This is a genomic window from Avibacterium sp. 21-586 (assembly GCF_026226775.1).
Lineage (GTDB): Bacteria > Pseudomonadota > Gammaproteobacteria > Enterobacterales > Pasteurellaceae > Avibacterium.
Genome location: NZ_JAKKOD010000002.1, coordinates 1 through 57,671 on the forward strand (window position 1 = coordinate 1; position 57,671 = coordinate 57,671).

Sequence of the window (57,671 nt, forward strand, 5' to 3'; positions counted from 1 at the left end):
CTAAATGGCCTAAATGCATTTTCTAAGCATATTTCTCCATTAGCTCTATCATTGGTTTATATCTATCTTGTTTCCCAAGGTATTTTTTTACGCTATATTCGCCACTGGCATCACATTTTCTAAACCTCTTTAAACTCAGCACCAGTTAAAGCATTTTTTATGATCTCTTTTTTTATACTTTCACTAATAATAATCGCTACAGAAAACTTGCTTAAACGAAATAACGCCTTATTAATCTTTGAATAATCTAATTTCAGTTTATAAAAACTGTCATATTCACCAGCCAAGTCTGGCCTTATAGGATCATCCTTCTCAAACTTAGTAAATTCTGAACGATTTTCATCAACACAATCAATTTCATTATGAATGACCATGGCGAAATATTTTTTTATTGTTTTTTTATTTTCTATTTTGACAGGAATAAAAGATAGACCATTAGTATTCTCTATCAAAACTTTAAAATCTTCACTCACAATAGGAACGTTAAATGGAACCATAGTTGTATAATCAAGTTCTTCTCCATCTTGAATTAATCGTATTATCAGATTAGTTTCATGAATCTCTGCATTTATTAATTTCCAATTATCAATGCTATGAATACCTCCTAAATACCAACGGTTTGGGTAGTCAATATCATCTAATAATCTATAATATTTCATTAATTACTCCTTGGTTAGCCATTTATTCACTTGTGTACCTGGTGTTTGTGCGTCTTTACCAATTTTCTCTAGCGTAGATTCCACTGCCTGTCTATACTCCTGGGTTTTAGGAGAAAGACCTATAGTTCTTCTAGATAATTTATCATATACATATTGATGGTATTCCTTAGGATGTGGTCCTTGATGTCCAAATACCTTAACTTTATTAATTGCATCATTAAAACTTAAATTTGCTCCATCAAATATCTCTTTAAATACAGGCGTCCAAGGTCCTCCATTTGCTGTTGATATACAGTTTTTGTCTGTACAAATATGGTGGATTGGTGTTTTTTGACTTAATGTATTTTTTAATACTAAAGGTTTTGATACATTTATTTGCAAACCATTATCATCAATCATCATAAATTGATTAGACAACGTTCCATTAGAAGAGATTCTTTGATAAATAGTGCTATTTGTGACAGCATCTTTTATCCCAGTATTTATGAGTTTTCCTCCGTTAGGTCCTTCAACTATACCGAGTGATAATGTTCGATAATTATTTCCTAGCTCATTGCCTGTTACATAACTTAAGCTTCCTCCCCGAGTAATTTTTTCAAAAGCAGCCACTGTCGCTTTTTGACCTAATATACTTGCACCTTTAACCGCAGCACTCCCAGCTTTCACAACAGGAGCAAATTCAGCCAAAACACTTCCACCCCGAACTAATGGAATTAATGTCGTTTCTATCGACATATCCTTACCATACAGATAATTCACATCGGACTGATTGTAATGAGTACGTAAGATATCTTTTGGGGCACTAGTCAGTGTTGACCATTTTTCACCTATACAACGAAATGGTGATTTGACACACTCCGAAGCACTATAGGCTATATTTTGTGTCAGTGTCTTGCCTGTGTCGAGTGGATGATTTAGCAAAGCTCGCCCTGAGCTAGAAAGCCCATCAAGTACATCGCTTCCACTTTTTACTATGAGGTTATTCCGAATTTCAGGGATTAATGCGTTGGTTAAAACCTGATTATTCGCTTTGTCATATTGTGTGGCTAAACCTGAATATTTCCCTGTGGAATAATATTCATCTTTTATGGCACTAAATAATTTTTGTTTTTCACCATTCGCATTGATAAAAAAGGCGGGGTCTTCACCAAGAGGTAGTGGCACGCTATTAGAATAGCTAGCAGCACTTGCACTACGTAAAAACTGTAATGCTTCCTTATCTTGGGTGTTAATCATTTGTTTCCAAGCGTAATCTACCTCTTGAGCCGCTTGAATAATTAGACGTTCTTCTGCTGTTTTTTCATCAATACCTTGTTCTTCAGCAAAACGTTTTGCATTCTCTTTTATCCACTTCATTTCATCTGGATGCAACTGGCGATTGTTCCAATCTGTATTGGCTGCTGCGGTGATTGCGCCCGCGTTGCCATTGCCTACTGCCGCACCAATAGCTAAGCCTGCTGCGCCATCCACAAACGCTTTGCCTGCCTTGCCAAATTTAGCTTCTGCGGTTTCACCTAATTTTTCAATGACTGGGGCAGCAAGAGATGTTGTGCCAGCCGCAGCGGCACCATTGACATTGCCCGTGAGTAATCCCCCTACCGCAGCGTGCAATGCCGCTCTACCAATGCCACCTTCTTTCCAAAGATTGTAGCGAGTTTGGTTTTCATTGAGATAGCTTGTTAGTTGAGCTAGTTCGCTTTGTAGTTTTGCTCGCTCTTCTGGGGTGGTGGTGCTTGACAATGCGGCTTCAACCTGTGATTTTCGCGCAGATAAAATTTCATAATTTTGCACCGCACCTAATTTTTCTGAAGCCCAAGCGACACCTTGTGCAGCAACAGGGGCGAAGTTTTTGGTCACCTCTTGTTGAATCGCTAATTCTTTACTTAACGCCTCTTTATCAAAGTTATTTTCAAGCACCCCTGCATTCGCTTGGGCATTCTCTGTAGTAATCTCTGTTTTGATTTCTTTCAGTGTTTCTGCAACAGATTTTCCTGTGAGCGCTTGCTGAGCTTGTTCATCTCGAATATGAAGATTGGTGGTGTTAATGCCACTTTTTGTTAAGCTAGATTGGCTGTCTTTGTCATAACCAAAGCCGATACCTTGATTGACTCGAGTTGCCCGCGAACCATCTTCATTTAGGATAATATTGTCGTCCTTATCTCTTACCTGACGACTGTCCCAACCGCCATTAATGTCTGCTTGTACGCCAACACCAAAAGCAGTTCCGCTATAATTTGCATGGTTTTCAATATCAGAATAGGAAAGTGTTCCCGTCTCAAAACGGTTTTTACCTTCTGCTTTGTTTGCCTGATACATCAGAACCTATAATGCCTATAATGTTAATTTCTATACTTCATATTTTCTATACAAGTTTTAGTATTATCTCCATCTTGAGCTAGACACCATCTTAAAGGTGGTCTAAAACGAAGTCCTGAATCATAAAGACACTGAAAAAGATATTTTTGATTTAAATAGATAACCTCTTTATATTTTTTGTATTCATTGGTATTTTTATATATCTTTTCCCAAGATGTATCACCTTTATTAAATAACCCCCTTTGAGTCTCATCTAACATATTATAAGATTTTCTATCACAATCACCCCATATTTTTTTTTCCTGTTCTTCATTCATTTCTTTAGGAGGTAGCCAGTATCTAAAAGATGGAGGGGAACCATTAGCAAGATAACATCCAGATAATAATAAAGGGAGTAATAATATAATTATTCTCATTATTTTTTCTCCTCCTGATTATTTAAAATAATACCATTGTTAAAATTAATATGTTTTGTTTTTGGGCCAATTTTTCCCCATATAGTATTTTGATATTCTTTAAATTGTTCTACTTTCTCTTTTTGTACTTTACCATCTTTATCTGTATTCAAAAACCGTACCGCCTCCTCATCCCGATAATATGCCTCAGTATGATGCCCCATTAGCATATCCCAAAGTGGAACCCCTGTACTATTATTTCCTGTAGTATTCGTATTCCCTATACCAATACTTAAATTCCCTGGTACAAATGGCAAATTAATTCCTGTTGCCACAATATCTCTCGGCGCAGAAGCATATTCCACACTTCCATCTCTGAATAAGCCAGCTGCTGTTTCGGTATAGCCTTTATCATATAAACCACCTGATAAAGTGGCTGCCAGAGTATTATTCGTTATTGGATACGATGTTCCTACAACATACGCATTTAATGTTGTATTTTTGAATGACATCCCCTCATGCTTCGCCCAATTCATGGCATTTTTTGTACCTGAAGCACCTAAGCTATGATTAACTTGGGATAAGTCTACTCGATTCGTTGGATTCTGACGATTATATTCATCTAATAATCCCCAGATTTTAGCTTGATCTCGACTTGCATTTGATGCACCAAAAATACTTGGCATATCCAATCCTCCTCTTACTCGCTCAAATAGGGTATAAATCAGTTCTGACGGTAGAGAAGAATACTCTCTTCTTACAATTAAAGAATCATTGTTTAAGTATTCCTTTCCGCCATATTGAATTGCACCTATTGTTCTATCTTCATCAGACTCATTCATTATGCCGTGAGCATAAAGACGAGCTAATAACTCCGCTTCCTCTTTAGTTTTTGGCACTGTGAGCTGATCAACATTTACTTCGGATACCTTGATACATTCAATACTTTGACAATTCTCGTCTTTTTTATGTTTTAAATAGATATTTTGCTCATTTTTCTCTATTTGATAGTAGATTTCATCACCTTGATCATTAACATTATTGACAAACTCCGTTGCAGTATTTAAATCACGCTCTAAATCTGAACGAATAGTTTCAATATCAGCTTTTTCAACACCTTGGTGAAGATTGATTTTAGTAAGCCCTTGTAAACTTTCCTCAACTGTTTTTCCGCTTATCTTTTGTTGAGCTTCGTGATCACGAATAGTAATATTGGCGGTATTGATTGAGCTGGTTGTTATACCCGTTTCGCTCCCTTTATCTTTCACTTGACTCTAATAGAGTGGTTGCAATGCCTTTTTCTATTCCTTAGTTACCTTCAGCATTTTTTGTGCTTTATCTATGCATTTAGGTGTTTCTTAGAGTATGCAGTCAAAATACATCCTGATAATTGAAGAGAAATAGCAAAAATAACGTTTCATTATGTTTTGCTTTTGATATTAGAATTGATAAATCTCATCATAACGTGAAAAATTATTTGGCGAACGTGGGCGGAGTCGAACCGCCGACCTGTCCCTTAGGAGGGGACTGCTCTATCCTGCTAAGCTACACGTTCTTTTAAATCTCAATTTTACACAAATATGTGATGATGAAAAGCAGAGAGTGAAAAATAAAGTGCGGTGCATATTTTATCAATTTTTTAGTAAGAAAAGAGATAATAATTAGATATGAAAAAGCCACTAATTTCCATTAGTGGCTATTAAGAATTTGGCTCCTCCTGCTGGACTTGAACCAGCGACATATGGATTAACAGTCCACCGTTCTACCGACTGAACTAAGGAGGAATAGTGGTGCCTCGAGGCGGAATCGAACCACCGACACGGGGATTTTCAATCCCCTGCTCTACCGACTGAGCTATCGAGGCAACTCATCATTGGTGCGTATTAAACGATTTTTACCGCGTTAAGTCAATCATTAATTTTAACTTTTTTGCTTTTTTTTGTTTGTTTGAATATTTAACAAGCGAAATGCATAGAAATACGGCAAAAATCGCATAAAAAAATGAAGCCTCCTCTAATTTTTATCGTCTAACACGATAGCTTTTTTGTGCCTTATCCACTTTAATTAAGTAATTTCTTGCTTGTGAAGATGGGTGTGCCGTGGTTAAAATGCGGTACACTTGCTCAGGATATAACCGGTTGATTTGTTCAATTGCCATATCTTTATCTTCGTGGAATACCCGCAACACAGCACCTGCGCCACTGTTATAAGCAGAAATCATAGCAAAACGTTTAGAGGTTGGATTACTAATACCATCTAAATATTTATTTTGTAATAGCCATAAATAAGAGGCACCTGTATCAATATTTTTTTCAGGATCAAATAAATAATTTTTTGATGGCTGACCACCACGGCCTTTCATTTGAAATACATCACGCCCAGCAGTACGAGGTACCACTTGCATTAAACCAATCGCATTTGCATAGCTAATGGCATAAGGGTTGAAACTGGATTCCGTTTGCATAATACCTAAAATCAAGCTTTCATCAAGGTTATAGCGTCTAGCAGCGCGGCGTACCATTGGTAGGTATTTTTTCGCACGCACTGCAACATGGTTAGCAATCATTGGGATCACTACGAACTGTACCATTCTGCCGTTACTCAAGCGACGTGTTTGCAATTTGTTTTGCAGGAGATAATCAGCAAAATTACCTGCGATAAACTCATTAGTGATTTGTTGACCTAAATTATCCACTACCTGTCCCACAAGAAATGGACGAGAGCTTATGGGTACATCACCGGAAGCAAATAAATCAATTCCATTCGCATCCGATCCCATTAATAACGTATGCACAATAGAATTATGAAGACGGCTAAGATCTTGCAGAGTTTCTACAGTGATCGTTCCTTCATCAAAACTGACGTGGCTACGGGTATAAAAACTATCGGTGTATTTCACATAGTCTTTACGGCTAGCTACTAATAATTCGTTTACGCCCCAAATTTGATCGATATTATGGGAAAATTGCCCCGTTAAAATATCTAGCCCGCGTGTATCTTTGCTGAACGCTTCATCATCATAGATACGCTTCTGGCTCGAACCTCCACAGGCAAATAAAAAGGGAATAATTAATGCAATAACATATTTTTTCATCATTATTTTTCTTCTGGTGGAACATAGCCTTCAATATGAACATCTTTGCCTTCAAATAAGAAATTCACCATTTCTTGCTCTAATAATTGGCGGTGTTCGGTATTCATCATATTTAATTTTTTCTCATTGACCAGCATTGTTTGTTTTTTCATCCACTCACCCCAAGCCTGTTTGCTGATATTATCGAAAATACGCTTGCCCAACTCACCTGGATAAAGTTGAAAATCTAACCCATCGGCCTCTTGTTTTAAATAGGCACAAAATACCGTTCTTGCCATTATTCTTTTCCTTTTGCTAACTGTAATAAAAGATTTTTGACTGGCGTTGCCAGCCCAATTTGATCAGGATTCCGTGGATCATACCAATATTTGACCGCACTTTGTATAGAAGATTCATACTTGCCGTAATTTTCATCCACTTTTTTCCAATTAGAACGATTCGCGTCCTCTCCACGATATTCCTGTTGAACATAAATAGGGTAGATCATTAGATGAAAATGACTAAAAGTATGACGAAAAGCCGGCCATTCTTGATAGAAAACTACGTTTTGATGAGCTAAATAAGCCAATAAATCCGGCTTGCTGTCAAATTGTGGAAAACAATACAGCCCCCCCCACAAGCCAGCATTTTCACGCTGTTCTAATGCTACCTTGCCTTGCTGCTGCCAAATCAAGAAATAGCTCTGCCGCTCAGGCAAGTTTTTTTTGGGCTTCTTCGCAGGGTAATCTTGCCAATTTTGCTGTAAATTTGCACCGCACTTTGTTGATAATGGACAAAGTGAGCACTTCGGTTTCGAGCGCGTACACACCATTGCACCAATATCCATCATCGCTTGATTAAAATCTGCCACACGCTCTGTTGGTGTCACTTGTGCACTTAATTGCCAAAGCTGATTTTCTACTTTTTTCTCACTCGTCCAACCTTCAACAGTAAAATAGCGCGATAGTACGCGTTTAACATTGCCGTCTAAAATGGGATAAGGGGCATTTAAGCAAGAAGAGAGGATCGCCCCCGCAGTACTTCGTCCAATACCTTTTAATGCCTGTACTTGTTCAAATTCAGTGGGAAAATTGCCCTGATATTGATCACGAATGAGTTGTGCTGATTGATGCAAATTTCTTGCACGAGCGTAGTAACCTAAGCCGGTCCACAAATGTAATACTTCATCAAGTGGTGCGTTGGCAAGTGCAGTGATAGTTGGGAAAGTTTGCATAAAGCGTTCAAAATAAGGAATCACCGTAGCAACTTGGGTTTGCTGCAACATCACCTCTGACAGCCAAACACCATAAAGAGTTTTGTTTCTCTGCCAGGGCAAATGCTTGCGCCCAAATTGATCGTACCAAGTAAGAATCGCGTGTGCGAAAAAATCGTCAAGGGAGGATTGCGCTTGTAACATAGATCTAAGATAAAATAAAAAGGAAAGTGTATCATAGAGTGAAATTGAACAAAATATACAGAAAACATCCCTACTTTTTCCTTTTCCCTTGCGTGATAAGAAACGAACCCATAAAATACCCTCTTAATATAAATTTTTGCATTGTACTAACAGTAAGATATATTTTTACAGTAAGATTTTGAATGATAGAAGAACAGATTAGCTTTGCGGATCAGAAACGAAAAACCGTTGAAACTGCTGAATTCACTGCAGATGGACGCTACAAACGTAAAGTGCGTAGTTTCGTATTGCGTACAGGGCGACTAAGTGATTTTCAACGTAATATGATGAATGAGTATTGGCCAATTTATGGCTTAGCTCACCAAACCGAACCTTTTGATTTTAAAAAGATTTACGGCAACGATAAGCCCGTTATTTTAGAAATTGGCTTTGGAATGGGAAAATCTCTGGTGGAAATGGCGGAGCAAAATCCAGATAAAAATTATCTAGGTATTGAAGTGCATACACCTGGCGTGGGTGCGTGCATTGCTTATTCCGTGGAAAAGAAGGTAAAGAATTTACGCGTTATTTGTCACGATGCCACAGAAATTTTACGCGATTGCATTCCCGATGGTAGCCTTGCTGGTTTACAGCTCTTTTTCCCTGATCCTTGGCATAAAGCGAAACATCATAAACGCCGCATTGTACAGCCACATTTTGTGCAAACTGTCTGTCAAAAACTCGCTAGCCCAGGTTTTATTCATATGGCAACAGACTGGGAAAACTATGCGGAACAAATGTTAGACGTGTTGCAAAACAATCCACAGTTGCGCAATACTTCAGCCACAAAGGACTATATTCCACGCCCTGAAACCCGCCCATTAACCAAGTTTGAACAGCGCGGCCATCGTTTGGGACACGGCGTATGGGATTTATATTTTATTAAAACTGAATAATATCAGCCTAGAAATACGAGGAGAAAACTATGGCTATTCAACGTAATAGAAGACAACGCAAAAAAATGCACCTTGCAGAATTCCAAGAATTAGGCTTTTTAGTAAACTGGCAATTCGTAGAAAATACCCCAATTGATAAAATTGATGAGGTTGTAGATCGTTTTATCAATGAAGTGATTCGTCCAAATGGCTTAGCTTATGAAGGTAGCGGTTATTTACACTGGGAAGGGTTAGTATGCTTAGAAGAAATTGGAAAATGTAATGAAAGCCACCGTGAGCTAGTGAAAAACTGGTTAGAAAGCAATGGATTACAACAAATTGAGATTAGTGAACTGTTTGATATTTGGTGGGAGTACCCAACAAAATAACCTTTCTATAGTTTTATAATTCAAATCCTGCTGTTGCAGGATTTTTTACATGTTTATATTTTAACGCTTATCAAGTGCGGTCATTTTTTATTAGATATTTTAAATATGATGATATAAATGTAAAGAAAACAAAAGGGCATCTTTCGATGCCCTCTCTTAGCTTTTCTCGTGTTACCTAGCTACAATCATTATTTGATGATTTTCGCTACAACACCCGCACCTACTGTACGACCACCTTCACGAATCGCAAAGCGTAAACCTTGGTCCATCGCAATTGGGTGAATTAAGCTTACTGTCATCTTGATGTTATCACCAGGCATTACCATTTCCACGCCTTCTGGTAATTCAATAGTACCCGTTACGTCTGTTGTACGGAAATAGAACTGTGGACGGTAACCTTTGAAGAATGGAGTATGACGACCACCTTCTTCTTTTGATAATACGTAAACTTCTGATTCGAAGTCTGTGTGTGGTGTGATTGAACCTGGTTTCGCTAATACTTGACCACGCTCGATTTCTTCACGTTTTGTACCACGTAATAATGCACCGATGTTTTCACCTGCACGACCTTCGTCAAGTAATTTACGGAACATTTCAACACCTGTTACAGTAGTTTTTGTCGTGTCTTTAATCCCTACGATTTCTACTTCATCACCAGTACGGATAATACCACGCTCAACACGACCTGTTACTACTGTACCACGACCTGAGATTGAGAATACGTCTTCGATTGGTAATAAGAATGGTTGGTCAATCGCACGCTCTGGCTCTGGAATGTAAGTGTCTAAGTGGTTTGCTAACTCAAGGATTTTTTCTTCCCATTGTGCCTCGCCTTCTAACGCTTTTAACGCTGAACCACGTACGATTGGTGTATCATCACCTGGGAAATCATATTGAGAAAGAAGCTCACGCACTTCCATTTCTACTAATTCTAATAACTCTTCGTCATCTACCATATCGCATTTGTTTAAGAATACGATGATGTATGGTACACCTACTTGGCGACCTAATAAGATGTGCTCACGAGTTTGTGGCATTGGGCCATCTGTTGCTGCTACTACTAAGATTGCACCATCCATCTGTGCCGCACCTGTAATCATATTTTTTACATAGTCTGCGTGTCCTGGACAGTCAACGTGTGCATAGTGACGTGTTGGCGTATCGTATTCAACGTGTGAAGTGTTGATGGTGATACCACGCGCTTTTTCTTCTGGCGCGTTATCAATTTGGTCAAATGCACGTGCCGCACCACCGTAGTGTTTTGCTAATACGGTTGTGATTGCTGCTGTTAAAGTTGTTTTACCATGGTCAACGTGGCCGATTGTACCCACGTTTACGTGCGGTTTTGTACGTTCAAATTTTTCTTTAGACATTAAGAGTCCCTCTAGATAAACACGGTTATCGATGGTTCAAAATACCACATTAACCAATTGAATAAGTTTAAACTATTAATTAAAGAGAAAGGTGAAATTAAGGCTGGTGCTGATAGGCGGATTTGAACCGCCGACCTCACCCTTACCAAGGGTGCGCTCTACCAACTGAGCTATATCAGCGCTTTGGAGCGGGCAGCGGGAATCGAACCCGCATCATCAGCTTGGAAGGCTGAGGTAATAGCCATTATACGATGCCCGCAGTCCTAAATTCATCTGTCCCATCAGAATTCATCTAAAAAATGGTGGAGGGAGAAGGATTCGAACCTTCGAAGGCTGAGCCGGCAGATTTACAGTCTGCTCCCTTTGGCCGCTCGGGAATCCCTCCGCACTAAATGAATGAACTTGACTACGATTGGTTATGGTGCCGACTACCGGAATCGAACTGGTGACCTACTGATTACAAGTCAGTTGCTCTACCTACTGAGCTAAGTCGGCATCGTAAGCAAGTGAGGCGTATTATAGGGAAATTTTTACTAGTGACAAGCGTTTTTTTGAAAAAAAATAAATTTTTTCTCTCGTTCGCCTATTTATCAGTCAAAATGAGTGATTTTTATAAAAAAAAGACCTCTCTGTTACAAATTTTACTAATCATAAAAGTATTTATAAGGTATATTTCTATTTATTTCTCTAATATATGAAGACAATATTGTGGAATTTTCTGATTCAGGGTTGCTAAACCAGCGATTAACCCCTTTTCTTTCTTTTAACCGCCAACAATGGGCCGAATTACGCAAATCGGTACCATTAAAACTCACGGAACAAGATCTTAAGCCCTTATTAGGGATCAATGAAGAACTTTCTTTGGATGAAGTTAGAACGATTTATTTGCCTTTGGCTCGTTTAATTAACTACTATATTGAAGAAAACCTGCGTCGCCAAACGGTGTTAAAACGATTTTTAGGTGGCGATGCGCAAAATGTTCCTTATATTATTAGTATTGCAGGCAGTGTGGCTGTAGGTAAAAGCACCTCTGCACGAATTTTACAATCTTTATTATCAAACTGGCCACAGATAAGAAAGGTCGATCTCATTACTACTGATGGCTTTTTATACCCATTAGAAAAATTGAAAAAAGATAATCTTTTGCACAAGAAAGGATTTCCAATATCTTATGATACTCAACGTTTAATTCATTTTCTGGCGGATATTAAATCGGGCAAACGTAATGTTAGTGCTCCAATTTATTCTCATCTAACTTACGATATAGTACCGAACCAATTTGAGTATGTCGATCAGCCTGACATTCTTATTTTAGAAGGATTAAATGTGCTACAGCGTGGTAATAGCAATGCAAATCAAGTTTTCGTTTCCGATTTTGTCGATTTTTCTATCTTTGTTGACGCTGAAGAAAGCTTATTAAAGAAATGGTACATTCACCGTTTCCTTAACTTCCGACAAAGTGCTTTTAATGATCCTGACTCCTACTTCAAACATTATGCAAGCCTTTCCGAACAAGAGGCGATTTCAATAGCAAGTCAAATCTGGGAAGAAATCAACGGAAAAAATCTCAGAGAAAATATTTTACCCACTCGAGAACGGGCTAATTTAATTTTAACTAAAGGTGAAAAACATGCAGTTGAAAGAATAAAGTTAAAACGGTAATTCATCAAAAATTACAAGCATTGCTAATTTTTTGAATGTCCTTTTATCATTAGGCAATTTTTATTGCGTTATTAGCTTATTCAAAAAAGAGACGTTAATTGTAAATTATGTTCCCTTTTAATAAGGGTAGCGCATAATAAACTTCCATTTTATACATTTTATTTAACGAGGAGAAAAGCATGAAAAATATGCTATTAATGAGCGGTTCAAAATATCAAAACACCGGATACTTAGTACATTGTATACCTTGGCTAAAAGATTTTCTGTCCGCATATAAAGGAAAAACCATCGGCTTTGTACCTTATGCAGGAGTGAGTCGTAGTTATGATCAATATGAACAACTGGTCCAGCAAGCTCTTGTAGACTTAGAAATGAATATTATATCGGTCCACCGCGGTAAACAGCATTTAGATATTATTGAACAAGCGGATGTAATTGCTATTGGTGGCGGTAATACTTTCTGTTTACTCAACCACTTATATGAGCATAATTTATTGAATACCATTCGTCAAAAAGTGCAACAAGGGACACCTTATTTTGGCTGGAGTGCTGGGGCAAATGTGGCAGGAAAAACGATTATGACTACAAATGATATGCCAATTCTCTATCCCCCATCTTTTAACGCACTGAATTTATTCCCTCATCAAATAAATCCTCATTTTATTTCAGGTAAAATTGCAGGACATAATGGTGAAAGCAGAGAAGAGCGTTTTGCTGAATTTTTAATTGTTAATCCTGATTCATCCATCTATGCTTTACCTGAAGGTACGGCATTACATATTCAAGGCGAACAAGCTAAAGTATTAGATATCAGTGAATCACAACAAAGTGCGGTACTAAAATTTAGTAAAAATCAACAATCTCAGCACTATGCTCACGACTTAGCTTTTAACTATTAAGGAGAATAACAGTGCTCGAACTCAAATCTTTAATTGCCATTTTGGGAATTATCGCTGCAATTTATCTATTGCTGAAAAAATATGAAACCCGTACTGTGCTGATTGGTCTAGGACTAATCATGTCACTACTAACGCTCAATCCAATGGGGGCATTAAATGCCTTCGCTAAATCAATGACAAGTAGTGGGTTGATTATGGCTATTTGTTCTAGTATGGGGTTTGCTTATGTAATGAAATATACACAATGCGATACCCATTTAGTGCATTTGATGACAAAACCACTTTCAGGATTACGTTTTTTCCTAATTCCATTTGCTACGATTATCACTTTCTTTATAAATATTGCCATTCCATCTGCGGCTGGTTGTGCTGCAGCAGTAGGGGCAACCCTAATTCCCGTATTGAAAAGTGCAGGCGTACGTCCTGCTACGGCGGGAGCTGCAATTTTGGCGGGAACATTTGGATCAATGATGAGTCCTGGTTCTTCCCATTCAGCAATGATTGCCGAAATGTCTAATTTAACCATTACTCAAGTAAATCTTTCTCATGCACCTTATACAATAATCGCTGGTGCAATTGCAGCAGTTTCTCTTACATTAGTAGCACTAATATTAAAAGATTATGGCGAAGAACACCGCCAAGCTTATTTGGCAGATAACAACGACGCAGAAAAATCTTTTCATAAATCTAACATTCTTTTCGCTATTGCCCCTTTATTACCATTAGTAATTTTGGTTCTGGGAGGCACTTCTTTGCAAGAAATCCCTGCCCTTGCTTGGACCAAAATGGGCGTGCCACAAGCAATGTTAATTGGAGCCATTTATGCCATTATCGTAACCCGTGTTTCACCGGCTAAAATTACCAATGAATTTTTCAATGGTATGGGAAATGCTTATGCTGGGGTACTTGGGATAATTATCTCTGCGAGTGTTTTTGTCGCTGGATTAAAATCAACAGGGGCAATCGACAGTGCAATCGAATTTCTCAAACACTCTAATGAATTTGTACGATGGGGGGCCACAATTGGTCCATTCTTAATGGGACTACTTACAGGATCTGGTGATGCTGCCGCAATTGCTTTCAATACAGCCGTAACACCACATGCGGCAGAATTAGGCTATACTCACTTAAACCTAGGCATGGCTGCGGCTATTGCTGGTGCAATTGGACGAACTGCCTCACCAATAGCTGGAGTAACAATTGTGTGTGCTGGCTTGGCGATGGTCAGCCCAGTAGAAATCGTTAAAAGAACAGGATTAGGCATGGTTATTGCCGTATTATTCTTAGCATTATTTATGCTTTAATCATCCACAAACTTAACGAAAATTCATAATAAAGGGGAAGATATTCCCCTTTATTACACATATCTTGTTGAATTAATCAGAACAAAATAACTACTCCCCAAGTCAATAAGACAAACAGCAGTGCAATAAACACAGCAGCCGATCCCTGATCTTTAGCCCTTCCTGAAAGTTCGTGATATTCTTTACCAATCCGATCTACAACGGACTCAATGGCACTGTTAAGTAATTCCACAATCAAAACTAACAATACGGAGCCAATCATTAAAATTAATTCGATTTTGTTACTTGCTAAGAAACAAGCAAGAGGAATTAAAATACAGGCTGAAAACACCTCATAACGAAAAGCTGCCTCATTTTTGAATGCGCTTTTCAAACCTTGTAATGAATAAACTGTAGATTCGATTAAATGGGTCAAGCCAGTTGTTTTTTTCAATTTACTTTCCTTTTTGTTAATTTATTGAGTTATCGGCGTTTTGCCTCAATAACATCATCTAGTTTTGCTAAACGTGCTAAGATTGTACTCAAAATTTGCACATTGTTCAGCTCAATTTCCATATCCATTTTAGCAAGTTGCCTTTTCGTATCTGTACGGCTAGACACCCCCAATACGCTAATTTTTTCGTTCGCCAGTACAGTGGTAATATCACGCAACAAGCCGTGGCGATCACTGGCGATAATGCGAATACTAATGCGGAAACCACTAGCATAGTTTTCGCCCCAAATGGATTCCACCACGCGTTCTGGGTGGCTCGCTTGCAATTCTAAAAACTGTTCGCAATCGCTACGGTGAATAGAAATACCACGCCCCATTGTGATGTAGCCAACAATGTCATCACCCGGAATTGGCTGGCAGCAACGTGCGATGTGATGCATTAAATTGCCTACGCCTTCTACGATCACATAGCCCTTTGACTCATTTTTTTGCGCAGAATTCACCGCACTTTTCTGTGCAACGTGACGTAAAATCTGTTCGTCTGTTTCTTGTGGCGTGGTTTTAATCAGTTTGCTTTGCAAAAAGTTAATCAGCTGATTAAGGCGAATATCGCCACCGCCAATGCCTGCATACAAATCTTCTAAATTTTTCAGATTGTAACGTGGCAAGGCATACTGCTCCACTTGCTTGAGTGCAATGCCTAAACGGGCAATTTCATTTTCCAACAGCTCTTTACCTGCTGGAATATTTTTGTCGCGATCTAATTTCTTAAACCACGCTGCAATTTTGGCGCGCGATTTACTGGTGTTGGTGAAGCCTAAATTCGGATTAAGCCAATCTCGGCTTGGATTTGGCGTTTTTTGCGTGATGATTTCAATTTGATCCCCCATTTGTAGCTGATAAGTAAACGGCACAATGCGTCCGCCCACTTTCGCACCAATGCAACGATGGCCGATCTCACTATGAATAGCATAAGCAAAATCCAACGGAGTTGAGCCTGTTGGCAGGTCTACCACTTCGCCTTTTGGGGTAAACACATAAACTCGATCATCAAACACTTGGCTGCGTAACTCGGCAATCACTTCGCCAGAATCAGTAATATCATCTTGCCACGCTAATAATTTACGCAACCACGCAATTTTATCTTCATAGGCAGAGCGCCCTGTTACGCCCTCTTTATATTTCCAGTGCGCCGCCACGCCAAGCTCAGCATCATCGTGCATTTGTTGGGTGCGAATTTGCACTTCCACAGGCTTACCACCTTTGCCTAACACTACGGTATGAATGGATTGATAACCGTTCGGTTTAGGGTTTGCCACATAATCATCAAATTCTTTCGGCAAATGTTTAAAATGGGTATGTACAATGCCAAGGGCGGAATAACAATCTTGCAGCTTTTGGACGATCACTCGCACTGCACGAACATCATATAAATCACTAAATTCTAAGTGTTTTTTCTGCATTTTTCGCCAAATACTATAAATATGTTTCGGGCGACCATACACTTCCACTTGATCGATATTTTCTTGTAAATAACGGGTGAGATCTGCTACAAAATCCGCAATATATTGCTCACGATCTAAACGACGTTCTTTCAGCAACTTGGCAATCATTCGATACTGTTCAGGGTGCAAATAGCGGAAGCAATAATCTTCCAACTCCCATTTCAATTGCCCAATTCCTAAACGATTGGCAAGAGGCGCATAAATATTGGCACATTCTTTTGCCGCCAACACTTTCTCTTCTTCCGAACAGTAATTATCTGCATCGCGTAAAAAGGCAATGCGTTCAGCCAGTTTAATAATCACGCAACGGAAATCGTCCACCATCGCCAACAGCATACGGCGTACATTATCCACTTGCAGGGAATTGGCAGAATGGCTCGCGTTTAACTGGCGAATGTTATCCATTTCCAGCACGCCCTTCACCAGCTTGCTAATCGCTGTGCCAAAATCTTCGCTAATTTGCTCCAGCGCAACGATATTATGGCTCACCACAGGATAAATCATTGCCGTGATAAGGCTTTCACTATCCATATTCAGGCTGTGCAAAATTTCCACCATTTCCACCCCTGACAATAGCGAACAGTGCAGCTGCGGATTTTCCACCGTGTTTTGGTGCTGCTGGATTTTATCTTGCGAATAATGCCAAGCCAGCACCAACTTCTCTGCCAGCTCAGAAGAAAGCCCTAAGCTTTCGCTCCATTGCTCAATCACAAAATCTTTCGGGTTAAGTAGGTGTGAGCCTCGAACAGCAACCATAACGCCTTCCTATTTATTTCCGTTCAAAGAGAGTAATGCTCTCCAAATGCCCCGTATTCGGGAACATATCGATCATTGCCACTTGTGTTAATTGATAGCCTGCTTGCAACAACATTTGTGCATCACGCACGAGCGTTGCGGGATTACAAGATACATACAGCACTTTTTCTGCCTGTAACTGACTCAAAAATGGCATTGCAAACAGCGCCCCCGTGCGTGGGGGATCGAGCAAAATTTTGCTAAATGCTTGGCTTGCCCATTGTTGTTCAGCAAAAGATTGTGCCAGATCGCCTTGATAAAATTGGACATTTTCACAGCCATTTCGTTCCGCATTTTGTGTCGCTTTCTGCACCATTTCCGCCACGCCTTCTACGCCCACCACTTGCTTGACTTGACGGCTTATGGGCAAGGTAAAATTGCCCATTCCACAGAACAAATCCAGCACCTGATCTTGTGCATTTAACTCTAGCCAATCTAGTGCAGTATCAATCATTGCTTGATTGAGTTGCGGATTAATCTGAATAAAATCACGCACATCAAAATGCAGCCGTTGCCCATTGTTCAATTCATAATAAGGGCTTTCGCCATAAAGTTGCTGGATTTGCAGATCATCTTGCACAAATAGCATCAAACGCTCTTGGCGAGCAAACTCAAGTAACAAAGTGCGGTCGTTTTCTGCCAAATTTTTTTGATGACGTAGCAATAATGCCACACCATTATCCGCGCGCACCAGTTCAATATGGCCTAAATTTTTCGGGTTAGACCAGTTTTGCAAAAGTGCGGTGATTTTTGGCAACAAATGATTGAGTGGCGTTTCGATCACAAGGCAAGACTGCACTGGCTCAATATTTTGCGAATTTTTTTGCCGAAAGCCAATGCGCAGCCCCTGCTTTTTATCCCAATTTATACTTAAACGTAAACGGCGGCGATAATGCCATTGGCTACCCACAATCCGAGGCATTAAGGTGATAGGTTCAGCTTGCAATTTTGTTAAACGCTGAAATAATGCACGCTCTTTTACTTCCCGTTGCATTGCCAAGGGAATATGCTGAGTTTGGCAACCACCACATTTTTCATAATGAGCACAAGCAGACTGCACACGCTGTGAGCTAGTTTGCAACCATTTTTTCGCAACCCCTTTACCATATTGACGCTTTTCTTCCAACACCGCCACCTGCACTTTTTCATCAGGCAGTGCATTCTCAATAAACCACGTTTTACCTTGCATCTTCGCCACGCCTAGCCCTTGATAATCTAAATCTTGCACTTGCGCAGTAAAAGTGCGGTGGTTTTTTTCCACTTTTTTCGGGGAGTAAAGTAATGCCATAGGTTATTTCTGATACAAAATATGTTGGGTGAATAATTCTCGACTCTTCAAAGATTTACCACCTAAATAAGGTTTCAAAGCAATACGAATAAAGCGTTTCGCCGCTTGCAACACCGCCTGATCGCGAAACTCTCGCCGCTCAAACGCCAGCAGTTCTCTGCCATAAAAAGTAAGATTATCCTTAATTAAAGACGCAATAAAGCCTTTTTCTTCGCGGTAACGATAGGTCATATTTTCATCGACAGGCTCACCTGAACCGGCACAATGGCAAAAATCAATGCCATAGCCCATTGCTGTAAGCAATTGAAATTCAAAGGTTCGTAGACTTGGCTCGATTGACTCAGGGACACTCGCCAAGCCTGTAATACACTTTAGATAATCTTGGAAAATCTCAGGATAAGGGGTCTCAAGAGCCAGCAAACGCATTAGCAATTCATTCACATAAAAACCACTATAAAGCGCTGTGGGCTGCATTGGCAAGGTGAGAGATGCTGCTTCCGCTTTGGTCAAGGTTTTCAGCTCACCCTTTCCAGTCCAACGCAGAAGCAACGGCGTAAACGGCTGCAAAATGCTTTTCCACGCTGAACGTTTTGTTCTCGCCCCTTTCGCGATCACCGTCAAACGCCCCGTTTCTTCCGTAAACAAATCCACCAATAAACTCGTTTCACTATACGCCCTGCGATGCAAAACAAAGCCCCGCTGCCAATTTTCGATAACCGTATCCTTAGCTAATTATTCGTTGAAGTGGGGATATTTTAACAGATTTTTTGAAGAGTTAGGGGGAAAAGTGCGGTGGGATTTTTTGGTGTTTTTTGCAAAATAAAAATGTTATTTATAAAAATAACAAAAAACACCTTGACGAATAATCATACAGGAATATAATGCAAATTAACTTTGTAATTTCAACAAGGAACAAAATGAAACTACAAGATCTTGTACGATTTGAAATCGGTACGCCGCTTTCTCGGCTAAATGAACAAGCTGGCAGCCCTTGCTACTCATTATATGATCAAGCGGATTTGCAAGCGGATTTTGAAACGCGAACAGAATCAACGCAAGGGAAGCAAATTTGTACGCCAGACACTCCTACGCTGCTGCAAGAAGATGATGTCATTTTTAGCTTAATCTCAGGCACGGCAGTCCAAGTCTGTCAGGCGCGTGCTGGTTATGCGTTTTCTCACAACTATGCTCGCCTGTGTCCATCAAAAGAACTTGATAAGAGCTTTTTGGTTTATTTACTGAATAATGATGCTGATATAAAACGGCAGTTAGTCGCCAGTTTGCAAGGATCTATTGTAATGAAATATAGCCTTAACCAATTAAAAAACTTGCAACTTTCGCCACTTCCTACATTGTCTGTGCAACAGGCTATCGGGCAAGTTGATCGTCTGCAACGCCGTATCACAATGCTTAAAAAACGGGTGGCAGATAATGAAGCACAACTTACCGCATACTTACTGAATAATTTTCAAAAACAATGCAAACCTAACATCAAGAATTAAGGAATGATTATGCCTAACCATAAATACGAATCCGAGTTTGAACAATCCCTTATTGAATATCTTTCCACAGGAAACATTACCACCGCTGATCACTTGCAAGGCTTAAGCCATTATTTAGATTTCCCCAGAAAAACAAGAATTTGGGAATATCTTCCTGACGTGAAAACAACAGAACAACTTTGGGATAATTTTAAAGGTATTTTAGAACGTTTGAATAGGCAATCATTAAAATTGCCGTTAAGCGAAAATGAATTTAATCAAGTAAAAACTAAACTGGCGGAGCAAACTCGCACACCGTTTGACGCGGGTAAATTTCTTTATGGAACCAATGGCGTTTCACAAATCGAGATCGATTTAGACGATGGTCGCCACGTTTTTTTAACCGTTTTTGATCAAAAACAAGTTGGAGCTGGCAACACGGTTTATCAAATTGTGAATCAAATTGAACGCCCTGCTGTTATCCCTGGTAAACAAAATCGTCGTTTTGATGTAACTTTGCTGATCAATGGATTGCCCATTATTCAATTAGAGCTAAAAGCAGATGCGCATTCCGCTGATGAATCGCTCAATCAAATGGAGCAATATATCAAAGAGCAACAATACCAAGGGATTTTTTCTACGGTACAAATCTTGGTTGGAATGACGCCACATAATGCAAGATATATGGCAAACACCACGGCAGATTATTTTAATAAGGATTTTTCCTTTGCTTGGCAAAAACGTAGTGATAACAGTATTGTGCGTTCTTGGAAAGACTTTGCAGACTCAATGCTATCTATCCCAATGGCACACCAAATGGCAACTAATTATATGATTTTAGACGGTACGCCGAATAAAACAATGCTGAAAGTAATGCGTCCTTACCAAGTTTATGCCACGCAGGCGGTCATTGAAGGGATCAATAAAGCCGATTTTGAAATGGGGGATAAAAAAATTGGCTATATTTGGCATACCACAGGCTCGGGAAAAACCATCACCAGTTTCAAAACGGCTTGGCTAGCAAGCCGTTTACCAAAAGTAAACAAGGTGGTTTTTGTTGTTGATCGTATCGCGTTAACTAAACAAACCTTTGAAAACTACCGCGCTTATGATCCTGACAACAATGATGATGTCGGATCGATTCTTGATACCAATAACACCCGAGATTTACGCAAAAAACTCAAAAGCAATGCAAATGGCATTATTATTACCAGTGTACAAAAGCTTGGCAAGCTAGCGAAAAGCCGTGATTTTACCGCCCCCAATAAAAATATCGTTTTTATTGTTGATGAAGCTCACCGCTCCACAGCAGGGGAACAGTTTCAACTCATTAAAGATAAATTCAAGCATAGTGTTTGGGTAGGATATACTGGCACCCCAATGTTTGATGGAAAAACCACAAAAGAAATTTTTGGTGAATTATTACACGCGTACACGATTAAAGAAGCCATTGCCGATCGCAACGTGCTAGGCTTTAAAGTGGATTTCAAAAGTACCGTAGATATTCGCGAACTACTTAAACAAAAATACCCAGATTGGTCGGAAGAGAAAATTAATGCTGAGCTTGAAGCGATGCGTAAAGAAGAATTTGATGAAGCCAAATTCTTAGATAACGATAACAAAAGCACGATCACCAAAGGCGAAAAAGTGGAACGCACGCTCACCCGCAATTTTTATGATGAAAGTGATGAACATATCCGCCTTGTGGTTGCTGATATTTTTAAAAATTGGCGTAACCGTTCCAATGATTTCAAATATAACGCCATGTTCACCACTCACGTCAGTGGCACGGGCGCTAGCACACCACTTGCTTCAAGATACTATCGAGAATTCCAACGTGTAAACAAAGAGCGGTCGGAAAAAGGTGAGTTTACCTTAAAAGTTGCCTTAACTTATAGCCTTAATACAGAAAACAGCGATGGAATGGCACAAACAAATCAAGCCTTACACGATGCAATCAATGACTACAATGCAATCTTTGGCACAAACTGGGGTTTAAATACAATTCCAGAATATTTTGATGATCTCAGCTCACGCTTAAATAAAACCGTTTATGATCGAAATTATCTTGATCTGGTCATCGTTGTCGATCAACTACTCACCGGCTTTGATGCACCAGGGCTTAACACGCTCTATGTCGATCGTATCCTAAAAGGTGCTGGGCTAGTGCAAGCCTATTCACGCACCAACCGAATCGCAGACCTGCAAGAAAAACCTTGGGGACAAGTGGTGAACTACCGCTGGCCTGTACAAAATGAACGCCTAATGAATGAAGCACTCGCCGCATACGCAAACAAAGATTCGGCCAATAAAGTGGAAGAACCCACACCTATCTATGGCGGTGATGATCCAACTCCGCCTTGGCTAGTTAAGCCTTTCAATCAACAGTTAGAAGAAGTCAAAAAGGTTGTCCAAAAACTTGCTAAATGTACAAAAAACCCAAGCGACGAACCATTTATGCAACTTCCACCTAGCGAAAAAGCGAAAGAAGAAATGCTAGGACAGCTACGCGAGTTTAATGCTGGCATTACCAAATTAAAACAATATCCTGCTGAGCAAATTGACGGTCATCTTGCAGGGTTTGACTACGACAATCCAGATGCATTGATTGAAGCACTTGGAATGACTCCAAGCCAATATGAAATGCTCACCACCGTGCTTGCAGGAGAATTAAAACACCATTTAGCCAAGAAAAAGGATATTCCAATCTCCCAAATTGAGCTGCGAATGACACACATTAAGGACATCAAAGTTGATTATGATTATCTCACCGAATTAGTGAATCAACTTATTGCCCAAGTACAAGCGGGTGAAACTGAAGCAGCAGAAAAAACGGAAGAAAAAATCCAACAATTTGCCAACGGTATGGAAGATACTTCTTATGCTGAACAAATTCGCCGCGCAATTCAAGCCATTATGGCTGGCGAGTATCCAGCAGATTCAAGCCAAAAATGGAAAAATATCAGCGTTGCCGAGCTTTCCCACACCATCAGCGCTGCAAGCAATATCAGCATTGATCGCAAATTATTAGATTTCCGCAATAAATGGGGCATTACCGATATCATCAATAATGCTCAAATCCGCAATCTTATTGCGAACCATCGCTATGGCGAAAAAGATTTGGACGATGATAAAAAACTCACCAATATCATCACAGAAGGCAGCAAAAATTACACCGCACTTGCCACCGATGCACACACACAACAATTAACCAACATCAAATACCGCACCGCATTACGTGAAGCGTTTTATCAGTTGGCTGATGGGTTGGTGCAGGATTAGAACAAGGAGTTTCAAATGAATAATATCCAAACTTTACAAACTTTGTTTGAACAAGCCGTACAAAAAATTGATTCAGAGAATATTGAATTCTGGTTCGCTCGCGATTTACAAACGCTTTTGGGGTATGAACGCTGGGAGAATTTTAAAACAGCTATCAATCGGGCAGTAGAAGCCTGTAAAAATGCAGGAAATAATCCCATGGATCATTTTCGTGGCGTCACGAAAATGATCGAGATAGGAAAGGGAGGTAAGCGTGAAATTGAAGATCTTATGCTAACTCGCTACGCCTGTTATCTTATTGCTCAAAATGGTGATCCTCGCAAGCCAGAAATCGCTTTTGCGCAAAGTTATTTTGCTGTTCAAACACGCAAGCAAGAGCTTATTGAACAAAGAATGCAAGTACAATCTCGTTTAGAAGCACGAGAGCGATTAAAAACGTCAGAAAAAATACTTTCACAAAATATTTATGAACGTGGTGTTGATGAAAAAGGGTTTGGGCGCATCCGTTCTCATGGCGATCATGCATTATTTGGTTATACCACTCAACAAATGAAAGAACGCTATGGTATCACAAAAACTCGCCCTCTTGCGGATTTTCTACCAACACTAACCATTGCTGCTAAAAATTTAGCAACAGAAATGACAAACCACAATACACAGCAAGCCAATTTACAAGGTGAAAAAGCCATTACAGAAGAGCATATACAAAACAACAGAACCATACGCAATATGCTGGGTGAACGAGGGATTCAGCCTGAAAATCTTCCTCCTGAAGAAGACTTGAAGAAAATAGAACGACAAGTTAAAGCAGAAGAAAAGAAGCTGGCGAGTAAAACAGGCAAGTTACCAAATAAATAAAATTGGAATCATAGTATGACGAATAAACACCCCAAAACCCTACAAATTTTCCTGCCGACCGGTGAGCCGCAGGGGATTCGTATCATAGAAGAAAGCACGTCGATTATGCGTGTGATTGAAGTACCACGCCGTGATTTAGCCACATTTTTAAAAATGGAAGAATCCGCCCAAGTGGGAGTGTATTTTCTCATCGGTGGTGCGGATAATGATGAAGTCTATATCGGGCAATCTGGCGAGGTAGGGAAACGCATTGAACGGCACCATATCGAAGATAAAAAAGATTGGTCGCGTGCGTTGGTGCTGATTTCTCTCACACAAAATCTCACTCAAACTCACGCTCTGTATTTGGAATGGCTTGCTATTGAAAAAGCCAAATCCTGCCAGCGTTTTAGCCTTTCTAATGGTAATAAAGGGCAGAAAACGCACACCCCGCCACCATTGAAAGCAGCTTGTGAAACAATGTTTGAAATTGCGGATTTATTGCTTTCCACTTTGGGTTACCCAATTTTTGAGCCATTACGCAAAGCACAATCAGAAACCAAAAAAGAAATGCTTTTCTACTGTCCACGCAATGGCATACAAGCTCAAGCAATTTATACTCAAGATGGTATGATCGTATTGAAAGGCTCAAATTTCCCCTATATTGAGAAATCAAATGCCCCCAACTATCGTCTGAGAACTATTGCACAATGTGATGAACTGATTGAAAAAGGCATACTCACCTTAGACAAAGAGCGGTGCTTTTTTAGCAAAGATTTTCGCTTTAATAGCCCAAGCACCGCAGCATCTTTACTGATCTTAGGCAATGCCAATGGCTGGACGGAATTTAAAACCGCAGAAGGCAAAACCTTAAAAGAAATTTATGCAAGTGAAACGGAAGCCCTAAATGAATAATCCAATTATCATCTACAACACCGAGGACGGCAAAACCAAAGTCTCGCTTTATACCCAAGATGGTACGGTGTGGCTGAATCAAAATCAATTGGCGGAACTTTTTGCCACCTCAGTAAGCAATATCAATAAACATATTGCTAACATATTGAAAGAGGGAGAATTATCAGAAAATTCAGTTATTGAGTATTTCTCAATAACTGCCGCTGATGGCAAAAATTATAATGTGGCATTTTATCGCTTAGAAATGATTTTGGCGATTGGGTTTCGGGTGCGGAGTAAACGGGGAACGCAGTTTCGTCAATGGGCAAATACCCAGCTTGCTGAGTTAATGAAAAAAGGCTTTGTAATGGATGATGAACGCCTGAAAAACCCTGACGGTCGTCCTGATTATTTTGATGAACTCTTGGAGCGAGTGCGAGACATTCGTGCCAGTGAAAAGCGTTTTTACCAAAAAGTGCGGGAACTTTTCGCTCTTTCTAGCGATTATGATGGCAGCGACAAAGCCACGCAAATGTTTTTTGCTGAAACACAAAATAAACTGATTTACGCCGTTACTCAGCAAACCGCAGCGGAACTCATTGTGAACCGAGCCGATGCCAATGCCCCCAATATGGCACTGACCAGCTGGCAAGGCAGCAAAGTACGTAAACAAGATATTTTCACGGCAAAAAATTACCTAAGTGCCGATGAAATCGACAGTTTAAATCGTCTTGTAGTGATTTTTTTGGAAAGTGCCGAGCTACGCGTGAAAAATCGCCAAGATCTCACCTTAGATTATTGGCGTAATAATGTAGATGCGTTGCTCACCTTTAATGATAAACCTCTGCTCAAAACAGCAGGTAAAATTACTCACAAACAAATGGAGGAAAAAGTGCGGTCAATTTATGACGAATTTTCACAAAAACGTAAACAAGCAGAGGCATTGCAAGCCGATAAGGAGGATGAAAATGACAGTTTTGTGCAGATTACAACGCAAATTAAGGAGCTAACACAATGAGCAATATACCAAAATTAAGATTTCCCGAATTCACGGACGCTTGGGAAAAGTGCAAGCTGGAAAGTCTGGGCAAAATTTTGACAGGCAATACACCAAAAACAAAAGAAAAAGAGAATTGGACTATAGAGGGGGAGGGATATATTTGGATTACACCAACAGATATAGATGGTTTATTAACTTCAAAATCAGCCCGAAATCTAACAGAAACGGGCTGGAAAAAATCTAGACAATTACCCCCAAATTCAGTGCTAATTACAAGCATTGCATCTATTGGTAAAAATACAATAAATACTGTTCCAGCAGCATTTAATCAACAAATTAATGCCATTATTCCTGAAAATAATGACGCTTATTTCATACTTTCAGCAATGGTTAATTGTGAGCAGGATTTTGCAGAATTGGCTGGGCAAACAGCTGTTCCAATTATTAATAAGACAACATTTTCAGAATTTGAAATTTTTACTCCCACCCTCCCCGAACAACAAAAAATCGGCGCGCTTTTCAGACGGCTGGATCGCCTTATTACTCTTCATAAGCGTAAGTGGGACGATGTAATTTTGCTAAAAAAAGCGTTTTTGCAAAAAATGTTCCCGAAAAATGGATCAGATTTTCCAGAAATTCGTTTTTCTGAATTTACTGACGCTTGGGAAAAGTGCAAGTTCAAAAATTTCTTTAATAAATCTATTTCTAACAATACGCTATCAAGAAGTCAATTAACTTTGAAAGAGGGAATGATACATAATATTCATTATGGCGATATATTGATTAAATATGGTTCAATAGTTGATTTGAATAATGATAAAGACATAATTCCCTATATTTCTAATGCAGGAGAAGATGATTATGTAGGTAAATTTCTAAGAAATGGTGATATTGTGATTGCTGATACTGCTGAAGATAATAGCGTTGGCAAAGCCATAGAAATCATAAACTTAGACAATAAGCCTATTGTTGCAGGTTTACATACTATGGCATTTAGATCACAAACTCGCATAGCCCCTTATTTTATGGGATATTATTTGAACTCCAATTCTTATCGTTCACAGCTTAGGAAATTATTTCAAGGCATTAAAGTCCTATCTATTAGTAAATCAAATATATCAGAGACTTTCATATCATATCCCAGTAATAAAAGCGAACAACAAAAAATCGGTAATCTGTTTAAACAGCTAGATCGGCTTATTACTCTTCATAAGCGACAGCACGAGCATTATCAGCTTTTGAAAAAAGCCTTATTACAGCAAATGTTTGTTTAAGTTTTAAGTTAAATAATTTATTTTACGGAGTTTTTATGACAACTATCTCAAATATCACCAACCAAATTTGGGCAATGGCAAATGACTTACGCGGCAATATGGATGCCTCAGAATATAAAAATTATATTTTAGGTTTTATTTTCTACCGCTATCTTTCTGAACATCAAGAAGCTTATTTGCTTGAGAATGGGATTATTACGCCCAAATCACACCAAAGTGCCAATGACGCCTATTTCGAAGCCGTACAACAAGATGGCTTAGAAGATTATTTAAATGATATTGCAAACACCTTGGGTTATGCCATTGCACCTGCGGATACTTGGGCCACGTTAATCCAAAAAATTGAGCAAAATCAGATTGTTCCAAGTGATTATCAGGCACTTATTGATAATTTTAATCGCAATAGTGAAATTAACCCTGAAGCACAAAAAGATTTCCGCGGCATATTTAGTGATCTTAATTTAAGTGATTCTCGCCTTGGCACTAACACTAATGACCGCACCAAAGCGTTAGATAAAGTAGTGCGGTTGGTTAATGAAGTGCAGTACAAAGACGATAACGGCAGAGATATTTTAGGCGAAATTTATGAAGAACTGATCGGCAAATTCGCTGCAAATGCGGGCAAAAAAGGTGGTGAGTTTTACACCCCTCACGCCGTCAGCCAAATTCTCGCTAGAATTGTCACTCAAGATGCCAAAACAGACGATGTGTTCACGGTTTACGACCCAACTTGTGGCTCGGGTTCTTTATTGCTTACTGTAGGAAATGCCTTACCAAATGGCAAAAAAGAGGGCGCAATCAAGTATTACGGACAAGAACTTTCCACCACTACTTACAACTTGGCAAGAATGAACTTAATGATGCACGGCGTCAGTTTTGCCAATATGACATTATCTAACGCCAATACGCTAGAATCCGACTGGCCAGACGGCTTAGATAAAGACGGCATCGACCACCCACGCAGCTTTGATGCGGTGGTCGCCAACCCTCCTTATTCTACCAACTGGGATAACGCTGAGCGTAAATTAAAAGATCCCCGTTTTTCCGAATACGGCAAACTTGCACCAAAATCTAAAGCGGATTTTGCCTTTATTTTACACAGTCTGTACCACTTAAAAAACAATGGCACAATGGCAATCGTATTACCACACGGCGTATTATTCCGCGGCGCAGCAGAAGGACATATTCGCAAGATATTGCTTGAGAAAAACTATATTGATGCGGTCATTGGTTTACCGGCAAATTTATTTTTTAGGGCAGCTATCCCAACTTGTATTTTAGTGTTCAAAAAAGACCGCATTTCTCGCGATATTTTATTTATTGATGCCAGCCAACACTTTGAGAAAGGCAAAAATCAAAACCATCTCAGCGAACAGCACATTAACGCTATTGTAGAGGCTTATCAAAAACGCGAAAATATTGAGAAATTCGCCCAACTTGCCACCCTAGAAGAAGTGCAAGCCAATGAATACAATCTCAATATTCCTCGCTATGTAGATACTTTTGAGGCTGAAGAAGAAATCGATCTTGATGAAGTGCTTGCCAAAATTGCTGAAGATAAAGCAGAAATTGCTCAACTTGAAGCCGAAATCAACGAGCAGTTAAATATTCTTGGGGTCAAATCAATACTTTAATTGATTGATTTATAAATAGAATTTTCGTTTTCATTATTATTTAAAAGCCATTTAGCCAATTATTCTAAATGGCTTTTTTATCACCCAAAATCCTTACGCTTGGGAAAAGTGCAAGCTGGAAAGTCTGGGCAAAATTTTGACAGGCAATACACCAAAAACAAAAGAAAAAGAGAATTGGACTATAGAGGGGGAGGGATATATTTGGATTACACCAACAGATATAGATGGTTTATTAACTTCAAAATCAGCCCGAAATCTAACAGAAACGGGCTGGAAAAAATCTAGACAATTACCCCCAAATTCAGTGCTAATTACAAGCATTGCATCTATTGGTAAAAATACAATAAATACTGTTCCAGCAGCATTTAATCAACAAATTAATGCCATTATTCCTGAAAATAATGACGCTTATTTCATACTTTCAGCAATGGTTAATTGTGAGCAGGATTTTGCAGAATTGGCTGGGCAAACAGCTGTTCCAATTATTAATAAGACAACATTTTCAGAATTTGAAATTTTTACTCCCACCCTCCCCGAACAACAAAAAATCGGCGCGCTTTTCAGACGGCTGGATCGCCTTATTACTCTTCATAAGTGATAGCCATTAGAAAAAGTATAATAAAAACAAAGTGAAAATCTTGCAAAATAGAAAAAATCGCTGAATAGTTCTCACGTTGTATTGTGTGATTTTCAACCTAATAATACGGAGGACATCTCTATGCGATTAACTAATCAAGAGCTTTTTCATCGTTATTTCAAACGTTGGATTCGCATCTATAAAGAGGGGGCAATTCGCCCTGTTACGCTAGCTAAATATAAAATGACGCATACTTGGCTTATTCGCCTCGCGCCAAGGCTCAGGTTATGTGATTTGAATCGCATTAGCTATCAACAACTTTTAAATGATTATGCAAGTAGCCATGAGCGGCAAACTGTGATGGATTTTCATCATCAAATTAAAGGGGCAATTTTAGATGCGGTTGATGAAGGATTAGTTATTCGTGATCCTACACGTAAAGCAATTATTAAAGGCAAAATTCCACGCGAGAAAAAACCGAAATATCTCAGCCAATATGAATTACAAACCCTTATTCATCAGCTTAATTTAAGTGAAAAATTAAGTTTTGACTGGCTGATTTTATTGATTGCCAAAACAGGATTGCGTTTTTCAGAAGCCCTTGCGGTTACCCCAAAAGATTTTGATTTTGCACGACAAACATTAACCATAAATAAAACCTGGGATTATAAAAATGACGGCGGATTTTTGCCCACTAAAAATCGATCTTCTATTCGCAAGGTTCAGTTAGATTGGCAAACAATTATTCAATTTGCACAATTAATTCGTCATTGCCCTGAAAATATTCCTATTTTTCTGCCGAATCAGGAAAAAGTTTATAATTCCACGATTAATGATCTCATTGCACGTTATTGTAAAAAGGCGGCAATCCCAATTATTACGGTGCACGGGCTCCGCCACACCCACGCCTCACTGCTGTTATTTGCAGGGGTGTCCATTGCTAGCGTTGCTCGCCGCTTAGGACACGCCAGCATTACCACCACACAAAAAACCTATTTGCATATTATTCACGAATTGGAAAATAAAGATGTGGATATTGTAATGCGATCATTATCAAATCTAAATATTACTTAACTTATAGAAAATAAAGGATTTTTCACCGCTCTTTAGAGCGGTGATTTTATCCACTCTCGCTTATGAAGAGTAATAAGACGATCTAGCTGTTTAAATAGATTGCCGATTTTTTGTTGTTCGGGAAGAGTGGGGATAGAAATTTCTTGCTCCATCATTTTTGTTTTTGAGATGTTATACCGAGAAATACCTTGAGCTAACAAAATTATTTTTGCTCTAATACTTGGGGAACGTAAATAAAAAGCAAAAAAGTATGGATCAAAGATTTTTACTGGGCGATACCCAAAACAAAAACTGTTCAAATAAACATTCTCAGTATTTTCAAGCCATATCGAAGACATTCCAACTTCTTCTGGAGTCTCTGATGATGTTGTAAAAAATACATCTCCAAATTTAACTTCATTTTGCCTACTATCAATTTCAATTCGATCTACTCCACTAGATGAAGCAATTGGATTACCAAAAACATTCATATAAGTAATGAATTTTGCTTGTCCATGACCGAAATCTTCTTTTGTCTTACCTGATAATCCTGTGTAAGTTTTTCCTACTTCCCCCAACTTGCACTTTTCCCAAGCGTAAAAATTATTTTTGGTACAGCTACGCCAAAAATCTCACAAAAAACGACCGCACTTTTGTAAAAACAATCACCGCCTATCACCTCAATTTCTGATATGATAGACAAACCTTAATTAACAGTAAGAAAAAATGCGAGTACCAAGAATTTATCACCCCGTTTCTTTGTTAGGGCAGACTCAATGTGAATTAACGGAAGAAGCGGCAAATCACGTTGGGCGGGTGTTGCGGATGCTGGTGGGGGAACGCCTTGAATTATTTGATGGTAGCAACCATATTTACCCGTCGGTGATTACGCAAGTGAGCAAAAAAGCAGTGGGTGTGGAGATTTTAGATCGTCAGTTTGATGATCGCGAAAGTCCGCTGCACATTCATCTTGGGCAAGTGATGTCCCGTGGTGAGAAAATGGAATTTACTATTCAAAAATCTGTTGAGCTTGGGGTGAAAGTGATCACGCCGTTGTGGTCGGAACGCTGTGGGGTGAAGCTTGATGCGGAACGTATGGCGAAAAAAATTCAGCAATGGCAGAAAATTGCGATTTCCGCTTGTGAGCAGTGCGGACGAAACGTGATCCCAGAAATCCGTCCAATGATGAAATTAGAAGAATGGTGTGCGGAGCAAGACGGTATGTTAAAGCTGAATTTGCACCCACGCGCGAAATATTCCATTCGCACCTTGCCTACAATGCCGCCTGAAGGGGTACGCTTGCTAATTGGTTCAGAAGGTGGCTTGTCGCCGCAAGAAATTGCGCAAACGGAGCAACAAGGCTTCACCGAAGTGTTGCTTGGCAAGCGTGTGTTACGCACAGAAACCGCCGCATTAAGCGCAATCACCGCATTACAGGTTTGTTTTGGGGATTTAGCCTAACCCCTTGAATTTAGGAAAGAAAATATGCAATTACAAAACCATTTTTTAATCGCGATGCCTCATTTGGAAGACGATCATTTTTATCGTTCCGTGGTGTATATTTGCGAGCATAATGAGCAAGGTGCAATGGGATTAGTGCTCACTCAACCAACGGATTTAAGCATTGCCGAACTGTCGATAAAAATGAATTTTATGATGGCAGATAATCGCCGTTATCCCAATGAATTAGTGCTAGCTGGCGGCCCAACAAATTTAGAACGTGGCTTTATTCTACACACAGCGGATCAAGATCGCTTTTTAAATAGTACTAAAGTAGCTGATAATTTATGGCTTACAACTTCACCTGATGTTATTGATACTTTTGGTACACCTATTCAACCAGAAAAGTATCTTGTCGCACTCGGCTGTGCAAGTTGGTCAGCTAAACAGTTAGAAACTGAAATTGCTTATAATGATTGGCTTATTGTGCCAGCTAATCAACATATTTTATTTGATGTTCCGCCTTTAGAGCGCTGGTCTGCCGCTAATCAATTATTAGGTATTGAGCAACATAATTTTACTTATCAAATGGGGCATAGTTAATGACAATCACCGCCCTTGCTTTTGACTTTGGTACGAAAAGTATCGGCTGTGCAATTGGGCAGAGCATTACTGGGTCGGCTCAACCGTTGCCTGCATTTAAAGCACAAGATGGCATTCCCAATTGGGCGGCTGTCGAAAAATGCTTAAAAGAATGGAAACCTAACATTGTAGTGGTAGGCTTGCCATTAAATATGGACGGTACAGAACAACCCCTAACCCAACGTGCGAAAAAATTCGCCAATCGCTTACACGGACGCTTTGGTGTAACCGTTACTTTACAAGATGAACGTCTAACTACCACAGAAGCACGCGCAGAAATTTTCCAACGCGGAGGCTTTAAAGCCTTAGAAAAAGGCAAAGTGGATAGCATTTCTGCCTGCATTATTTTAGAAAGCTGGTTCGAAAGCCCTACGGAAAATTTTAGTCCTTAAAAGGAATAAAAATGCGGTAATTTTTTACCGCACTTTTCTCACTTCGCCATTTTCTTTAGCTGATACAAATAGGCTAAAGCTTGCTTTGGACTCATTTCATCAGGATCAAGATCTTCAATCATCTGCCAAAGTGCATCTTTATGCTCATTTTCTTCCATTAACAACAGTTCGCCTTGCCCTTGCTGTTGCATTGCTTCTGCATTTAACTGATTGTTTTGTTGGGAGAATTTTTCTAACTGCGCCAGTTTTTGTTTAGCGAGTTTAATCACCGATTGCGGAACGCCAGCCAGTGCCGCCACTGCCAAGCCGTAACTTTTACTTGCCGCGCCTTCTTGCACCGCGTGCATAAAGGCGATGGTGTCGTTATGTTCCACTGCATCTAAATGCACATTGGCAATGCCTTTCAACTGCTCAGGCAAGACGGTCAGCTCAAAATAATGGGTGGCAAATAAGGTGAGTGAGCGAACTTTTTGTGCAAGCCATTCTGCACAAGCCCACGCAAGGGAAAGTCCGTCATAGGTGGACGTGCCGCGTCCAATTTCATCAATAAGCACTAAGCTGTTTGCCGTGGCTTGATGTAAAATGTTCGCCATTTCCGTCATTTCCACCATAAAAGTTGAACGCCCCGAGGCAAGATCATCTGATGCACCAATACGCGTAAAAATACGATCAATAGGGCCAATCACTGCACGTTCTGCTGGCACAAAAGATCCCATATAGGCCATTAGCGTGATCAATGCAGTTTGACGCATATAGGTGCTTTTTCCTCCCATATTCGGGCCTGTTATAATCAATAAATGGCGATTGGCACTCAGTTTCACTGGGTTGGCAATAAACGGATTTTTGGACACCTGTTCCACCACAGGGTGGCGGCCATTTTCAATATCCACACCAATTTCATCACTAAAGGTTGGCGCAACATAGTTCAGGCTTTCTGCCCTTTCTGCCAAATTGGTTAGCACATCTAATTCTGCCAAAGCAAGGCTTGCCAGCTGTAATGCGCCTAAGTGCGGTAATAATTCATCGAAAATTTCTTCATAAAGTTGCTTTTCCAGTGCAAGTGCCGCACCTTTGGCTTTCAGCACTTTATCTTCATAGGTTTTTAATTCAGGAATAATATAACGTTCCGCATTTTTTAGGGTTTGGCGGCGAACATAATGAATAGGTGCTTTGTGCGCTTGTCCTTGCGGGATCTGAATATAATAGCCGTGTACCGCATTAAAGCCAATTTTTAGACTATCAATGCCTGTACTTTCTCTCTCTCGTTGCTCTAGCTCTTCCAAATAACGGGTTGCACCGTCCGAAAGGGAACGCCATTCATCAAGCTCTGCGTTAAAGCCTTCTGCAATCACACCACCATCACGAATCAACAAAGGCGGATTTTCAATAATCGCACGTTCCAATAAATCTAATTGTGCTGAAAAGTCAGCAATTTGTTGAGAAAATGCGGTAAATTGCGGACAAATTTGTTGATTAAGATAATGTTGAATCGCAGGAATTTGTGCGAGTGCCGTGCGTAAACGGGTAAGATCGCGCGGACGCGCTGAACGCAGTGCCACGCGCGCTAAAATGCGTTCCATATCCCCCACTTGTTGCAAGTGCGATTGAAATTCTGCCACTAAATCTTGCTGCAAAATTTGACTGATAGTTTGTTGGCGTAAGGTTAATTTTTCACGATCGCGAATCGGTTGGTGAATCCAGCGTTTCAGCAAACGGCTTCCCATTGGAGTAACGCATTTATCCAACACGGAAGAAAGGGTATGCTCTGTGCCACCCGCTAGATTTTGGGTGAGTTCTAAATTTCGTCTTGTTGCAGCATCTAATTGAATATTCTGATTATTTTGCAACAAACTAATGCTTTGAATATGGGGCAACGCGGTACGCTGAGTTTCCTTTGCATATTGCAACAAACAACCTGCGGCACAAAGTCCAAGTAGGGCTTTTTCCACCCCAAAGGCGCGCAAATCTTGTGTACCGAATTGACGGTTAAGTTGTTCAATGGCAGTTTTTAATTCAAATTCCCAAATGGGACGGCGGCGTAAGCCCTTTGCATTTTCAATTAAATAACGATCTTCAAAATCTTCACAATAAAGCAATTCCACAGGCTGAATACGCTGTAATTCCGCTTGCAAACTCTCTTTGCTGGCAGGCTCACTCAATTGAAAACGCCCCGATGCCATATCTAAAGTCGCTAAGCCAAATTTATCTTTTTCCTGATAAACAGCGGCAATCAAATTATCCTGACGTTCGGGCAGTAACGCTTCATCACTGATTGTTCCGGGGGTAACAATGCGCACAATTTGGCGTTCCACCGGCCCTTTTGCCGTGGCTGGATCGCCCACCTGCTCACAAATCGCCACACTCTCACCAAGCTGAACTAATTTCGCTAAATAGCCTTCCACTGCGTGATACGGCACGCCCGCCATCGGAATGGGTTGCCCTGCCGACTGGCCACGTTTGGTCAAGGAAATATCTAGCAATGCTGCCGCTTTTTTTGCATCATCATAAAATAATTCGTAAAAATCTCCCATTCGATAAAACAGTAAAATCTCAGGATTTTCTGCTTTCAATCGAAGGTACTGCTGCATCATTGGAGTGTGTTGGTTATTTGGATTATCTAAGTTCATTATATTGCCTAAATTAATCTTGAATACTGCCTATCTTACTCGTATTTTTACAGAACAAAAATAGCGTTGTATGGACAACGCTATTTCTTACATTTTAGTGCGGTAAGAATTTTTTACATTTTTACTCGCGACTACAGAGTTTTTGCTAATTTTTTAATAAATGTAGCAAATTCATCGCCGAGTTTAGGGTGTCTAATACCATATTCGACAAAGGCTTGCATATAGCCTAATTTATCCCCACAATCGAAATTGCCGCCAGTTTGGTAAAAGGCTTCAACGGTTTCTTTTTCGATTAACATATCAATGGCATCAGTGAGCTGAATTTCATCGCCCACGCCAACTGGCGTTTTTGCCAATAGATCCCAAATGCTTGCGGAGAACACATAGCGCCCTACCACAGCAAGATTAGACGGTGCATCTTCCACGGCCGGTTTTTCTACGATGCGTTTAATCTTCGCGCTTTTACCTGGGTTGAACTGCACGCCTTCACAATCGACAATACCATAACTACTGATATCTTGCTCAGAAACCGGCTCAACCAAGATTTGGCTAGCATGGGTTTCTTTAAAGCGTTTGATCATTGCTGCTAGGTTTTCTTTCCGCTGATCGGCACTAAAATCCGTAAGTAGCACATCAGGTAACACCACCGCAAAAGGGGCATCCCCCACCAATGGTCGAGCGCATAATACTGCGTGTCCTAAGCCTTTGGCATTACCTTGACGAACGTGCATAATGGTAACATCTTTCGGGCAAATAGAACGCACTTCTTCTAATAATTGGCGTTTTACCCGTTTTTCCAGCATTGTTTCCAATTCAAAAGAAGTATCAAAATGGTTCTCAATGGCATTTTTGGAAGAGTGTGTAACCAATACGATTTCTTTCACGCCCGCAGCCACACATTCACTCACTACATATTGAATTAAAGGCTTATCTACCAGTGTGAGCATTTCTTTTGGAATCGCTTTGGTTGCAGGGAGCATTCTTGTACCTAATCCTGCCACAGGAATAACCACTTTCATTTGATATCCTTCTATGTAATTAAAATTATTTAATAATCTTACTGCACTTTATCGCTTTTATCTAATGTCGTTAAAACAGCAAGAAAATGGCTATCTGATGATAGCCTAAAAAAGAATACACCGCACTTTATGATCCTTAAAGTGCGGTGTTTTTTTACTAAGTTATTGACGTAATAATGCCAAAATTTCTTCGGTTTTTTCCGTCATTAACGCTTTATCACCTCGCGTTTCAAGGTTTAAGCGTACCACCGGTTCGGTGTTTGAGGTACGCAAATTGAAACGCCAATTTGGATATTCAATACTGATACCATCAATTTCATCTACTGAAATAGCCTCTTTCTCATAGGCTGCGCGAACTCGAGCAATGGCTGCCTTGGCATCGGTTAATTTACTATTAATTTCACCTGGAGATGGGAAAGTATTAATACTTTCATTCACTAATTCCCCTAATGATTTACCTGTGGTGCAAACTAATTCCATCACTAATAACCAAGGGATCATACCGCTATCACAATAGAAGAAATCACGGAAGTAGTGATGTGCACTCATCTCGCCACCATAGATAGCATCAACCGCACGCATTTTTTCTTTAATGAAAGAGTGACCAGATTTCGACATCACTGCCTCACCGCCATTTTCTTCCACCAATTTAACGGTGTTCCAAATTAGACGCGGATCATAAATGATTTTCGCCCCTTTATTTTTTTGCAAGAAGGCTTGACCAAGTAATCCTACGATATAGTAACCTTCGATAAAACCTGCATTTTCATCAAATAAGAAACAGCGGTCAAAATCACCGTCAAAGGCAATGCCCATATCCGCTTTGTGCTCAAGCACGGCATCAATGGTATCTTGGCGATTTTCGTGTAAGATTGGGTTTGGAATCCCATTTGGGAATGTACCGTCCGGATTGTTATGCACTTTAATAAATTCCACCGGCACGCGTTTTGCTCGGAATTGTGCTTCAATAGCATCAATAACGTGCCCTGCTGCACCATTTCCTGAATTAATCACCAATTTCATTGGTTTTAAATTATCTAAATTGATATAAGATAATAAATGTTCAACGTAATCACCTAATACAGAAAGTTGTTTATATTCCCCACGCTGAGTAACAGCTGGAAAATTGTTTTCCTCTGCCAAGCGTTGAATATCTGCTAAACCAGTATCGGCACTAATTGGACGTGAACCTTCACGCACCAATTTTAAGCCATTGTAATCCATCGGATTATGGCTTGCTGTTACTTCAATTCCACCATCGGCTTTAAGAAAAGAAGTGGCGAAATAAACTTCCTCAGTACCCGTTTCACCCAAATCAATCACGTTTACCCCAGAGTCTAATAGACCGTTGGTAACCGCACTTTTCAATTCTTTACTGGTTAAACGCACATCACCACCGACAACAATGGTTTTAGGCTTTAAAAACTGCCCAAAAGCACGACCAATGCGATAAACAATATCCACATTAAGCTCATCACCTAAGCGACCACGAATATCATATGCTTTGAAGCAAGTTAACTTACTCATAACTTTCCACCTTTTTCTAATTACTAAGTCAATTAAGATCAAGATGATGCATCATCTTGTTTTTTCATACGTTGGTAAATTTCTTCTCGATAGACAGACACTTCTTTAGGGGCAGTTACCCCCACTTTAATCTGATTACCACGAACACTTAATATCGTAATAGAAATCTCGTCACCAATGAGTAAGCTTTCGCCAACTTTTCTGGTTAAGATTAGCATACAACCTCCCCATTTTTATCCGACATCTCATCGCTGATTCTTTTTCATTAATGAAATTAAGATACCATTTGCTTCATTTTACTCCATTCGCCCAAACAACGTGATGACTAAAATTCAAAGTTGTGAGCTATGGCACAAAATTTTTATTATAAATGGGCGTTTAACCAATCTAAGCAAGCAGAAATAGCCATTTTTACATTTTCAGGTTGTGAGCCCCCCGCCATTGCCATATCAGGACGACCACCGCCTTTTCCGCCTACTTGCTGAGCCATCAGATTAACAAGTTCACCCGCTTTAACTTTTGCGGTTAAATCAGCAGTAACACCCACCACTAAATTTACTTTACCTTCAAATACAGAAACAAACGCAATTACCGCAGATCCAAGTTGATTTTTCAAATCATCAACCATCACACGTAGCGATTTTGTTTCCACACCGTCAAGTTGTTGTAACACCACAGAAACACCGTTAATTTTCACCGCACTTTTTGCCATATCCGATCCAGCTTGCATCGCCGCTTTCTCTTTGAGTTGTTGCAATTCTTTTTCCGCTTTCTTCGCTTTATCTTGTAATTGTTGGATTTTATCCGTCAACGAAGAAACATCAGATTTTAATAAATCAGCACTCTGATTTAGCACACCAAGCTGCTGGTGAAGCCAATTAATGGCGGTTTCACCTGTTACCGCCTCAATACGGCGAATGCCCGCTGCAATGGCACTTTCACTGATAATTTTGAATAACCCAATCTCACCAGTATATTGCGCGTGAATTCCACCACAAAGCTCAATCGAAAAATCACCCATTGTGAGAACACGCACTTGTTCGGCGTATTTTTCGCCAAATAAGGCCATCGCCCCTTTTGCTTTAGCGGCATCTAAATCCATAACTTCAGTTTGAATAGAATAATTAGCACGCACTTGTTGGTTCACTAATTTTTCCACTTCAAATAGTTGTGCTTTAGAAATGGCTTCAGGTTGTGCAAAGTCAAAACGCAATAAATTGTCTGATACCAATGAGCCTTTTTGCGCAACGTGCTTGCCTAACACTTGTCGTAATGCGGCGTGTAACAAATGCGTTGCACTGTGGTTTAAGGAAATTTGTTTACGGCGCGCTACATCAACAACAGCATTCACTGATTGCCCAACGCTTAACGAGCCTGCTGCAAGTACACCAATATGCCCAAATACTTGACCATATTTTTGCGTGTCGGTAACGTTAAACAACACGTTTTGCCCTTCTAAACGTCCTGTATCACCTACTTGACCACCAGACTCCGCATAAAACGGGGTATTTTCCAAAATTACCACCGCACTTTGCCCTGCACTAATTTGTTCTACTGGTTTTCCCTCATAGAAAAGTGCGGTGATTTTTGCAATACTTTCTGACTCGCTATAGCCTTCAAATGCGGTTGAGCCGTCCACACGAATGACGTTGTTATAATCCATACCAAACTGGCTGGCTGATTGTGCGCGTTGGCGTTGTGCGTCCATTTCACGCTCAAAGCCGGTTTCATCGATGGTAATATCACGTTCACGGCATACATCAGCAGTAAGATCGAGTGGGAAACCAAAGGTATCATAAAGTTTGAATGCCACTTCGCCAGAAAGTACGCCGTCTTTCACTTGGCTTAAGGCTTCATCTAATAACGCCAAGCCACGCTCTAAGGTGCGAGCAAATTGTTCTTCTTCTAAACGTAAGATTTTTTCGATATGCGCTTGGTTTGCTTTGATCTCTTGACCTGCTTCCGCCATCACTTCTGCAAGGGTTGGCACAAGTTTGTAGAAAAAGGCTTCTTTTGCACCAAGTAAATGTCCGTGGCGTACCGCACGGCGGATAATACGGCGCAACACATAACCACGCCCTTCGTTAGAAGGTAACACGCCATCTGCGATCAAATAGGCACACGAACGAATGTGATCAGCAATGACACGCAAGGATTTATTGCCTAAATCTTTCTCGCCAGTTAATTCTGCCGCTTTTGCGATAAGTGTTTTAAAAATATCAATATCATAGTTAGAATTAACGTGCTGTAACACAGCGGTAATACGCTCTAAGCCCATTCCCGTATCCACAGACGGTTTTGGTAATTTTTCCATTGTGCCGTCTGCTTGGCGGTTGAATTGCATAAATACGATATTCCAGATCTCAATGTAGCGATCGCCATCTTCTTCAGGTGAGCCCGGTGGGCCGCCCCAAATATGATCACCGTGATCGTAGAAAATCTCGGTACAAGGGCCGCACGGGCCTGTATCCCCCATTTGCCAGAAGTTATCTGACGCATAAGGTGCGCCTTTATTATCTCCAATACGAATAATACGTTCTGCGGGTACGCCAACTTGTTTATGCCAAATATCATAGGCTTCATCATCGGTTTCATACACGGTTACCCAAAGTTTCTCTTTTGGTAACCCTAACCACGCATCTGATGTGAGATATTCCCACGCAAAATGAATCGCATCTTGTTTAAAATAATCACCAAAACTGAAATTACCTAGCATTTCAAAGAAGGTGTGATGACGTGCGGTATAACCTACGTTTTCTAAATCGTTATGTTTTCCGCCTGCACGCACACAGCGTTGTGCGGTTGTAGCACGGCTATAAGAACGCTTGTCTAAGCCAAGAAAAACATCTTTAAATTGGTTCATTCCTGCATTAGTAAACAATAATGTCGGATCATTTTCTGGGACAAGAGAACTGCTTGCGACAACTTGGTGTCCTTTACTATGGAAAAAATCAAGAAAGGATTTTCTAATTTCTGCGGTTGTTTTCATTAAATTCGCCTTATTCTATCTTCATTAAATTCGTAGTGAATTATGCTATTTTGGCACATTTTTTGTAATTTAGAAAAAACATTTTTCAATCCTAAAAATAAAAAAATCTGCATTTTTATGATGAAATCATTCATCGTCAAAATACAGATTGCAATTTAAAATAGTGTAAAGAAATTTCTATTCGTCACGTAATGGAACAACTAACATATCAACATTAATCGTATTCATTACTTGTCGGGTAGAAGACATCAATTTACTCCAAAAATCTTGGTGATGACCTGTTACTAATAAATCCACATCATATTTATCAATTGCATCAGCCAAAACTTGGCCTAAATCACCGCTACCACTTAATTTCTCTGAAACAGGATAACTAGATTGCTCTGCTAATTGCATTAAAGCTTGGTGAGTTTCAGTAGAAATACGATCTTGCATTGAGGACATATTGACATCAATTAACCCCGTATAAAGATCGGAGAAATTGACATCAACGTGGATAATAGATAATTTAGCCTCATTTCGTTTCGCTACTCCGGCGGCTTTTTCCACTAAGAAAGTACTTTCTTCAGACAAATCTACTGCGACTAAAACGTGTTTATACATAACTAACTCCTTACTTATCTGAGTGGTTTCAATTAATTTTCTTCATACTATCATTAGTATAGTAAAAAAAATATGCCCTAGATCACATTTTCAAAAAAAAGCAAGATACGTTGCCCTTAATTCAACATAAAACACCATATTTCAAACATTATCTCAACCTCAACTAATTATGTTATGATGCTGATAAGTAAGGCATAACAAGGCATAACGAAGAGAAACAGATGAAATACAATATCGAAAATTTGGTGCAATTAATCGCCCAATTACGCAATCCAACAGGTGGCTGTCCTTGGGATTTGGAACAAACTTATCAATCAATGATCCCTTGCTTGTTAGAAGAAAGCTATGAAGTGGTGGAAGCAATCGAACAGCAAAACACAGCAAATTTGCGTGAAGAGCTAGGCGATTTGTTGCTTCAAGTAGTGTTTTTCAGTCAACTGGCTAAAGAAGACCATTTATTCACCTTTGATGATGTCGTCAACGAAATAGCAGAAAAAATTGTGCGCCGCCACCCACACGTTTTTGGTGAAGAAAAAGCCCACAACGAACAAGAAGCACTGAGCCACTGGAATAAAATCAAAGCACAAGAAAACAAAAATAAAGCCTACCAATCTATTTTAGATAATATTCCCCACGCTTTCCCTGCCTTAATGCGAGCAGAAAAATTACAAAAACGCTGTGCCAAAGTCGGTTTTGATTGGGATAACGTGCAACCTGTGATCGCCAAAGTACAAGAAGAATTACAAGAAGTACAAGCTGAACTTGCCCGCCCACAACAAGATCAAACAAAAATCGAAGAAGAAATCGGTGATTTACTGTTTGCTGTTGCCAATTTAAGCCGTCATTTGCATTGCTCTCCAGAAGAAACCCTGCGCAAAGCCAATCAAAAATTTGAACGCCGTTTTCGCCAATTAGAGAATCTCGCCCAACAACAAGGTAAATCGCTACAACATAGCACGCTCGAAGAACTGGATTTATTATGGGATAAAGTGAAAAGCGAAGAGCAGCAATAATCCCTATTCTTCCCCCACTTTTACTTTAATAGAATAAAGAGCGGTTAAAAATCTCTGAATTTTTCACCGCTCTTTTTCTTCGCTTATTTGTTAATTTAAATAATCATATTCTTCTTGGCTGATAACGGTGTCGTAGCCGCCGATGAATTTGTCGGTGTGTTTGCGGATGCCGGTGTATTCTAGACTAGCGTCTTCATAGCGTTTGAAGCTGAACACAGCACTGTTCATTTGAACTTGGTTGAATACGTTAAGGCTAACCAAAAGCTGGAAATCTTTTTGTGTTAAGCCTGTAACCGCAGAGAATAAATCAGGTTCTAGCACCTCAATCACTTCTCGCAAAGTGTGTTCGCGGAAATCGGTAAGATACATAAACACTGGCACGCGGGCAGCAAATTTAATCAGTTTATCCTGAAGAAGCTTGCGTAAGGATTTACGCTCTTTTTCGGCATCATCGACTGTTGTTACTTCATCTGGGGTGAGCGGTCGCCCTTCTCGTTTTGCTTCCCCCTTAATTTTCTTCACTTCATTAGTGCGGTTTATGATGGTGGTAATATCTTCTCGCAAGGAACGGAAGCCCTCAATTTTATCCAATGCCGCCATTGCTTCTTCGCTGTTGCGTAAACGATCAAGGGTAACATTATCCACATTCACTAGCATTGCGCTTTCCCAGCGGCGGGCGAGCAAGGTGGCGGTCATTCCGCTTAGGGCGTAATCTAAAATATCGCCTGCATCAAAGCGGTGCATTGTGCCGCCGTCATAGGAAAGCACGGGTAAAAAGTGAATAAAATCCGCCACTTGTTTTTCTGGGTTATCTTCTGTTGGGTTTAATTTCGTGCTGTAATCGCTCACTTGGGTTAAGGCACGATTTAACGCAAAATCAAACACATAGCAATATTCTTTTACTACAATTTCTTGCTGATTGTGATCGCGCATTGTCCAAGGGGTTTGCACACGGAATGCCGCTTGGAAATAGGTTTCAGGGCTTTTTAAGTTGCACAACATAAAAATGCCTGACCATTCAGGAATGGAAATCCCCGTTAATAATTTTCCGCAACTTAGGGTGATGCTTTTATTTTTCAGCGGATTTTCACCAATGGCGTTGCGCACTGGCGGCAAGGCTTTTTCGCCCACGCCAGCCTTGGTGCCAGCGGCCACCACCACGTTATAATCGTGATAAAACTGATTTTGTGGCATTGCCAATAGATTTCGCATTGCAAAACAACTTGCCACGGTGGGTAAAAACCACACGGTATGCAATAAATTTGCCAATAAATTCACATCGCTATAAGGCATTGGCGGTTTCTCAACGCCAAACTGCAAAGGCTGATCGCCACCGTAACGCAGCCAGTTAAGCCATTTTTGCACTTCATTTTGATACTTAAAGCGTGCATCATCCCCCTCGCCCTCGGCGGCGAAAAATTCGTTTAAGTCAAATTCATTTTTATCGCCTTTTTCTGCTACCGCACGCAGATCTTCCGCCATTTGGTAGGTCATCATCACCATTTTTGGCAACGCAAGATAAGGGTTATCGGGCTTGTTACCCCATTGGATTTTGGCTTGCTGTTCATCACTATATGTCCAGCTGAACACCTGTTCTTCGATAAATTCGCCATTGTTTAAGGCGCGAAACGGCGTACCTGAAAGATAAAGATAGTGGTAGGTAGTGAGCCCCAGCTCATCTTGATCAAATTCTATTTGATCCTTTAATTCTGCGCTCAGCTCGCCGTCATCAAATTGTTCTTTGGTTTTATTGCGCCACGCGCCATAGTGATATTCATCAAACACCACGCAATCCCAGTTAATTTCATACACCCAACGATTGCGATCTTTCACCTTGCCCTTGGCGGTGCGTCCATGTAAATCTTGCAAAGAAAGAAAACAAATCAACGGCTTATGCAGTTGTTCGCTGTGCGTTTTAATGCGATCCCATTCATCAATATTATGTTTATCCACAAATTGCCAATCGGTAAAATCAATGTGGCGTTGCAAATCCTCTTGCCACGCGGTTTTTACCGCAGGTTTAAAGGTGAGAATCAACACCCGCCGCCATTGCATTTCTTTGACTAATTGATAAGTGGCAAAGGTTTTGCCAAAACGCATTTTGGCGTTCCATAAAAATTGCGGTTCTTTGTTGGCATTTTTCGGATCTGCTCGAAAAGCATTGAAATAATCTTTTGTGCGTTGCACCGCGCGGGCTTGCTCAGGACGCATTTTAAAATCCAAAGTGCGGTGTTTTTTGGGCGATTTTCTTTTTCGCACCGCCACAATGGCTGATTTCACCGCGTCCACATCACAATAAAACCATTCTCCCTCACTGCGTTTTATGCCCATTTTCTGCAAGGCTTGATGCACATCGTGATCGTTAAAATAGGAACCGTCATCACGCACGGCTAGCTCATCAAGCTCAATGTGATAAGTTTGGCTCGGCGTTTTCACGGGGTATTGTTCCGCAATGCGTTCTGCCACTTTGCGCGTGGTGTAGCCCACTTTAAGCATATTCGGAAAGCGATTATCGCTGTAAGCATAAATTTTCGGTTGTTGCAGAGAATGTAAATAATTATTCGACATCGGTTCTCTCCATTGGGCGTACCATTGATTCAATAAAGGCAATCTCATCATCGTTTAAGCCATATTTAGCGTAGAGCTTTTCATCATTCCACGATTGGTTGAAATCTTGCATTGGGACGAGTTGGTAGGCGTTTCTTGTCGCGTGTTGCGTATTCTTTTTTAAGGTCAGCATAAAATGGAAAAATTTGGTTTTAATATAAGACATCACATTTTTCGCTGTTTTTTCATCATCAAAAGGTCCGAAAACTAAATAGGTTTCGGAACAGCAAGAATTGGGTTCACCTAAAATTGGCTTAACTAAATCAACACGGCTATCGCCCGATCCAATGGCATAAGGCACGAATAATTTATAGCGTTCAATCCAATCTCGGTTTACTTTCACTTCACCACGGCTAATATAATTTACCGCTTTATTGGCATAAAATTTCACCGTGTTATCTTTGGTTTTCGCATAACCTTTAAACTTCGTATCAAAACCAAAAGGTTTTCGTGAACTAATAAGCTCGTTAAAACTTGGCTCATTAAACGCTTTCACTTTGTGATAAATCTCTACCGCTTCATTACTACGAATAAAAATATCCATATTTTCTTCTTTCAAATAACGGCTAGCTTGCGATACATTTTCGCCATTTTCATAACTGAAAACTTGTGTTTCCCCTGTTGAACCTTTTTGCCAAAGGAAATAACACACGCCGCCTTTAATATCCACGCCCGAAAAACAATCCTGCGAATTAGGGAAATCGTGCAACTGGCGAATTTGTGTATCCTGCAGCATAGTGGCACGAAACTCATCAAGCCCTTTACCGCCCGCATACCAACGAGCAGGGATAATCATCACCAAATATTCAGGTTGTAATTTTTTCGCTTGTTCTACAAAGTTTTGGTAAATCGGGCTAGCACTGGATTGTGCACCACTATCTCTTAATTGGTAAGGCGGATTGCCAATAATAACGTCAAATTTCATCTCTTTATATCGTTCAAAAAAGGGGCTGTAAGAATGGATAAAATGGTAGGCGTGGGTTTCAAGTTCATCACCACGATCAAAAACTTCTTGGCTTGCGCCACACTCCGTGCAACGACCGTTTTCCCATTTGTGGGCTAAAGTGCGGTAAAAAATATTGCCATTTTCGTCATCAAAGGCGGTGCAGACAGAATATTCGCCATTCGCTTCACGGCTGCAATACAGGCTGCGGCGGCTAAGCTGTGCGGTGAGGGTGGTGATGCCAATACCGAATAATTGCTTGGTGAAAATGTGGTTAAGCCGTTCCTGCAAATCAGGAAAATGGGGGGCTAAGCCCTTGATTAGGCGTTTGGCGATCTCGCGTAAAAACACACCGGATTTACTGCAAGGGTCAAGGAAGGTTTTATTGGGATCGCAGAAAAAGTGCGGTGGAATTAAATCCAACATTTTATTTGCCAACAAGGGCGAGGTGAACACTTCATCACTCGACAAATTGGCAAGACAAGATAACACGTCAGGGTTGTAATTTTTCAGCATTATTGGATCTCACTTTGTTCATATTCGGCGGCATAGGTTTGCTTGATATGCAAAAAATCGCATAGGCTGGATTGAAAAACCGTGCGATAAGGGTGCGGTTGGGCAGCGTTGCCATTTGGCGTGATGGTGTATTCTTCCCCAACCAAGCCTGAGTAGATAAATGGCACGCGCTTGATTTTTCTCTCGTTAATACAACTCCACTGAGAAAAAATAATGGCTTTTTTCGCCCGCTCTTCTTCCGCACCGCTTAAATTCGGAATGGGGGACTGTGCCCTTGGGTATTTCACTTCCATTTTTAACGCATCGCCCAGCACAATGTTGAAGTGCAACAAGCAATCAATGGCATCAAGGCATTCTGCTTTTTGGCTGTGTGGAAACAGCCGTACATATTCTTGCGCGGCAAAATCAAACAGCCTTTTGCGACAGGCTTTGACGTTATCTTCCAACAACTCAATGCCGTAAAGACTGCTAACCGCAAGGATTACATCTCGCTCATAAGAAAGCTGGCTTGGTGATTTAACGTGTTTTTTTCGCTTGCTTTTATCTTGGTAATTTTCTGCCGCCACCGCTAACTTACGGCGTAAAATTTCGATCAAAAAATTACCTGTTCCGCACGCTGGTTCTAAAAAAGTGGCAGAAAGTGATTGGGTTTGGAGCGCTACCAAATCCAACATCGCGTTCACTTCACGCTCTCGGGTATAAACTTCCCCGTGATCCGCCACACGTTTTTTTGAAACTATTTGTTTTTCGTTAGACACTTTAAAATTTGATATTAGACTTTAAAAATGAAAGTATTATTGATCTTTTTTAAAGTTTTAACAATATAACTTTCATTATCAAAATCACTGCGTGATAGCTTTGCCACGCTATGAACGAAAAAGAAAAATTCGCCGCTAATTTAAGGCAAGCTATGACAAGAAAAGGCTATCAACCAAAGCCTTCTGTGTTAGAAACGATCTTTAATCTAAAATATGAAGGGCAAGCCATTACGCCACAGGCTGCTTCGCAATGGCTGAACGGTAAAATGATCCCAAGATTGGAGAAATTAAAGACGCTTGCGATTGTTTTAAATGTAGATTTAAGTGAACTCGTACCGCCGAACAAGCTACAAAAATTGCAAGCCGCGGAACTTAGACGCATTGGCACGCCCGAAGAATTGCGCTGGGAAAACATCGCCACTCAACAAGACAAAGCCCTTTTCAGCCACTTCCTTGATCTCCCCGAACCCCAACGCAATGTTGTACGAGAAGTGATTATGGCGCTATATAAACAACACTGCGAATAATTGGTTTTGCCTGTAGTGGCGGACCTATGTGTCCGCCATTTTGATTTTTCCATTTGTTGCTTGGAAAACATGGTTTGGGCAACAGACAAATCTCCCCTACCCCCTTTTTGCTAAAGAGGGGGACTTTGATGAAGAAAAACTGATAGTCTGAAATGAAAATAATCATAAAAGTGCGGTGGAAAATTTCTGAATTTTTTTACCGCACTTTGCGATTTTAGGGTATGCTAGGCACTTTCCTTATTGGTTGAAAGATTTAAAAGATAGATAAAATGAACAACGAAATTAAACTGAATTATCACAAAACCCATTTTCTGACGAGCGCGCCGAATATTCGCGTATTGCCTGAAGATAGCGGTATGGAAATTGCCTTTGCAGGGCGTTCTAACGCCGGAAAATCCACCGCACTCAACGCCTTGACCAATCAAAAAAACCTTGCCCGCACCTCCAAAACTCCGGGACGAACGCAATTAATTAATGTATTTGAAGTGGAACCGCTCTACAAATTGGTAGATTTACCGGGCTATGGCTATGCTGCCGTACCTGAACAAATGAAAATCCAATGGCAGAAAGCCTTGGGTGAATATTTGCAAAAACGTGAATGTTTAGGCGGTGTGGTCATTTTAATGGATATTCGCCACCCTTTGAAAGATTTAGACCAACAAATGATCGAATGGGCGGTGTCCGCTGATTTACCTGTGCTATTATTGCTCACCAAAGCAGATAAACTGAGCCAAAGTGCCGTGAGTAAGCAAGTGAAAATGGTACGTGAAGCCATTTTACCGTTCCAAGGTGATGTGCAAGTAGAAGCCTTTTCCGCTCTGAAAAAACAAGGCATTGATAAACTGGCAAGAAAATTGGATAGCTGGTTTAGCGCGGTGATTGTGGAAGATAAAGATGCGTAATTAATGAAAAAAGTGCAGAGAAATTTTTGCACTTTTTAAATGAGAAAGCTATTTTTTTGAAGAATAAATTGTAGCAAAATATCCATTCACCCTAAGGCATACCACAAATAATGGCTAACAATAACGCATCATTGCTCATCAATTTATCATACTGATACTGAGTTATAATTGCTTGTTATTCCTTATGTGTCAAAAGATTAAAGTGTGGTATTTTTTGCCAAACCTTGACATTCTATATATTCAAGATTAAAATTCGGCGTCTATCTATTGTTAGGTAGTACAAAAAGTAAACATTCTTTGATGAATAACATTTAATAACTGGAGCTTTTTTAATGGCAACTATCAACCAATTAGTACGCAAACCGCGTGTGAAAAAGGTTGTAAAAAGCAACGTTCCTGCATTAGAGGCTTGCCCGCAGAAACGTGGCGTGTGTACTCGTGTGTACACAACTACACCTAAAAAACCGAACTCAGCATTACGTAAAGTATGCCGTATTCGTCTAACAAATGGTTACGAAGTAACCTCTTATATCGGCGGTGAAGGCCATAACCTTCAAGAGCACAGCGTTGTGCTTATCCGTGGTGGTCGTGTTAAAGATTTACCAGGTGTGCGTTATCACACTGTACGTGGTGCATTAGACTGTGCCGGCGTTAAAGATCGTAAACAAGGTCGTTCTAAATACGGCGTTAAGCGTCCTAAAGCTTAATGGTTCTCCGTTAAGTAAGGCCAAACGCTAATTAAATTAAATAATTATCATAAACTCCAGTAAACGTAAGATATCTTACACAAAGAGTTTTGGATAATCCTGAAGATTAAAAAACGGAGAAATTGCAATGCCACGTCGTCGTCGTATTGAACCACGCAAAATTCTTCCAGATCCAAAGTTCGGATCAGAATTACTTGCGAAATTTATTAATGTATTAATGGTAGATGGTAAAAAATCTATCGCAGAATCTATCGTTTATGGTGCGTTAGACACTCTAGCTCAACGTACAGGCAAAGAAGCTTTAGAAGCATTTGAAATCGCACTAGAAAACGTACGTCCAACCGTTGAGGTTAAATCTCGCCGTGTTGGTGGTTCTACTTATCAAGTGCCAGTAGAAGTGCGCCCAGCTCGTCGTAACGCATTGGGTATGCGTTGGATCGTTGAAGCGGCACGTAAACGCGGTGATAAATCAATGGCTTTACGTTTAGCAAATGAATTATCTGATGCATCAGAAAACAAAGGTGCAGCAGTGAAAAAACGTGAAGACGTTCACCGTATGGCTGAAGCTAACAAAGCGTTTGCGCATTACCGTTGGTAATCAGTTAATCAAACGATTTTTAGGCTTCATCACATTTTGCTATGCGGTGGAGCCTTATCCATATTTAAAATTTTAATTTATTGAATTCCAAACAAGGAAATAATAATGGCTCGTGTAACTCCTATTGAGCGCTATCGTAATATCGGTATTAGTGCTCACATTGATGCTGGTAAAACAACAACCACAGAGCGTATTCTATTCTATACAGGTGTTAGTCACAAAATTGGTGAGGTGCATGATGGTGCAGCAACCATGGACTGGATGGAACAAGAACAAGAGCGTGGTATTACCATTACTTCTGCGGCAACAACGGCTTTCTGGTCGGGTATGTCACAGCAATATCCACAACACCGTATCAACGTTATTGATACTCCGGGACACGTTGACTTTACTATCGAAGTAGAACGTTCAATGCGTGTTCTTGATGGTGCGGTAATGGTTTACTGTGCAGTAGGTGGGGTTCAACCTCAGTCTGAAACTGTATGGCGTCAAGCAAACAAATATAAAGTACCTCGTATCGCGTTCGTAAACAAAATGGACCGTACTGGTGCAAACTTCCTACGCGTTGTTGAGCAAATCAAAACTCGCTTAGGTGGTAATGCTGTTCCTTTACAACTTCCAATTGGTGCAGAAGAAAACTTTAAAGGTGTTGTTGATCTTCTTAAAATGAAAGCAATCAACTGGAATGAAGCAGATCAAGGTATGACATTTACCTATGATGATATTCCAGAAGATATGGTTGAATTATGTGAAGAATGGCACCAAAACCTTGTTGAAGCAGCAGCAGAAGCTTCAGAAGAGTTAATGGAAAAATACCTTGGTGGTGAAGATTTAACTGAAGAAGAAATCAAAGGTGCGTTACGTCAACGTGCATTAGCGACTGAGATCATTCTTGTAACCTGTGGTTCAGCATTCAAAAACAAAGGTGTTCAAGCAATGCTTGATGCGGTAATTGATTACTTACCAGCGCCAACAGACATCGCCTCAATCAAAGGGATTAATCCTGATGAAACTGAAGGTGAGCGTCACGCAGATGATAATGAACCATTTGCAGCACTTGCATTTAAAATTGCAACTGACCCATTTGTAGGTAACCTAACCTTCTTCCGTGTATATTCTGGTGTGGTTGAGTCTGGTGCGACAGTATTAAACTCTGTAAAAGAAAAACGTGAGCGTTTTGGTCGTATCGTTCAAATGCACGCAAACAAACGTGAAGAAATTAAAGAAGTTCGTGCGGGCGACATCGCAGCTGCAATCGGCTTAAAAGATGTAGGTACAGGTGATACATTATGTGCTATCGATGCACCAATCATTCTTGAGCGTATGGAATTCCCTGAGCCAGTAATTTCTGTTGCGGTAGAACCAAAAACAAAAGCAGACCAAGAGAAAATGGGCTTAGCATTAGGCCGTCTTGCACAAGAAGACCCTTCATTCCGTGTTCACACTGATGAAGAATCAGGTGAAACTATTATCTCAGGTATGGGTGAATTACACTTAGATATCATTGTTGACCGTATGAAACGTGAGTTTAAAGTGGAAGCAAACATCGGTAAACCACAAGTATCTTACCGTGAAACTATCCGCACCAGAGTAAATGATGTTGAAGGTAAACACGCAAAACAATCTGGTGGTCGTGGTCAATACGGTCATGTTGTTATTGACTTGTATCCATTAGATCCTGAAGGTCCTGGTTATGAATTTGTCAATGAAATTAAAGGCGGTGTGATTCCTGGTGAATACATTCCAGCAGTTGATAAAGGTATCCAAGAGCAACTTAAATCTGGTCCATTAGCTGGTTATCCTGTAGTAGATTTAGGTGTTCGTTTACACTTCGGTTCATACCATGATGTAGACTCTTCTGAATTAGCGTTTAAACTTGCTGCCTCTATCGCATTCAAAGCAGCATTTAACAAAGCTAATCCAGTATTATTAGAGCCTATTATGAAAGTGGAAGTGGAAACTCCACCTGAATATGTAGGTGATGTAATCGGCGATTTAAGCCGCCGTCGTGCAATGGTAAATGGCCAAGAAGCGGGTGAATTTGTTGTTAAGATCAATGCAGAAGTTCCACTTTCTGAAATGTTTGGTTATGCAACAGATCTTCGTTCACAAACTCAAGGTCGTGCATCATATTCAATGGAACCATTGAAATATGCTGAAGCGCCAACCAGTGTTGCCGCAGCCGTTATTGAAGCTCGTAAAAAGTAATTAAATATTAAGAAACCGTAGTGCAGTAATGCACTACGTAATGTCACATAAAGGAAACATTAAATGTCTAAAGAAAAATTTGAACGTACAAAACCGCACGTAAACGTGGGTACAATCGGCCACGTTGACCATGGTAAAACAACTTTAACAGCAGCAATCACAACCGTATTAGCAAAACACTACGGTGGTGCGGCACGTGCATTTGACCAAATTGATAACGCGCCAGAAGAAAAAGCGCGTGGTATCACCATCAACACTTCACACGTTGAATACGATACGCCAACACGTCACTATGCACACGTTGACTGTCCAGGACACGCAGACTATGTAAAAAATATGATTACAGGTGCGGCACAAATGGATGGTGCAATCTTAGTAGTAGCAGCAACAGATGGCCCAATGCCACAAACTCGTGAGCACATCTTATTAGGTCGCCAAGTAGGTGTACCATACATCATCGTATTCTTAAACAAATGCGATATGGTAGATGACGAAGAGTTATTAGAATTAGTAGAAATGGAAGTGCGTGAGCTTCTTTCTCAATATGATTTCCCAGGTGATGATACACCAATCGTACGTGGTTCAGCGTTAAAAGCGTTAGAAGGCGAGGCACAATGGGAAGAAAAAATCCTTGAGTTAGCAAACCACTTAGACACTTACATTCCAGAGCCAGAGCGTGCGATTGACCAACCATTCTTATTACCAATCGAAGACGTATTCTCAATCTCAGGTCGTGGTACCGTAGTAACAGGTCGTGTTGAGCGTGGTATTATCCGTACTGGTGATGAAGTAGAAATCGTAGGGATTAAAGACACGACAAAAACTACTGTAACAGGTGTTGAAATGTTCCGTAAATTACTTGACGAAGGTCGTGCAGGTGAAAACATTGGTGCATTATTACGTGGTACAAAACGTGAAGAAATCGAGCGTGGTCAAGTATTAGCGAAACCAGGTTCAATCACACCACACACAGACTTTGAATCAGAAGTTTACGTATTATCAAAAGAAGAAGGTGGTCGTCATACTCCATTCTTCAAAGGTTACCGTCCACAGTTCTATTTCCGTACAACAGACGTAACGGGTACTATTGAATTACCAGAAGGCGTGGAAATGGTAATGCCTGGTGATAACATCAAGATGACAGTAAGCTTAATTCACCCAATTGCGATGGACCAAGGTTTACGCTTTGCGATTCGTGAAGGTGGTCGTACAGTAGGTGCGGGTGTTGTAGCGAAAATCATCAAATAATGATTGTAGCTAGGTAACACGAGAAAAGCTAAGAGAGGGCATCGAAAGATGCCCTTTTGTTTTCTTTACATTTATATCATCATATTTAAAATATCTAATAAAAAATGACCGCACTTGATAAGCGTTAAAATATAAACATGTAAAAAATCCTGCAACAGCAGGATTTGAATTATAAAACTATAGAAAGGTTATTTTGTTGGGTACTCCCACCAAATATCAAACAGTTCACTAATCTCAATTTGTTGTAATCCATTGCTTTCTAACCAGTTTTTCACTAGCTCACGGTGGCTTTCATTACATTTTCCAATTTCTTCTAAGCATACTAACCCTTCCCAGTGTAAATAACCGCTACCTTCATAAGCTAAGCCATTTGGACGAATCACTTCATTGATAAAACGATCTACAACCTCATCAATTTTATCAATTGGGGTATTTTCTACGAATTGCCAGTTTACTAAAAAGCCTAATTCTTGGAATTCTGCAAGGTGCATTTTTTTGCGTTGTCTTCTATTACGTTGAATAGCCATAGTTTTCTCCTCGTATTTCTAGGCTGATATTATTCAGTTTTAATAAAATATAAATCCCATACGCCGTGTCCCAAACGATGGCCGCGCTGTTCAAACTTGGTTAATGGGCGGGTTTCAGGGCGTGGAATATAGTCCTTTGTGGCTGAAGTATTGCGCAACTGTGGATTGTTTTGCAACACGTCTAACATTTGTTCCGCATAGTTTTCCCAGTCTGTTGCCATATGAATAAAACCTGGGCTAGCGAGTTTTTGACAGACAGTTTGCACAAAATGTGGCTGTACAATGCGGCGTTTATGATGTTTCGCTTTATGCCAAGGATCAGGGAAAAAGAGCTGTAAACCAGCAAGGCTACCATCGGGAATGCAATCGCGTAAAATTTCTGTGGCATCGTGACAAATAACGCGTAAATTCTTTACCTTCTTTTCCACGGAATAAGCAATGCACGCACCCACGCCAGGTGTATGCACTTCAATACCTAGATAATTTTTATCTGGATTTTGCTCCGCCATTTCCACCAGAGATTTTCCCATTCCAAAGCCAATTTCTAAAATAACGGGCTTATCGTTGCCGTAAATCTTTTTAAAATCAAAAGGTTCGGTTTGGTGAGCTAAGCCATAAATTGGCCAATACTCATTCATCATATTACGTTGAAAATCACTTAGTCGCCCTGTACGCAATACGAAACTACGCACTTTACGTTTGTAGCGTCCATCTGCAGTGAATTCAGCAGTTTCAACGGTTTTTCGTTTCTGATCCGCAAAGCTAATCTGTTCTTCTATCATTCAAAATCTTACTGTAAAAATATATCTTACTGTTAGTACAATGCAAAAATTTATATTAAGAGGGTATTTTATGGGTTCGTTTCTTATCACGCAAGGGAAAAGGAAAAAGTAGGGATGTTTTCTGTATATTTTGTTCAATTTCACTCTATGATACACTTTCCTTTTTATTTTATCTTAGATCTATGTTACAAGCGCAATCCTCCCTTGACGATTTTTTCGCACACGCGATTCTTACTTGGTACGATCAATTTGGGCGCAAGCATTTGCCCTGGCAGAGAAACAAAACTCTTTATGGTGTTTGGCTGTCAGAGGTGATGTTGCAGCAAACCCAAGTTGCTACGGTGATTCCTTATTTTGAACGCTTTATGCAAACTTTCCCAACTATCACTGCACTTGCCAACGCACCACTTGATGAAGTATTACATTTGTGGACCGGCTTAGGTTACTACGCTCGTGCAAGAAATTTGCATCAATCAGCACAACTCATTCGTGATCAATATCAGGGCAATTTTCCCACTGAATTTGAACAAGTACAGGCATTAAAAGGTATTGGACGAAGTACTGCGGGGGCGATCCTCTCTTCTTGCTTAAATGCCCCTTATCCCATTTTAGACGGCAATGTTAAACGCGTACTATCGCGCTATTTTACTGTTGAAGGTTGGACGAGTGAGAAAAAAGTAGAAAATCAGCTTTGGCAATTAAGTGCACAAGTGACACCAACAGAGCGTGTGGCAGATTTTAATCAAGCGATGATGGATATTGGTGCAATGGTGTGTACGCGCTCGAAACCGAAGTGCTCACTTTGTCCATTATCAACAAAGTGCGGTGCAAATTTACAGCAAAATTGGCAAGATTACCCTGCGAAGAAGCCCAAAAAAACTTGCCTGAGCGGCAGAGCTATTTCTTGATTTGGCAGCAGCAAGGCAAGGTAGCATTAGAACAGCGTGAAAATGCTGGCTTGTGGGGGCTGTATTGTTTTCCACAATTTGACAGCAAGCCGGATTTATTGGCTTATTTAGCTCATCAAAACGTAGTTTTCTATCAAGAATGGCCGGCTTTTCGTCATACTTTTAGTCATTTTCATCTAATGATCTACCCTATTTATGTTCAACAGGAATATCGTGGAGAGGACGCGAATCGTTCTAATTGGAAAAAAGTGGATGAAAATTACGGCAAGTATGAATCTTCTATACAAAGTGCGGTCAAATATTGGTATGATCCACGGAATCCTGATCAAATTGGGCTGGCAACGCCAGTCAAAAATCTTTTATTACAGTTAGCAAAAGGAAAAGAATAATGGCAAGAACGGTATTTTGTGCCTATTTAAAACAAGAGGCCGATGGGTTAGATTTTCAACTTTATCCAGGTGAGTTGGGCAAGCGTATTTTCGATAATATCAGCAAACAGGCTTGGGGTGAGTGGATGAAAAAACAAACAATGCTGGTCAATGAGAAAAAATTAAATATGATGAATACCGAACACCGCCAATTATTAGAGCAAGAAATGGTGAATTTCTTATTTGAAGGCAAAGATGTTCATATTGAAGGCTATGTTCCACCAGAAGAAAAATAATGATGAAAAAATATGTTATTGCATTAATTATTCCCTTTTTATTTGCCTGTGGAGGTTCGAGCCAGAAGCGTATCTATGATGATGAAGCGTTCAGCAAAGATACACGCGGGCTAGATATTTTAACGGGGCAATTTTCCCATAATATCGATCAAATTTGGGGCGTAAACGAATTATTAGTAGCTAGCCGTAAAGACTATGTGAAATACACCGATAGTTTTTATACCCGTAGCCACGTCAGTTTTGATGAAGGAACGATCACTGTAGAAACTCTGCAAGATCTTAGCCGTCTTCATAATTCTATTGTGCATACGTTATTAATGGGATCGGATGCGAATGGAATTGATTTATTTGCTTCCGGTGATGTACCCATAAGCTCTCGTCCATTTCTTGTGGGACAGGTAGTGGATAATTTAGGTCAACAAATCACTAATGAGTTTATCGCAGGTAATTTTGCTGATTATCTCCTGCAAAACAAATTGCAAACACGTCGCTTGAGTAACGGCAGAATGGTACAGTTCGTAGTGATCCCAATGATTGCTAACCATGTTGCAGTGCGTGCGAAAAAATACCTACCAATGGTACGCCGCGCTGCTAGACGCTATAACCTTGATGAAAGCTTGATTTTAGGTATTATGCAAACGGAATCCAGTTTCAACCCTTATGCCATTAGCTATGCAAATGCGATTGGTTTAATGCAAGTGGTACCTCGTACTGCTGGGCGTGATGTATTTCAAATGAAAGGCCGTGGTGGTCAGCCATCAAAAAATTATTTATTTGATCCTGAAAAAAATATTGATACAGGTGCCTCTTATTTATGGCTATTACAAAATAAATATTTAGATGGTATTAGTAATCCAACCTCTAAACGTTTTGCTATGATTTCTGCTTATAACAGTGGCGCAGGTGCTGTGTTGCGGGTATTCCACGAAGATAAAGATATGGCAATTGAACAAATCAACCGGTTATATCCTGAGCAAGTGTACCGCATTTTAACCACGGCACACCCATCTTCACAAGCAAGAAATTACTTAATTAAAGTGGATAAGGCACAAAAAAGCTATCGTGTTAGA

At 40.1% G+C, this 57,671-nt stretch carries 49 protein-coding genes, 7 tRNA genes and 2 pseudogenes (1 of these 58 running past the window's edge); 27 read left to right on the forward strand and 31 right to left on the reverse strand.

Going from position 1 to position 57,671, the window contains the following annotated elements; translation table 11 throughout:
• Positions 1-119: 119 nt before the first annotated feature.
• The 10 genes from L5B71_RS07535 to mutY (L5B71_RS07580) form a co-directional block, all read right to left on the reverse strand.
• Positions 120-659 (reverse strand): Imm43 family immunity protein, encoded by a 540-nt coding sequence (locus L5B71_RS07535; protein WP_265757804.1) that lies wholly within the window; start codon positions 657-659, stop codon positions 120-122.
• Between the two features lie 3 nt (positions 660-662).
• The gene (locus L5B71_RS07540) at positions 663-2,975 is read right to left on the reverse strand and encodes an AHH domain-containing protein (RefSeq protein ID WP_265757805.1); all 2,313 of its coding nucleotides are present in this window, start codon (positions 2,973-2,975) and stop codon (positions 663-665) included.
• A 23-nt stretch (positions 2,976-2,998) separates the two neighbouring features.
• A complete protein-coding gene (locus L5B71_RS07545) occupies positions 2,999-3,391 on the reverse strand; it encodes a hypothetical protein (RefSeq protein WP_265757806.1) in 393 nt (130 codons plus the stop codon).
• Positions 3,391-4,638, reverse strand: coding sequence for a hypothetical protein (locus L5B71_RS07550; protein ID WP_265757807.1), 1,248 nt, complete (start codon positions 4,636-4,638; stop codon positions 3,391-3,393). Before L5B71_RS07550 ends, L5B71_RS07545 begins: the two co-directional genes overlap by 1 nt.
• Positions 4,639-4,848: 210 nt before the next feature.
• Positions 4,849-4,925: transfer RNA gene (locus L5B71_RS07555), tRNA-Arg, on the reverse strand.
• Between the two features lie 153 nt (positions 4,926-5,078).
• Positions 5,079-5,154, reverse strand: a tRNA-Asn gene (locus L5B71_RS07560).
• Positions 5,155-5,158: 4 nt separating this feature from the next.
• A tRNA-Phe gene (locus L5B71_RS07565) sits at positions 5,159-5,234 on the reverse strand.
• Positions 5,235-5,390: 156 nt separating this feature from the next.
• Entirely contained in the window at positions 5,391-6,464 is a 1,074-nt protein-coding gene (gene mltC / locus L5B71_RS07570; RefSeq protein ID WP_265758341.1) for a membrane-bound lytic murein transglycosylase MltC, read from the reverse strand.
• A 2-nt stretch (positions 6,465-6,466) separates the two neighbouring features.
• A complete protein-coding gene (locus L5B71_RS07575) occupies positions 6,467-6,742 on the reverse strand; it encodes an oxidative damage protection protein (RefSeq protein ID WP_265757808.1) in 276 nt (91 codons plus the stop codon).
• Complete coding sequence (gene mutY, locus L5B71_RS07580; RefSeq protein WP_265757809.1) at positions 6,742-7,860, reverse strand: A/G-specific adenine glycosylase; 1,119 nt, start codon at positions 7,858-7,860, stop codon at positions 6,742-6,744. The genes L5B71_RS07575 and mutY (L5B71_RS07580) overlap by 1 nt, the downstream gene beginning before the upstream one ends.
• A gap of 182 nt (positions 7,861-8,042) precedes the next feature.
• Between mutY (L5B71_RS07580) and trmB (L5B71_RS07585) the strand changes: the two genes are divergently transcribed.
• Positions 8,043-8,795, forward strand: a complete 753-nt coding sequence (gene trmB, locus L5B71_RS07585) for a tRNA (guanosine(46)-N7)-methyltransferase TrmB (protein ID WP_265757810.1) — start codon at positions 8,043-8,045, stop codon at positions 8,793-8,795.
• A 29-nt stretch (positions 8,796-8,824) separates the two neighbouring features.
• Positions 8,825-9,163 carry a YggL family protein gene (locus L5B71_RS07590; protein ID WP_265757811.1) on the forward strand — a complete coding sequence of 113 codons (339 nt, stop codon included), beginning with the start codon at positions 8,825-8,827 and terminating at the stop codon, positions 9,161-9,163.
• A gap of 188 nt (positions 9,164-9,351) precedes the next feature.
• Here the strand turns inward: L5B71_RS07590 and tuf (L5B71_RS07595) are convergent, their stop codons facing one another.
• The 5 genes from tuf (L5B71_RS07595) to L5B71_RS07615 form a co-directional block, all read right to left on the reverse strand.
• Positions 9,352-10,536 carry an elongation factor Tu gene (gene tuf / locus L5B71_RS07595; protein WP_265757812.1) on the reverse strand — a complete coding sequence of 395 codons (1,185 nt, stop codon included), beginning with the start codon at positions 10,534-10,536 and terminating at the stop codon, positions 9,352-9,354.
• A 104-nt stretch (positions 10,537-10,640) separates the two neighbouring features.
• A tRNA-Thr gene (locus L5B71_RS07600) sits at positions 10,641-10,716 on the reverse strand.
• Between the two features lie 4 nt (positions 10,717-10,720).
• Positions 10,721-10,795, reverse strand: a tRNA-Gly gene (locus tag L5B71_RS07605).
• Between the two features lie 41 nt (positions 10,796-10,836).
• A tRNA-Tyr gene (locus L5B71_RS07610) sits at positions 10,837-10,921 on the reverse strand.
• Between the two features lie 34 nt (positions 10,922-10,955).
• A tRNA-Thr gene (locus tag L5B71_RS07615) sits at positions 10,956-11,031 on the reverse strand.
• Positions 11,032-11,244: 213 nt separating this feature from the next.
• Between L5B71_RS07615 and coaA the strand changes: the two genes are divergently transcribed.
• The 3 genes from coaA (at position 11,245) to dcuC (ending at position 14,401) form a co-directional block, all read left to right on the forward strand.
• Positions 11,245-12,198, forward strand: coding sequence for a type I pantothenate kinase (gene coaA, locus L5B71_RS07620; RefSeq protein ID WP_265757813.1), 954 nt, complete (start codon positions 11,245-11,247; stop codon positions 12,196-12,198).
• Positions 12,199-12,377: 179 nt separating this feature from the next.
• Positions 12,378-13,097, forward strand: coding sequence for a dipeptidase PepE (pepE, locus tag L5B71_RS07625; RefSeq protein ID WP_265757814.1), 720 nt, complete (start codon positions 12,378-12,380; stop codon positions 13,095-13,097).
• 11 nt (positions 13,098-13,108) lie between these two features.
• Entirely contained in the window at positions 13,109-14,401 is a 1,293-nt protein-coding gene (gene dcuC, locus L5B71_RS07630) for a C4-dicarboxylate transporter DcuC (RefSeq protein ID WP_265757815.1), read from the forward strand.
• A gap of 76 nt (positions 14,402-14,477) precedes the next feature.
• On the opposite strand, the gene L5B71_RS07635 is transcribed toward dcuC, so the two are convergent.
• Genes L5B71_RS07635 through recO form a run of 4 tightly spaced genes read right to left on the reverse strand, consistent with a single transcriptional unit; the run spans position 14,478 to position 19,136 of the window.
• Positions 14,478-14,834, reverse strand: coding sequence for a diacylglycerol kinase (locus L5B71_RS07635; protein ID WP_265757816.1), 357 nt, complete (start codon positions 14,832-14,834; stop codon positions 14,478-14,480).
• 29 nt (positions 14,835-14,863) lie between these two features.
• Positions 14,864-17,095, reverse strand: coding sequence for a GTP diphosphokinase (relA, locus tag L5B71_RS07640; protein WP_265757817.1), 2,232 nt, complete (start codon positions 17,093-17,095; stop codon positions 14,864-14,866).
• Positions 17,096-17,108: 13 nt separating this feature from the next.
• Positions 17,109-18,422, reverse strand: a complete 1,314-nt coding sequence (rlmD, locus tag L5B71_RS07645) for a 23S rRNA (uracil(1939)-C(5))-methyltransferase RlmD (RefSeq protein WP_265757818.1) — start codon at positions 18,420-18,422, stop codon at positions 17,109-17,111.
• 3 nt (positions 18,423-18,425) lie between these two features.
• A complete protein-coding gene (gene recO, locus L5B71_RS07650; RefSeq protein WP_265758342.1) occupies positions 18,426-19,136 on the reverse strand; it encodes a DNA repair protein RecO in 711 nt (236 codons plus the stop codon).
• A gap of 203 nt (positions 19,137-19,339) precedes the next feature.
• Between recO and L5B71_RS07655 the strand changes: the two genes are divergently transcribed.
• The 9 genes from L5B71_RS07655 to L5B71_RS07695 all read left to right on the forward strand — a co-directional run bounded on the left by L5B71_RS07655 (position 19,340) and on the right by L5B71_RS07695 (position 30,475).
• Positions 19,340-19,924: a restriction endonuclease subunit S gene (locus tag L5B71_RS07655; RefSeq protein WP_265757819.1), complete on the forward strand. Its 585-nt coding sequence runs from the start codon at positions 19,340-19,342 to the stop codon at positions 19,922-19,924.
• Between the two features lie 9 nt (positions 19,925-19,933).
• On the forward strand, positions 19,934-23,185 hold the full coding sequence (locus tag L5B71_RS07660; RefSeq protein WP_265757820.1) for a type I restriction endonuclease subunit R: 3,252 nt from the start codon (positions 19,934-19,936) through the stop codon (positions 23,183-23,185).
• Positions 23,186-23,200: 15 nt separating this feature from the next.
• Positions 23,201-24,043 (forward strand): DNA damage-inducible protein D, encoded by an 843-nt coding sequence (gene dinD, locus L5B71_RS07665; RefSeq protein ID WP_265757821.1) that lies wholly within the window; start codon positions 23,201-23,203, stop codon positions 24,041-24,043.
• A gap of 15 nt (positions 24,044-24,058) precedes the next feature.
• Positions 24,059-24,937: a GIY-YIG nuclease family protein gene (locus L5B71_RS07670; protein ID WP_265757822.1), complete on the forward strand. Its 879-nt coding sequence runs from the start codon at positions 24,059-24,061 to the stop codon at positions 24,935-24,937.
• Positions 24,930-25,934, forward strand: a complete 1,005-nt coding sequence (locus tag L5B71_RS07675) for a virulence RhuM family protein (protein ID WP_265757823.1) — start codon at positions 24,930-24,932, stop codon at positions 25,932-25,934. The genes L5B71_RS07670 and L5B71_RS07675 overlap by 8 nt, the downstream gene beginning before the upstream one ends.
• Positions 25,931-27,190 carry a restriction endonuclease subunit S gene (locus L5B71_RS07680; protein ID WP_265757824.1) on the forward strand — a complete coding sequence of 420 codons (1,260 nt, stop codon included), beginning with the start codon at positions 25,931-25,933 and terminating at the stop codon, positions 27,188-27,190. The genes L5B71_RS07675 and L5B71_RS07680 overlap by 4 nt, the downstream gene beginning before the upstream one ends.
• A gap of 35 nt (positions 27,191-27,225) precedes the next feature.
• On the forward strand, positions 27,226-28,824 hold the full coding sequence (locus tag L5B71_RS07685) for a type I restriction-modification system subunit M (protein ID WP_265757825.1): 1,599 nt from the start codon (positions 27,226-27,228) through the stop codon (positions 28,822-28,824).
• 79 nt (positions 28,825-28,903) lie between these two features.
• Positions 28,904-29,422, forward strand: a complete 519-nt coding sequence (locus L5B71_RS07690) for a restriction endonuclease subunit S (protein ID WP_265758343.1) — start codon at positions 28,904-28,906, stop codon at positions 29,420-29,422.
• A 120-nt stretch (positions 29,423-29,542) separates the two neighbouring features.
• Positions 29,543-30,475 (forward strand): site-specific integrase, encoded by a 933-nt coding sequence (locus L5B71_RS07695; RefSeq protein ID WP_094933668.1) that lies wholly within the window; start codon positions 29,543-29,545, stop codon positions 30,473-30,475.
• 32 nt (positions 30,476-30,507) lie between these two features.
• Here the strand turns inward: L5B71_RS07695 and L5B71_RS07700 are convergent.
• Positions 30,508-31,035 (reverse strand): annotated as a pseudogene (locus tag L5B71_RS07700) (restriction endonuclease subunit S); the annotation flags it as partial.
• Positions 31,036-31,180: 145 nt separating this feature from the next.
• Here L5B71_RS07700 and rsmE point away from each other — a divergent pair.
• Genes rsmE through ruvX form a run of 3 tightly spaced genes read left to right on the forward strand, consistent with a single transcriptional unit; the run spans position 31,181 to position 32,928 of the window.
• Positions 31,181-31,915 carry a 16S rRNA (uracil(1498)-N(3))-methyltransferase gene (rsmE, locus tag L5B71_RS07705; RefSeq protein WP_265757827.1) on the forward strand — a complete coding sequence of 245 codons (735 nt, stop codon included), beginning with the start codon at positions 31,181-31,183 and terminating at the stop codon, positions 31,913-31,915.
• Between the two features lie 24 nt (positions 31,916-31,939).
• Positions 31,940-32,497, forward strand: coding sequence for a YqgE/AlgH family protein (locus L5B71_RS07710; RefSeq protein WP_265757828.1), 558 nt, complete (start codon positions 31,940-31,942; stop codon positions 32,495-32,497).
• Positions 32,497-32,928, forward strand: a complete 432-nt coding sequence (gene ruvX, locus L5B71_RS07715) for a Holliday junction resolvase RuvX (RefSeq protein WP_265757829.1) — start codon at positions 32,497-32,499, stop codon at positions 32,926-32,928. The genes L5B71_RS07710 and ruvX overlap by 1 nt, the downstream gene beginning before the upstream one ends.
• Before the next feature lie 38 nt (positions 32,929-32,966).
• On the opposite strand, the gene mutS is transcribed toward ruvX, so the two are convergent.
• From mutS to uspA, 6 genes are all read right to left on the reverse strand, one after another.
• Entirely contained in the window at positions 32,967-35,555 is a 2,589-nt protein-coding gene (mutS, locus tag L5B71_RS07720; RefSeq protein ID WP_265757830.1) for a DNA mismatch repair protein MutS, read from the reverse strand.
• 131 nt (positions 35,556-35,686) lie between these two features.
• Complete coding sequence (gene galU / locus L5B71_RS07725) at positions 35,687-36,574, reverse strand: UTP--glucose-1-phosphate uridylyltransferase GalU (RefSeq protein ID WP_265757831.1); 888 nt, start codon at positions 36,572-36,574, stop codon at positions 35,687-35,689.
• A gap of 162 nt (positions 36,575-36,736) precedes the next feature.
• Positions 36,737-38,101: a phosphomannomutase CpsG gene (locus L5B71_RS07730; RefSeq protein WP_265757832.1), complete on the reverse strand. Its 1,365-nt coding sequence runs from the start codon at positions 38,099-38,101 to the stop codon at positions 36,737-36,739.
• Between the two features lie 38 nt (positions 38,102-38,139).
• Positions 38,140-38,319: a carbon storage regulator CsrA gene (csrA, locus tag L5B71_RS07735; protein ID WP_265757833.1), complete on the reverse strand. Its 180-nt coding sequence runs from the start codon at positions 38,317-38,319 to the stop codon at positions 38,140-38,142.
• Between the two features lie 146 nt (positions 38,320-38,465).
• A complete protein-coding gene (gene alaS, locus L5B71_RS07740) occupies positions 38,466-41,090 on the reverse strand; it encodes an alanine--tRNA ligase (RefSeq protein WP_265757834.1) in 2,625 nt (874 codons plus the stop codon).
• Between the two features lie 177 nt (positions 41,091-41,267).
• Positions 41,268-41,693: a universal stress protein UspA gene (gene uspA, locus L5B71_RS07745; RefSeq protein WP_265757835.1), complete on the reverse strand. Its 426-nt coding sequence runs from the start codon at positions 41,691-41,693 to the stop codon at positions 41,268-41,270.
• Between the two features lie 221 nt (positions 41,694-41,914).
• Between uspA and mazG the strand changes: the two genes are divergently transcribed.
• Complete coding sequence (gene mazG / locus L5B71_RS07750) at positions 41,915-42,706, forward strand: nucleoside triphosphate pyrophosphohydrolase (protein WP_265757837.1); 792 nt, start codon at positions 41,915-41,917, stop codon at positions 42,704-42,706.
• Positions 42,707-42,796: 90 nt separating this feature from the next.
• On the opposite strand, the gene L5B71_RS07755 is transcribed toward mazG, so the two are convergent.
• The 3 genes from L5B71_RS07755 to L5B71_RS07765 are packed head-to-tail and all read right to left on the reverse strand — an operon-like array spanning position 42,797 to position 47,530.
• A complete protein-coding gene (locus tag L5B71_RS07755) occupies positions 42,797-45,274 on the reverse strand; it encodes a DEAD/DEAH box helicase (RefSeq protein ID WP_265757838.1) in 2,478 nt (825 codons plus the stop codon).
• On the reverse strand, positions 45,264-46,772 hold the full coding sequence (locus L5B71_RS07760; protein WP_265757839.1) for an Eco57I restriction-modification methylase domain-containing protein: 1,509 nt from the start codon (positions 46,770-46,772) through the stop codon (positions 45,264-45,266). Before L5B71_RS07760 ends, L5B71_RS07755 begins: the two co-directional genes overlap by 11 nt.
• Positions 46,772-47,530 (reverse strand): DNA methyltransferase, encoded by a 759-nt coding sequence (locus L5B71_RS07765; RefSeq protein ID WP_265757840.1) that lies wholly within the window; start codon positions 47,528-47,530, stop codon positions 46,772-46,774. The genes L5B71_RS07760 and L5B71_RS07765 overlap by 1 nt, the downstream gene beginning before the upstream one ends.
• 152 nt (positions 47,531-47,682) lie before the next feature.
• Between L5B71_RS07765 and L5B71_RS07770 the strand changes: the two genes are divergently transcribed.
• The 6 genes from L5B71_RS07770 to tuf (L5B71_RS07795) all read left to right on the forward strand — a co-directional run bounded on the left by L5B71_RS07770 (position 47,683) and on the right by tuf (L5B71_RS07795) (position 53,720).
• On the forward strand, positions 47,683-48,057 hold the full coding sequence (locus L5B71_RS07770) for a helix-turn-helix domain-containing protein (RefSeq protein WP_265757841.1): 375 nt from the start codon (positions 47,683-47,685) through the stop codon (positions 48,055-48,057).
• 269 nt (positions 48,058-48,326) lie between these two features.
• On the forward strand, positions 48,327-48,959 hold the full coding sequence (yihA, locus tag L5B71_RS07775) for a ribosome biogenesis GTP-binding protein YihA/YsxC (protein ID WP_265757843.1): 633 nt from the start codon (positions 48,327-48,329) through the stop codon (positions 48,957-48,959).
• A 332-nt stretch (positions 48,960-49,291) separates the two neighbouring features.
• A complete protein-coding gene (gene rpsL, locus L5B71_RS07780; RefSeq protein ID WP_013745731.1) occupies positions 49,292-49,666 on the forward strand; it encodes a 30S ribosomal protein S12 in 375 nt (124 codons plus the stop codon).
• Positions 49,667-49,793: 127 nt separating this feature from the next.
• Positions 49,794-50,264: a 30S ribosomal protein S7 gene (rpsG, locus tag L5B71_RS07785; RefSeq protein ID WP_126371119.1), complete on the forward strand. Its 471-nt coding sequence runs from the start codon at positions 49,794-49,796 to the stop codon at positions 50,262-50,264.
• A 105-nt stretch (positions 50,265-50,369) separates the two neighbouring features.
• Complete coding sequence (gene fusA, locus L5B71_RS07790) at positions 50,370-52,472, forward strand: elongation factor G (protein WP_265757844.1); 2,103 nt, start codon at positions 50,370-50,372, stop codon at positions 52,470-52,472.
• A 63-nt stretch (positions 52,473-52,535) separates the two neighbouring features.
• On the forward strand, positions 52,536-53,720 hold the full coding sequence (tuf, locus tag L5B71_RS07795; protein ID WP_265757812.1) for an elongation factor Tu: 1,185 nt from the start codon (positions 52,536-52,538) through the stop codon (positions 53,718-53,720).
• A gap of 188 nt (positions 53,721-53,908) precedes the next feature.
• On the opposite strand, the gene L5B71_RS07800 is transcribed toward tuf (L5B71_RS07795), so the two are convergent.
• Positions 53,909-54,247 (reverse strand): YggL family protein, encoded by a 339-nt coding sequence (locus tag L5B71_RS07800; RefSeq protein WP_265757811.1) that lies wholly within the window; start codon positions 54,245-54,247, stop codon positions 53,909-53,911.
• Between the two features lie 29 nt (positions 54,248-54,276).
• The gene (trmB, locus tag L5B71_RS07805) at positions 54,277-55,029 is read right to left on the reverse strand and encodes a tRNA (guanosine(46)-N7)-methyltransferase TrmB (protein ID WP_265757810.1); all 753 of its coding nucleotides are present in this window, start codon (positions 55,027-55,029) and stop codon (positions 54,277-54,279) included.
• Positions 55,030-55,211: 182 nt separating this feature from the next.
• Between trmB (L5B71_RS07805) and mutY (L5B71_RS07810) the strand changes: the two are divergent.
• The 3 genes and pseudogenes from mutY (L5B71_RS07810) to mltC (L5B71_RS07820) all read left to right on the forward strand — a co-directional run.
• Positions 55,212-56,326, forward strand: a pseudogene (mutY, locus tag L5B71_RS07810) (A/G-specific adenine glycosylase).
• Positions 56,326-56,601: an oxidative damage protection protein gene (locus tag L5B71_RS07815; protein ID WP_265757808.1), complete on the forward strand. Its 276-nt coding sequence runs from the start codon at positions 56,326-56,328 to the stop codon at positions 56,599-56,601. The pseudogene mutY (L5B71_RS07810) and the gene L5B71_RS07815 overlap by 1 nt, the downstream one beginning before the upstream one ends.
• Positions 56,602-56,603: 2 nt before the next feature.
• Positions 56,604-57,671 carry the 5' portion of a membrane-bound lytic murein transglycosylase MltC gene (gene mltC / locus L5B71_RS07820; RefSeq protein ID WP_265758341.1) on the forward strand. It continues 6 nt past the right edge of the window, so the window shows 1,068 of its 1,074 coding nt (coding positions 1-1,068); its start codon is at positions 56,604-56,606; the stop codon falls past the right edge of the window.

Coding starts and splice junctions, on each gene's coding strand:
- L5B71_RS07535 (WP_265757804.1), bottom strand. CDS start 659: ATGAAATATTATAGATTATTAGATGATATTGACTACCCAAACCGTTGG.
- L5B71_RS07540 (WP_265757805.1), bottom strand. CDS start 2,975: ATGTATCAGGCAAACAAAGCAGAAGGTAAAAACCGTTTTGAGACGGGA.
- L5B71_RS07545 (WP_265757806.1), bottom strand. CDS start 3,391: ATGAGAATAATTATATTATTACTCCCTTTATTATTATCTGGATGTTAT.
- mltC (WP_265758341.1), bottom strand. CDS start 6,464: ATGAAAAAATATGTTATTGCATTAATTATTCCCTTTTTATTTGCCTGT.
- L5B71_RS07575 (WP_265757808.1), bottom strand. CDS start 6,742: ATGGCAAGAACGGTATTTTGTGCCTATTTAAAACAAGAGGCCGATGGG.
- mutY (WP_265757809.1), bottom strand. CDS start 7,860: ATGTTACAAGCGCAATCCTCCCTTGACGATTTTTTCGCACACGCGATT.
- trmB (WP_265757810.1), top strand. CDS start 8,043: ATGATAGAAGAACAGATTAGCTTTGCGGATCAGAAACGAAAAACCGTT.
- L5B71_RS07590 (WP_265757811.1), top strand. CDS start 8,825: ATGGCTATTCAACGTAATAGAAGACAACGCAAAAAAATGCACCTTGCA.
- tuf (WP_265757812.1), bottom strand. CDS start 10,536: ATGTCTAAAGAAAAATTTGAACGTACAAAACCGCACGTAAACGTGGGT.
- pepE (WP_265757814.1), top strand. CDS start 12,378: ATGAAAAATATGCTATTAATGAGCGGTTCAAAATATCAAAACACCGGA.
- relA (WP_265757817.1), bottom strand. CDS start 17,095: ATGGTTGCTGTTCGAGGCTCACACCTACTTAACCCGAAAGATTTTGTG.
- rlmD (WP_265757818.1), bottom strand. CDS start 18,422: ATGGCATTACTTTACTCCCCGAAAAAAGTGGAAAAAAACCACCGCACT.
- L5B71_RS07655 (WP_265757819.1), top strand. CDS start 19,340: ATGAAACTACAAGATCTTGTACGATTTGAAATCGGTACGCCGCTTTCT.
- L5B71_RS07660 (WP_265757820.1), top strand. CDS start 19,934: ATGCCTAACCATAAATACGAATCCGAGTTTGAACAATCCCTTATTGAA.
- dinD (WP_265757821.1), top strand. CDS start 23,201: ATGAATAATATCCAAACTTTACAAACTTTGTTTGAACAAGCCGTACAA.
- L5B71_RS07670 (WP_265757822.1), top strand. CDS start 24,059: ATGACGAATAAACACCCCAAAACCCTACAAATTTTCCTGCCGACCGGT.
- L5B71_RS07675 (WP_265757823.1), top strand. CDS start 24,930: ATGAATAATCCAATTATCATCTACAACACCGAGGACGGCAAAACCAAA.
- L5B71_RS07680 (WP_265757824.1), top strand. CDS start 25,931: ATGAGCAATATACCAAAATTAAGATTTCCCGAATTCACGGACGCTTGG.
- L5B71_RS07685 (WP_265757825.1), top strand. CDS start 27,226: ATGACAACTATCTCAAATATCACCAACCAAATTTGGGCAATGGCAAAT.
- L5B71_RS07695 (WP_094933668.1), top strand. CDS start 29,543: ATGCGATTAACTAATCAAGAGCTTTTTCATCGTTATTTCAAACGTTGG.
- rsmE (WP_265757827.1), top strand. CDS start 31,181: ATGCGAGTACCAAGAATTTATCACCCCGTTTCTTTGTTAGGGCAGACT.
- L5B71_RS07710 (WP_265757828.1), top strand. CDS start 31,940: ATGCAATTACAAAACCATTTTTTAATCGCGATGCCTCATTTGGAAGAC.
- ruvX (WP_265757829.1), top strand. CDS start 32,497: ATGACAATCACCGCCCTTGCTTTTGACTTTGGTACGAAAAGTATCGGC.
- mutS (WP_265757830.1), bottom strand. CDS start 35,555: ATGAACTTAGATAATCCAAATAACCAACACACTCCAATGATGCAGCAG.
- galU (WP_265757831.1), bottom strand. CDS start 36,574: ATGAAAGTGGTTATTCCTGTGGCAGGATTAGGTACAAGAATGCTCCCT.
- L5B71_RS07730 (WP_265757832.1), bottom strand. CDS start 38,101: ATGAGTAAGTTAACTTGCTTCAAAGCATATGATATTCGTGGTCGCTTA.
- csrA (WP_265757833.1), bottom strand. CDS start 38,319: ATGCTAATCTTAACCAGAAAAGTTGGCGAAAGCTTACTCATTGGTGAC.
- alaS (WP_265757834.1), bottom strand. CDS start 41,090: ATGAAAACAACCGCAGAAATTAGAAAATCCTTTCTTGATTTTTTCCAT.
- uspA (WP_265757835.1), bottom strand. CDS start 41,693: ATGTATAAACACGTTTTAGTCGCAGTAGATTTGTCTGAAGAAAGTACT.
- mazG (WP_265757837.1), top strand. CDS start 41,915: ATGAAATACAATATCGAAAATTTGGTGCAATTAATCGCCCAATTACGC.
- L5B71_RS07755 (WP_265757838.1), bottom strand. CDS start 45,274: ATGTCGAATAATTATTTACATTCTCTGCAACAACCGAAAATTTATGCT.
- L5B71_RS07760 (WP_265757839.1), bottom strand. CDS start 46,772: ATGCTGAAAAATTACAACCCTGACGTGTTATCTTGTCTTGCCAATTTG.
- L5B71_RS07770 (WP_265757841.1), top strand. CDS start 47,683: ATGACAAGAAAAGGCTATCAACCAAAGCCTTCTGTGTTAGAAACGATC.
- yihA (WP_265757843.1), top strand. CDS start 48,327: ATGAACAACGAAATTAAACTGAATTATCACAAAACCCATTTTCTGACG.
- rpsL (WP_013745731.1), top strand. CDS start 49,292: ATGGCAACTATCAACCAATTAGTACGCAAACCGCGTGTGAAAAAGGTT.
- rpsG (WP_126371119.1), top strand. CDS start 49,794: ATGCCACGTCGTCGTCGTATTGAACCACGCAAAATTCTTCCAGATCCA.
- fusA (WP_265757844.1), top strand. CDS start 50,370: ATGGCTCGTGTAACTCCTATTGAGCGCTATCGTAATATCGGTATTAGT.
- tuf (WP_265757812.1), top strand. CDS start 52,536: ATGTCTAAAGAAAAATTTGAACGTACAAAACCGCACGTAAACGTGGGT.
- L5B71_RS07800 (WP_265757811.1), bottom strand. CDS start 54,247: ATGGCTATTCAACGTAATAGAAGACAACGCAAAAAAATGCACCTTGCA.
- trmB (WP_265757810.1), bottom strand. CDS start 55,029: ATGATAGAAGAACAGATTAGCTTTGCGGATCAGAAACGAAAAACCGTT.
- L5B71_RS07815 (WP_265757808.1), top strand. CDS start 56,326: ATGGCAAGAACGGTATTTTGTGCCTATTTAAAACAAGAGGCCGATGGG.